This window comes from Methanocella sp. (genome assembly GCF_035506375.1).
Lineage (GTDB): Archaea > Halobacteriota > Methanocellia > Methanocellales > Methanocellaceae > Methanocella.
The window spans coordinates 1-43,965 of the sequence record NZ_DATJPM010000022.1 but is presented as its reverse complement, the minus strand read 5'-3'; the positions used below and the strand labels follow the sequence as shown (position 1 = coordinate 43,965).

At 59.1% G+C, this 43,965-nt stretch carries 41 protein-coding genes and 1 pseudogene; 17 read left to right on the top strand and 25 right to left on the bottom strand.

Annotation, left to right across the window (positions count from 1 at the left end; genetic code table 11):
- Positions 1-362, bottom strand: a pseudogene (locus VMC84_RS02600) (hypothetical protein); the annotation flags it as partial.
- Between the two features lie 290 nt (positions 363-652).
- On the opposite strand from VMC84_RS02600, the gene radB reads away from it, so the two are divergent.
- Positions 653-1,336 (top strand): DNA repair and recombination protein RadB, encoded by a 684-nt coding sequence (gene radB / locus VMC84_RS02595; protein ID WP_325377848.1) that lies wholly within the window; start codon positions 653-655, stop codon positions 1,334-1,336.
- Positions 1,337-1,533: 197 nt separating this feature from the next.
- Here radB and VMC84_RS02590 read toward each other — a convergent pair whose 3' ends face one another.
- Positions 1,534-2,262 (bottom strand): hypothetical protein, encoded by a 729-nt coding sequence (locus VMC84_RS02590; RefSeq protein ID WP_325377846.1) that lies wholly within the window; start codon positions 2,260-2,262, stop codon positions 1,534-1,536.
- A gap of 343 nt (positions 2,263-2,605) precedes the next feature.
- Between VMC84_RS02590 and nrdD the strand changes: the two genes are divergently transcribed.
- Both nrdD and VMC84_RS02580 read left to right on the top strand, forming a co-directional pair.
- Positions 2,606-4,981: an anaerobic ribonucleoside-triphosphate reductase gene (gene nrdD, locus VMC84_RS02585; RefSeq protein WP_325377844.1), complete on the top strand. Its 2,376-nt coding sequence runs from the start codon at positions 2,606-2,608 to the stop codon at positions 4,979-4,981.
- Between the two features lie 207 nt (positions 4,982-5,188).
- The gene (locus tag VMC84_RS02580) at positions 5,189-5,956 is read left to right on the top strand and encodes an anaerobic ribonucleoside-triphosphate reductase activating protein (RefSeq protein WP_325377842.1); all 768 of its coding nucleotides are present in this window, start codon (positions 5,189-5,191) and stop codon (positions 5,954-5,956) included.
- Here VMC84_RS02580 and VMC84_RS02575 read toward each other — a convergent pair.
- A complete protein-coding gene (locus tag VMC84_RS02575) occupies positions 5,953-6,546 on the bottom strand; it encodes a hypothetical protein (RefSeq protein WP_325377840.1) in 594 nt (197 codons plus the stop codon). The genes VMC84_RS02580 and VMC84_RS02575 overlap by 4 nt on opposite strands.
- A gap of 135 nt (positions 6,547-6,681) precedes the next feature.
- On the opposite strand from VMC84_RS02575, the gene VMC84_RS02570 reads away from it, so the two are divergent.
- From VMC84_RS02570 to VMC84_RS02555, 4 genes are all read left to right on the top strand, one after another.
- Positions 6,682-7,635 carry an AAA family ATPase gene (locus VMC84_RS02570; RefSeq protein ID WP_325377838.1) on the top strand — a complete coding sequence of 318 codons (954 nt, stop codon included), beginning with the start codon at positions 6,682-6,684 and terminating at the stop codon, positions 7,633-7,635.
- 2 nt (positions 7,636-7,637) lie between these two features.
- On the top strand, positions 7,638-8,396 hold the full coding sequence (locus VMC84_RS02565; protein ID WP_325377852.1) for a sugar phosphate isomerase/epimerase family protein: 759 nt from the start codon (positions 7,638-7,640) through the stop codon (positions 8,394-8,396).
- Complete coding sequence (locus tag VMC84_RS02560; RefSeq protein ID WP_325377836.1) at positions 8,362-9,621, top strand: MFS transporter; 1,260 nt, start codon at positions 8,362-8,364, stop codon at positions 9,619-9,621. Before VMC84_RS02565 ends, VMC84_RS02560 begins: the two co-directional genes overlap by 35 nt.
- A 352-nt stretch (positions 9,622-9,973) precedes the next feature.
- A complete protein-coding gene (locus tag VMC84_RS02555) occupies positions 9,974-11,224 on the top strand; it encodes an MFS transporter (protein ID WP_325377850.1) in 1,251 nt (416 codons plus the stop codon).
- On the opposite strand, the gene VMC84_RS02550 is transcribed toward VMC84_RS02555, so the two are convergent.
- The 4 genes from VMC84_RS02550 to VMC84_RS02535 form a co-directional block, all read right to left on the bottom strand.
- Complete coding sequence (locus VMC84_RS02550; protein WP_325377834.1) at positions 11,199-11,699, bottom strand: DUF5806 family protein; 501 nt, start codon at positions 11,697-11,699, stop codon at positions 11,199-11,201. The genes VMC84_RS02555 and VMC84_RS02550 overlap by 26 nt on opposite strands.
- Before the next feature lie 287 nt (positions 11,700-11,986).
- On the bottom strand, positions 11,987-12,901 hold the full coding sequence (locus VMC84_RS02545) for a ribonuclease Z (protein ID WP_325377832.1): 915 nt from the start codon (positions 12,899-12,901) through the stop codon (positions 11,987-11,989).
- A gap of 184 nt (positions 12,902-13,085) precedes the next feature.
- The gene (locus VMC84_RS02540) at positions 13,086-13,622 is read right to left on the bottom strand and encodes a carboxypeptidase-like regulatory domain-containing protein (protein WP_325377830.1); all 537 of its coding nucleotides are present in this window, start codon (positions 13,620-13,622) and stop codon (positions 13,086-13,088) included.
- A gap of 44 nt (positions 13,623-13,666) precedes the next feature.
- Positions 13,667-15,634, bottom strand: a complete 1,968-nt coding sequence (locus VMC84_RS02535) for a cation-transporting P-type ATPase (RefSeq protein ID WP_325377828.1) — start codon at positions 15,632-15,634, stop codon at positions 13,667-13,669.
- Between the two features lie 87 nt (positions 15,635-15,721).
- Between VMC84_RS02535 and VMC84_RS02530 the strand changes: the two genes are divergently transcribed.
- From VMC84_RS02530 to VMC84_RS02510, 5 genes are all read left to right on the top strand, one after another.
- Positions 15,722-17,386 carry a radical SAM protein gene (locus VMC84_RS02530; RefSeq protein ID WP_325377826.1) on the top strand — a complete coding sequence of 555 codons (1,665 nt, stop codon included), beginning with the start codon at positions 15,722-15,724 and terminating at the stop codon, positions 17,384-17,386.
- Positions 17,387-17,452: 66 nt separating this feature from the next.
- Positions 17,453-17,764, top strand: coding sequence for a cupredoxin family copper-binding protein (locus tag VMC84_RS02525; RefSeq protein WP_325377824.1), 312 nt, complete (start codon positions 17,453-17,455; stop codon positions 17,762-17,764).
- A 48-nt stretch (positions 17,765-17,812) separates the two neighbouring features.
- Entirely contained in the window at positions 17,813-18,223 is a 411-nt protein-coding gene (locus VMC84_RS02520) for a plastocyanin/azurin family copper-binding protein (RefSeq protein ID WP_325377823.1), read from the top strand.
- Positions 18,220-18,438, top strand: coding sequence for a hypothetical protein (locus VMC84_RS02515; RefSeq protein ID WP_325377821.1), 219 nt, complete (start codon positions 18,220-18,222; stop codon positions 18,436-18,438). Before VMC84_RS02520 ends, VMC84_RS02515 begins: the two co-directional genes overlap by 4 nt.
- Before the next feature lie 290 nt (positions 18,439-18,728).
- Positions 18,729-19,250, top strand: a complete 522-nt coding sequence (locus tag VMC84_RS02510) for a YkgJ family cysteine cluster protein (RefSeq protein ID WP_325377819.1) — start codon at positions 18,729-18,731, stop codon at positions 19,248-19,250.
- On the opposite strand, the gene VMC84_RS02505 is transcribed toward VMC84_RS02510, so the two are convergent.
- The 5 genes from VMC84_RS02505 to VMC84_RS02485 all read right to left on the bottom strand — a co-directional run bounded on the left by VMC84_RS02505 (position 19,212) and on the right by VMC84_RS02485 (position 22,665).
- On the bottom strand, positions 19,212-19,706 hold the full coding sequence (locus tag VMC84_RS02505) for a peroxiredoxin family protein (protein WP_325377818.1): 495 nt from the start codon (positions 19,704-19,706) through the stop codon (positions 19,212-19,214). The genes VMC84_RS02510 and VMC84_RS02505 overlap by 39 nt on opposite strands.
- Before the next feature lie 56 nt (positions 19,707-19,762).
- Complete coding sequence (locus tag VMC84_RS02500) at positions 19,763-20,404, bottom strand: YkgJ family cysteine cluster protein (RefSeq protein ID WP_325377816.1); 642 nt, start codon at positions 20,402-20,404, stop codon at positions 19,763-19,765.
- The gene (locus tag VMC84_RS02495) at positions 20,389-20,955 is read right to left on the bottom strand and encodes a GMP synthase subunit A (protein WP_325377814.1); all 567 of its coding nucleotides are present in this window, start codon (positions 20,953-20,955) and stop codon (positions 20,389-20,391) included. The genes VMC84_RS02500 and VMC84_RS02495 overlap by 16 nt, the downstream gene beginning before the upstream one ends.
- 234 nt (positions 20,956-21,189) lie before the next feature.
- Complete coding sequence (locus VMC84_RS02490; RefSeq protein ID WP_325377812.1) at positions 21,190-22,164, bottom strand: hypothetical protein; 975 nt, start codon at positions 22,162-22,164, stop codon at positions 21,190-21,192.
- A gap of 81 nt (positions 22,165-22,245) precedes the next feature.
- Positions 22,246-22,665, bottom strand: a complete 420-nt coding sequence (locus tag VMC84_RS02485) for a hypothetical protein (protein ID WP_325377810.1) — start codon at positions 22,663-22,665, stop codon at positions 22,246-22,248.
- A 334-nt stretch (positions 22,666-22,999) separates the two neighbouring features.
- Between VMC84_RS02485 and VMC84_RS02480 the strand changes: the two genes are divergently transcribed.
- Both VMC84_RS02480 and VMC84_RS02475 read left to right on the top strand, forming a co-directional pair.
- Positions 23,000-23,920, top strand: coding sequence for a replication factor A (locus VMC84_RS02480; protein ID WP_325377808.1), 921 nt, complete (start codon positions 23,000-23,002; stop codon positions 23,918-23,920).
- Complete coding sequence (locus tag VMC84_RS02475; RefSeq protein WP_325377806.1) at positions 23,921-24,508, top strand: DNA-binding protein; 588 nt, start codon at positions 23,921-23,923, stop codon at positions 24,506-24,508. It begins immediately after the preceding gene.
- Positions 24,509-24,834: 326 nt separating this feature from the next.
- On the opposite strand, the gene VMC84_RS02470 is transcribed toward VMC84_RS02475, so the two are convergent.
- From VMC84_RS02470 to VMC84_RS02445, 6 genes are all read right to left on the bottom strand, one after another.
- Complete coding sequence (locus tag VMC84_RS02470; protein WP_325377804.1) at positions 24,835-26,157, bottom strand: carboxypeptidase regulatory-like domain-containing protein; 1,323 nt, start codon at positions 26,155-26,157, stop codon at positions 24,835-24,837.
- Positions 26,145-28,343, bottom strand: coding sequence for a PQQ-binding-like beta-propeller repeat protein (locus tag VMC84_RS02465; protein WP_325377802.1), 2,199 nt, complete (start codon positions 28,341-28,343; stop codon positions 26,145-26,147). Before VMC84_RS02465 ends, VMC84_RS02470 begins: the two co-directional genes overlap by 13 nt.
- 590 nt (positions 28,344-28,933) lie before the next feature.
- On the bottom strand, positions 28,934-29,410 hold the full coding sequence (locus tag VMC84_RS02460; protein ID WP_325377800.1) for a carboxypeptidase-like regulatory domain-containing protein: 477 nt from the start codon (positions 29,408-29,410) through the stop codon (positions 28,934-28,936).
- 57 nt (positions 29,411-29,467) lie between these two features.
- Positions 29,468-30,049 carry a carboxypeptidase-like regulatory domain-containing protein gene (locus tag VMC84_RS02455; RefSeq protein ID WP_325377798.1) on the bottom strand — a complete coding sequence of 194 codons (582 nt, stop codon included), beginning with the start codon at positions 30,047-30,049 and terminating at the stop codon, positions 29,468-29,470.
- Positions 30,050-30,096: 47 nt separating this feature from the next.
- A complete protein-coding gene (locus VMC84_RS02450; RefSeq protein ID WP_325377796.1) occupies positions 30,097-32,292 on the bottom strand; it encodes a PQQ-binding-like beta-propeller repeat protein in 2,196 nt (731 codons plus the stop codon).
- 276 nt (positions 32,293-32,568) lie between these two features.
- Positions 32,569-33,045, bottom strand: coding sequence for a PUA domain-containing protein (locus tag VMC84_RS02445; protein ID WP_325377795.1), 477 nt, complete (start codon positions 33,043-33,045; stop codon positions 32,569-32,571).
- A 339-nt stretch (positions 33,046-33,384) separates the two neighbouring features.
- Here VMC84_RS02445 and VMC84_RS02440 point away from each other — a divergent pair, with 339 nt between their 5' ends.
- Genes VMC84_RS02440 through VMC84_RS02430 form a run of 3 tightly spaced genes read left to right on the top strand, consistent with a single transcriptional unit; the run spans position 33,385 to position 36,061 of the window.
- Entirely contained in the window at positions 33,385-34,398 is a 1,014-nt protein-coding gene (locus VMC84_RS02440; RefSeq protein WP_325377793.1) for a class I SAM-dependent methyltransferase, read from the top strand.
- A gap of 20 nt (positions 34,399-34,418) precedes the next feature.
- Complete coding sequence (locus tag VMC84_RS02435; protein ID WP_325377791.1) at positions 34,419-34,691, top strand: ACT domain-containing protein; 273 nt, start codon at positions 34,419-34,421, stop codon at positions 34,689-34,691.
- A 2-nt stretch (positions 34,692-34,693) separates the two neighbouring features.
- Entirely contained in the window at positions 34,694-36,061 is a 1,368-nt protein-coding gene (locus VMC84_RS02430) for a PFL family protein (RefSeq protein ID WP_325377790.1), read from the top strand.
- Positions 36,062-36,209: 148 nt separating this feature from the next.
- Here VMC84_RS02430 and VMC84_RS02425 read toward each other — a convergent pair whose 3' ends face one another.
- From VMC84_RS02425 to VMC84_RS02395, 7 genes are all read right to left on the bottom strand, one after another.
- Positions 36,210-36,866, bottom strand: a complete 657-nt coding sequence (locus VMC84_RS02425; RefSeq protein ID WP_325377789.1) for a hypothetical protein — start codon at positions 36,864-36,866, stop codon at positions 36,210-36,212.
- 25 nt (positions 36,867-36,891) lie between these two features.
- Positions 36,892-37,374 (bottom strand): pyridoxamine 5'-phosphate oxidase family protein, encoded by a 483-nt coding sequence (locus VMC84_RS02420; RefSeq protein WP_325377787.1) that lies wholly within the window; start codon positions 37,372-37,374, stop codon positions 36,892-36,894.
- On the bottom strand, positions 37,374-37,907 hold the full coding sequence (locus VMC84_RS02415) for a hypothetical protein (RefSeq protein ID WP_325377785.1): 534 nt from the start codon (positions 37,905-37,907) through the stop codon (positions 37,374-37,376). Before VMC84_RS02415 ends, VMC84_RS02420 begins: the two co-directional genes overlap by 1 nt.
- Positions 37,908-38,001: 94 nt before the next feature.
- Positions 38,002-39,318, bottom strand: coding sequence for a TldD/PmbA family protein (locus VMC84_RS02410; RefSeq protein ID WP_325377783.1), 1,317 nt, complete (start codon positions 39,316-39,318; stop codon positions 38,002-38,004).
- A complete protein-coding gene (locus VMC84_RS02405; protein WP_325377781.1) occupies positions 39,315-40,634 on the bottom strand; it encodes a TldD/PmbA family protein in 1,320 nt (439 codons plus the stop codon). The genes VMC84_RS02410 and VMC84_RS02405 overlap by 4 nt, the downstream gene beginning before the upstream one ends.
- An 80-nt stretch (positions 40,635-40,714) precedes the next feature.
- The gene (lonB, locus tag VMC84_RS02400) at positions 40,715-42,625 is read right to left on the bottom strand and encodes an ATP-dependent protease LonB (RefSeq protein WP_325377779.1); all 1,911 of its coding nucleotides are present in this window, start codon (positions 42,623-42,625) and stop codon (positions 40,715-40,717) included.
- A gap of 376 nt (positions 42,626-43,001) precedes the next feature.
- The coding region (locus VMC84_RS02395; RefSeq protein ID WP_325377777.1) for a transcriptional regulator at positions 43,002-43,965 on the bottom strand (964 nt) is incomplete at its 5' end.

Sequence of the window (43,965 nt, the reverse complement as noted above, 5' to 3'; positions counted from 1 at the left end):
TCCACTTTAAAGCCGCCCTCCAGGAGGGTGTTTATTATTTGGGCGGTCATGAGCCGGGCGCCGCTCCCGATGCGGATGGTCGAGATGCTCGTATGGTACTCGTGGGCGACCTTCCGGATGGTGGGCTCCACCTCGGTGATGCCGACCTGGTAGACCGCGACGACCATGTCGCCGGAGAGCACCGCGATGCCGGGCCTCCGGCCGGGGTCGATGCCGATGACCAGCGGCTCCGCGTGGCCGTTGCCCCTGAGAATGTTAATAGCGCGGTCAATGGTCCCCTGCGGGTCGTCGAAAATGAGCAGGTGGGGGCCTTCCCACTGGATCTTAGAGGCTTCCTCCGCCGTGGTGATGACGACTTTCACATTATGGGGTATGGGGTCGGTGAGCCGGAGAGTGATAAAAGGCGCCTGCCGTTCCTTGAGGAGCGCGACTGCCTCCTCATAGACGGCGAAGTCGGACGTTATGAGCGCGATGATGCCTCGTTCCTTCCTTCAGGACCCTCCCTTCATGGTAACAAATGAGCAATTCCATGATATTTATAAGTGCGCATTGAACGTAAATGTTATGCGCTGCCAAAAGGCGGCCGCCGCGGATTATTTTCGGCGCCTCCAACAACCATATAAATGAGCAGGTCGCAATGTAGGAGGACGAAATGGCGATGGGCGAGACACTTATAAAACGGCTTCCCACGGGCTCGAAAGTGCTGGACGAACTCCTGGGCGGGGGCTTCGAGGCCGGCACGATATCCCAGCTATATGGCGAGCCCGCGAGCGGGAAGACCAACATTTGTTTACAATTAGCCGTCAATACCCTGAGGGCCGGCATGCGCGTCATCTACATCGATACCGAAGGCTTTTCCGCCGAGCGCTTCCAGCAGATCGCCGGCGACGACGCCCGGAGGCTGGCGCAAAAGCTCATCCACTTCAAGCCCACGAGCTTCGAGGAGCAGTACGTGGCCGTCAAGGAGACGGAGAAGATCGTCGGGCAGAACGTCGGCCTCATCATCCTGGACTCGGCCACGGCCTTCTACCGGGTCGAGCTGGAGAGCGGGGACAGCATGCTCCTTAAAAGAGAGCTGGCCAGCCAGGCTACCATTTTGCTGGGCTTAGCCAGGAAGTACGATATCGCCGTCGTTATCACCAACCAGATCTACATGGACGTCGATAAGGAGGAACTCAGGGCCGTGGGCGGGAACATGCTGGAGCACATCAGCAAGATAATAGTGCAATTATCCCGCACCGGCATCGGCACCCGCCAGGCCGTGCTGCGAAAGCACCGATCCATGGCCGAGGGGCAGAGCGCCGAGTTCAGGATCACCGCGACTGGCGTCGAATGATGCATCTGTATTTGAAACTTTGAAAAAGTTTGGTGCCGCCTGGTGATTATTTTAAATATTGGTGAGGCTGGTGTCCATCCTGGTGCGGTTGAAACAAGAGTGCTTACAAGTGGCACCAGGATTACACCAGGCGGCACCAAAATATATTATTATCACCAAACGTCACCAGGGTTACACAAAGCGGCACCAAATGACCTTCAATGATCTTTAAAATATTTCCACCCGGTCTTAGCAAGTCGCATGCGATCTCCTGGCTTTTCCTCAATCCACTTCATAATATTCTTGAAGGGGGGTTTCGGGTCGTGCGTCTCCTTGGGATCCACGTAGCCATCGTACCCGAGGTCTTTCACGTACTCGGCGAACCTCTTTTCCAGCTCGTCCTGCAGGAGACCCCTGACCTCGGTCACCTTCACCTCGTAGCCGGCCTTCCGCAGCGCCTCCTTCGAGCCGACGTTCACGTAGCCCGTGCAGATCTCCACCAGCGTGTCATCGGGGCGGGCATCGAACCGCCGTAGCAGTTCCTGCGTGACCATGGTGGCATAGCCCAGGTACTCGTGGCGCTCGAAGCGTTCTCCCTGGAAATAGTCCACGGGCACCAGGCCGGTCTCGACCCTGGAGCCATCGGTTGCCCCGATCATGACGCCGCCAAGGGGAAATCCCCACCCGGCGTCGTCCACGCTGATTACGCGTCGCTTGACAGCAGGCTTGCGCCCCTCCAGCAGGTCCGTGAGCGTCTTCAGGTCAACGGTCACCAGCTTCAGGCGGCCGCTTTTATCTTTATAGACGCGGGCGTTCCACTTCTCCGGTGCCCGGGCGCCGTCGCCCCGGACGCTCAGCACTACATAGGGGCTGCTATCCCCGGTGTCGGGGAGCCTTAGCCCGCGGATGCGCTCCAGGCAGGCCTCGTCTATCGATCGCACGTCCATGGTGGTGACCTTATATTATAATTGATTTTTTGTAAAAATATTTGCCTCATATCTTCAAGGATGGTTATTAAAATATAATTACAATAATAGTTAAAAGTAGTGTAAGCGAAGTGGATTACTATCGGAAGCCTGCGATGCGATTACGTGTATTTGGCGGCCCAAGGGATTAACGAGCCGCCACTTCAATACCGTCAACTACTAAATGAGATATGACCATAAATATAATTGTCCACTTATGAAGTACGCACGAGAAACCTTATAATCTCGCAAGCACTACAAGTATTACATCAGGTGGCAAAAACGTTCGGGTCACATATCCCATGTGACAAAAAGGGATGGTTGAATGGCTTATTATACAAGATCCGACAGCACGAGTGCTCCACCTGCGTCTTACGGCAGCAAGGCGCGAGAGGGGAGCATCTACATCATAAAATCCGACAGCAGGATAGAGCTGTACGACCCCAATAAGGTGGTCGTTAGCCTCATACGTTCTGGCGTGCCCTACAAGATGGCCGCTGATATAGCGGACGAGCTGCAGTATAAGATATACGACGGCATGTCCACCAGAACATTGCGTACGATTCTGATCAACCTGGTCGACCAGCGGAACCCCGAAGCTGCGCTGAAGTATAAGCAGGCCCACGAGATGTTCGTGAGGACGTCCAGGGGCACGCTCGAGCGCTTCGACCCGAAATTCATCGAGGACTCTCTCGTCAAGGAAGCGGACCTGTCCCGGGAAGTGGCCTCCCACGTCTCAAAGGAGGTCGAGGGCAAGCTGCGCAAGCTCAAGGTCAATTACCTCACCGCGCCCCTCATCCGTGAGATCGTGACGGTCCAGCTTCTCGAAGAGGGGCTTGAGGAAGCGCGCTCGCAGTACACGAGGCTGGGCATGCCGGTGTACGACGTCACCCAGCTCATCGAGAAGGGCAGCAAGGAGAACGCGAACCTGCACCACAACCCCGAGACGATCCACAAGTTCGCCGGCGACCAGATACTTCGCGAGTACCTTTTAGTGAAGATCCTTCCCCGCCATATCACGGATGCCCACCTGCGGGGCGACATCCACTTACACGACGCCGACTACTTCGCCGTCCGGCCCAACTGTCTGCAGCACGACCTGTCCTGGTTCTTCCAGAACGGCCTGCGCGTCGACGGCACGGGCGACCACACGTCGGTCGCGGCGCCGCCCAAGCACGCCATGGTCGCGGCGCTCCACGCCGCCAAGATACTGGCGAGCAGCCAGACCAACATGGCGGGCGGGCAGTCGCTGGACAACTTCAACGTGTTCATGGCCCCGTTCTTCACGGGCATGAGCTACGACGAAGTAAAGCAAGTAGCCCAGGCGTTCGTCTACGAGATGAACATGCAGTACGTGGCCCGGGGCGGCCAGGTCGTCTTCTCGAACATCAACATCGAGCTGACCGTTCCGCCGTTCCTGAGGGACGAGCCGGCCGTCGGCCCGAAGGGCAAGATCGTCGGCAAGTACGGCGACTTCGAGGACGAGCTCATCGTCTTCACCGAGGCCTTACTCGACGTGTTCCTGGACGGCGACGCCCGGGGCAAGCCGCACCTTTTCCCGAACACTATAGTCAAAGTGCGGGACTCGGCCTTCAAGGACCCGAAGCAGCAGGAGCTGCTGCTCAAGGTGCATTACCTCTTCTCGAAGTACGGCACCCCGTACATCCTGAACATGCTGCCCGGGTGGCAGCACCAGGCGGTCAACAGCATGGGCTGCCGCACCCGCCTCAGCGGGGACTGGGCCGACCGGCAGGGCTACCCGAACCCCAGGTATAGCACCATGCGGACGGGCAACATCCACTATCACACCATCAACCTGCCGCGGATCGCCATCGAGGCGAACGGCGACGATAACAAGGTCTTCGAGCTCCTCGACCAGCGGCTCGACCTGTGCCGCGAGTCGCTGGAGATCAAGCACAACCTGATGGAGAGGCGCCTTTACGAGAACAAGCTCCTCCCGTTCCTGACCCAGAAGGGCAAGAGCGGCGAGGACTACTACCAGTTCAAGGACCTGACGCACACGGTAGGATTCGTTGGCTTAAACGAATTCGCCAGGATCCACATGGGCAAGGCCCTCCACGAGTCGAAGGACGCCTACGACTTCGGCATGGACCTCATAAAGTACATGCGCGACTGGGCCGAGTTCCGCACCGAGATGACGGACTGGCGCTGGACGCTCACGCAGTCTCCGGCGGAGTCGACGGCGGGCCGCTTCGCGAAGCTCGACCTCCTCGAGTTCGGCGACCGGGCAATCGTCAAGGGCGACCGGGAGAAGGCCAACGTGTACTACACTAACAGCTCCCACCTGGAGGTCGACGCGGACGTGCCGTTGTTCGAGCGGGCGAGGCTCGAGGGCGAGTTCCACCCGGTATGCAATGGCGGCCACATCACGCACCTCTTCCTGGGCGAGGGCACGCCGAACCCGGAGGGACTGATGTCCTTAACGGAGAAGCTGTGCCGCAACACCAACATGGGCCTGTTCGACTATACGCGCGACCTGACGACCTGCAAGAACTGCTCGACGGCCTCCGGCGGCCTGCAAAAGGCCTGCCAGAACTGCGGCGCCACCGGCTCCGCCCTGGAGTACTACTCGAGGATCACAGGCTACTGCCAGCGCATCGGCAGCGGCGACTCGGTCACGGGCGGCTGGAACGACGCCAAGGTCGCCGAGCTCCGCGACCGGCGCAGGTACTGCATTTAATATAGGGGGGCCATTTGCCTCCCTTTGCTCTTTTTCTTTAGTCGTTTTTATTAGCGATTTATGGGTTTCGAATTTTCCCGTGACACGCAGCGCAGAACTACTGATAGAGAGCTATGGAGGCATAGAGGCAAAAAGTACAATGCACATATTGCCTTGTAATGGAGTGCCGGTAACGTTTATAGTCTTTTAGCTCCATGTTATTCATTCATGAAGCTGAACCTCGGGGACGTCATCCCGACGTCGACGCTGGACTGGCCGGGCAAGGTCGTGCTGGTCGTTTTCATGTGGGGATGCCCCATGAAGTGCCCCTATTGCTCTAACGCACGCTTTATCGAGGTGCCCGAGGACATTCAGCCCGTCGACACCGAGTCTGTCAATGCGAAAGTGCTCGATGCCTCCCGCTTCGTGGATGGCGTCGTGTTCTCGGGAGGCGAGCCCTTCATGCAACCCGCCGCCCTCAAAGAGATGGCCTCTTTTGTAAAAGAGCAGGGCTTACTCGTGGGCGTCCATACCAACGGCGCCTACCCGGGCCGTATCGCAGAGCTGGCGAACACCGGCCTGCTGGATGCCGTATTCCTGGACGTTAAGGCGCCCCTGGAGTACGAGGCGTACCGTGCCGCCTGCAGGGAGCTGGAAATGGACGCCTTTGCCGCGATAAAGCGCTCGCTGGCGCTGTGCTGCGAGCTCCGGCGCGATAATAAGATAAAGTTCTTTGAGGCGCGGACGACCGTTTTCCAGGGCATCAGCGATCAGCCCGAGGACATCGCCAGGATCGCCTGCGCCGTCGAGTGCGCCGACGCCTATGTGGTCCAGCAAGGCCGTCCCGAGGTCGCCATGGACGAGAGGCTCAAGGCCACGGAGTCCATCCACAGGAACAGGCTACTGGAGCTGGCGAGGGCTGCCAGGGAACGGTCGAAGGTTAAAACGGTAAAAGTGAGAACGCACCTATTCGGCGACGAGATCGTAACAGCTTAGGTTAGCTTCTCGTGCGTCTTGATGACGCCGCTCTTCTTTAGGCGCCGGACCGCCTCTTCGTGCATGGCCTTCCAGACGGCCTTCTCGATGAGGTCGCGCCGGTACGTCTCGTCATAGCCCAGGTAGGCGAACAGGACGATGGAAGCGGCGACCGCGACCACGACGAGTACGACTGCAATGGCGAGATACGGCATCTGTGCCAGGACGCCGACGTAGTACATGTACGCCTCCGCCATGATCGCGATGAGAAGCGGCAGGACGAGCCCCGCGTAGGAGAGCCAGACCTTTGAAGGCCGCTGGACCTTAGTATTGGCCTTGAAGCCGGTGACCTGCTCCATGAGGACGAGCGACTCGTTGGTCGTGCAGGTCGCGGTGACGAACGCCGCCGCGTCCCTGTGCTGGCTCTTCGAAAGGGACGGGCTCGACAGCCTCAGGGCCAGGCCGCCAAGAAGCGGTAAGTTACTGAGCCGGCTTTCCTCGGCCCTCTCCTCGACCTCCCCGCGAATGGCATAGACCTTCAGGATCGTTGAAAGGATCAGCTCCTTTCGGTTCACGCGGCTCGCAGGAACGATAGAGTCTTTTCGGATCATGGTCTTATGCCTTGATGAACTATTTAAACGCTCATCTGAGAAAAATGTTGTCGTGCTCCACAATTGCCTGCCGGGTTTTCCACAAGTATTAATATGAGCCCGCGTGTTATGGAGTCTCGTTGAGGTATCAGATTCATGAAGGTCATAGCTTTCGTCGGCATGCCCGGGGCCGGTAAGACCGAGGCCTCGAACGTGGCCCGGGAGCTGGGCATACCCGTCGTGGTCATGGGTGACGTGCTCCGCGAGGAAGTAAAGAAGAGGGGGCTGGCCCCCACGGACGCGAACATCGGCGGGACCGCGAACGCCCTCCGCAAGGAAGAGGGCATGGACGCCATCGCGAAGCGATGCATCCCCGGGATCGAGGCATACGAAGGAAAGGCGAACGCCGTCGTCGTGGACGGCATCCGGGGCATCGCCGAGGTGGAGACCTTCAGGAAGGCCTTCGACGATAATTTTACTCTCATCAAGATCAACGCTCCCTTCGAGCTACGGCTGGACCGCCTGTCGAGACGGGGCCGCTCCGACGACATGGCGAGCCCGGAAGGTCTCCGGCAGCGGGACGAGAGGGAGCTGTCATGGGGCATGGGGAAAGCCATGGAAGTGGCCGACAGGGAGGTCACCAATCTGGACCCCATCGAGAGGTTCAGGGACGAGGTCCGCTCCGTCCTCGTAAAGGAGAGCATCGAGACCACGGTTTCGGCGCTCGTGTTCCCCACCGAGCCCGAGGAGAAGGTAAGGCACGCCATCGAGAATATCTTCCCCGGGGTCAGACTTCATTTTATACGGCAGAAGGGATATGTGGACAGGCTCGAGGGCACGGCCGGCCTCGAAAACCTGCACGAGCTTTTAAGGAAACAGGAGATCCTGGATACCGCCAGGAGCGCCATGTATAAAGGCCTCAAGGACGACGAGGTCTCATTCGAATTAAACAAGCAGGCGGCCTACATGGGCGAGCTCAATTTCCTCGACCACGACGTAGCACTGGGCGGCATCTACGTCACCATAAAATTCAGGGACCCGATGCTCGTCGTCGACTGGCTGGCCCCGGAGACCCGGGAGGGCAGGCCCGTGGAGGAGATAGCGCTTTGAAAGTGGGCTTTTCGGCCTACAAGCTGGTCACGAGGCCCTTCGACTGGGCGGCCGGCCTCGAGGACATGGGTTTCGACGGCTGGGAGATCGTGAGCGAGGGCCAGCAGAAAATAACGAAGGAAAGCCTGCCAGGCCTTATGGACATCATCAACAGCATGAACATCGAAATCACGGTTCATGGGCCGTTCTCCGACCTGAACCCGGCGTCAGTGAACGACGCCATAAGGGATGAGTCGATCCGGCAGATAAAGCAGTGCGTGGAGCTGTCCTCCGACTTTTCAAACATCGTCGTCGTGCACCCGGGCGTCCTGTCGCCCCTGGGAAGCCAGATGCCCGACGAGGCGTGGACGAGGAATGTCGATGCTCTAAGGGAATTATGCGGGCATGCGGAGGAGCGCGGCGTGACTTTGTGCCTGGAGAACATGCCGAACATTGAAAAGCTGCTATGCAGGACTCCCTCCGAGGTCCTCGGCATGGCCGAGTCCGCCGGTTGCGGCATTACGTTCGACGTCGGCCACTCCAACACGATGAAGAACACGGCCGGGTTCTTGAAGGAGAAGGCGAAGTTCACCCACGTCCACATCCACGACAATCTTGGAGTCAAGGACGAGCATCTCGAGCTGGGTAAGGGCACTGTTGACTGGAGCCGGGTGCTTCCGGAGCTTAAGGGCTTCGAGGGCATGACGGTCATCGAGGCCCGCAGCCTGGATGAAGGAAGGAGAAGCCTTGAGTACATCAGAAAACGAGAGCAGCACGCCTAAAACAGCGGTCGCCGAAAAAGAGAAGCCGGAGGGCTTTGATACTTTCAGGGTCTCTATACTGTCCCTGGGCCACCTGGTAAACGACAGCTACTCCAACCTCGTCCCGCCGCTGCTGCCCCTGCTGAAGGCGGCCTACGGCCTGTCCTATGCGGCCTCGGGCATGCTCACCACCGCTTATACCATCACGTCCAGCATCGTGCAGCCGGTCTTCGGCTACTATGCCGACAAGCACGGCAGGCGGTGGCTCGTCGCGCTGAGCACGGCCTGGGTGGCCTTTTTCATGTCGCTCATCGGCCTGGTCTCGTACATGGGCCTGGACAGGTCGGGCTCGTATCTGCTATTATTAACGCTCATCGCCCTCGCGGGCTTCGGCTCTGCCTCCTACCACCCGCAGGCCTCCACCATGGTCCCGCGCATCAGCGGCGACCACAAGGGCTTCGGCGTGTCGCTGTTCTCCGCGGGCGGCAATATGGGGTATGCGATCATGCCGCTGCTCGTAGTGCCCGCGACGGCCCTGTGGGGCCTGAAGGGTACACTGGTCTTCATCATCCCGGGCTTCCTCATGTCCCTTTTATTATACAAATACGCGCCGGAGGCGCCGCAGACGGGAGCGCACCTCAGGGTAGAAGAGCTGATCAGGGACATCACTTCGGTCATCAAGCCCCTCATGGTGGTCTCTGGCATCGTAATCATGCGGGCGTGGGTCTTCTTCGGCCTCATAACGTTCCTGCCCCTTTACTTCGCCATGAGGAACGAGACGTCTGCGATGGCTAGCGCACACATGTTCGTTCTCCTGTTCTTCGGCGCCATCGGCGGCCTCATCGGGGGCGCTGCCTCGGATAAGTTCGGCCGCAAGTTCGTCATCGTTACCTCATTGACCATCACCGGGCCGCTGCTGTACCTGGCGCTGTCCACTAGCGGGCTGGCCGAGTGGGCCCTCACGGCCATGGCGGGCGCGGCGCTACTCGCCTCGTTCTCCCCTGCGGTGCTCATCGCGCAGGATTTAATACCCAATAACCAGGGCATGGCGTCCGGCATCATCCTGGGCCTGGCCATCGGCATAGGCGGCCTGGGCGTGTCGCTCACAGGCGCATTCGCCGACGGCTTCGGCCTCACCACAGCGGTGTACTCGCTGGTACTGCTGCCCGTCGCCGCCACGCTCATGGCCCTGGCGCTGCCCGGCACCATAAAGCCAGCATTTACCACAGAGGGCACTGAGAAATAATTAATTCACCACTGAGGTTCACAGTGGCCACAGAGGTATTTTAAACGCTAAAGGGGACTCGCTTCGCTCGCCCCTCGCAGACCCCGCCTGTATATAGTCCCGGTAGACTCTGTGGTGCCTCCGTGGCCCATTATTAAAAAACCACTGTGCCCATTGTGGACCACTGTGGTAAATTTAAAAGCCACTGTGCCCATTGTGGTAAAAACCCACGGTGACCCCTGTGGTGAATAACAATCCTCAGTGACCACTGTGGTAAATTTAAAAGCCACTGTGCCCATTGTGGTAAAAACCCACGGTGACCCCTGTGGTGGAATGCGCAAACTTTTTTATATCATCTGCCCGATAACGGAGAATCAACAAGGCGAGGATTGTTAAAACGGCCGATAACGGGTTCGACAAGTTCAGGGTATTTCTGCTGGGTCTCGGGCATTTCACGGTGGACGTCTACGCGAACCTGCTGCCGCCTCTTTTGCCTTTATTCAAGCAGATGTACAACCTCTCTTACGCCGCGGCGGCCGGCCTGACTTCGACCTTTGCCGTTACATCCACGCTCATTCAGCCGATTTTCGGATATATAGCGGACCGCTACGGCAAGAAGTGGATAGCGGCGCTGGGAGTCGCCTGGATATCCGTCCTCATGTGTTTGCTGGGGATAGCGCCAGGCTACGCGGCCATCGTGGCGATAGTCGCCTTTGCCGGCCTGGGCTCGGCCATGTTCCACCCGCAGGGCGCCGCCATGGTGCCCAAGGTGAGCGGAGACCACAAGGGAGTGGGCGTATCCATTTTCTCGGCCGGCGGCAGCCTCGGCTACTCGGTCATGCCGCTCATCGCCGTCATGATCGTGGGCTGGTTCGGCCTGCGCTCGCTGCCGTTACTCATCTTCCCCGGCCTCATCGTCTCGTATATGCTCTACAGGTATGCGCCGGACATGGAAGAGGACTGCAGGAAGAGCCATATCGACCTCGGGCAGGTGTTACAGGAAATGGGCAGGGTAAAGGCCCCGCTGGCGACGCTCGTGACGGTCGTGTCCCTGCGGGCCTGGGTCTGCTCGGGCATGATCACCTTCATACCGCTGTACTTTGCCCTGCACTTCAAGAACTGGACCTTCATGGGCCACGATCTGTCTTTAGTGGCCCCCGGCATCACGCTCTTTATATTTTTAATATCCAACGCCATCGGCGGCATCATCGGGGGCGGGGCCTCGGATAAGTACGGCAAGAAGCCGGTGCTGGTCACCGCGTTCTTCGCATCGCTCCCGTTCTTCTACCTGGCCTTCACGAGCCCCGATGCCCTGGTTTGGCCGTTCATCGCCATCGCAGGCGGGTTCATTTACGCCGCCTACCCGGGAACGGTGCTCCAGGCGCAGGAAATGCTCCCCCGCACGCAGGGCATGGCTGGCGGCCTCATCCTTGGTTTTGCCAACGGAGTCGGGGGCCTGTTAGTGTTATTGACGGGAGTCATCTCCGACCACTTCGGGATATTCACCGGCGTGATGTCGCTCATCGGAATTGCCGCCCTCGCGGCCTTCCTGTCGCTGGCGGTGCCCGGGGATAAAGCGTTACAAGCAAAGGTCGAGGCTATTGAAGTTCCTCAGGCTCGCTGACCTGATTTAGCTTTTCCGTTATGCGGCGCAGCGTCTCGGCCATCATCTGCTGCACCTCGACGCTCACGTCGCCCGTGTCCTCGCTGCCCTCGACCCGCTTGAGGGCCTCGATGTTTTTTATGACTTCCTGGATAACCTCCAGCATCTCATCTAAAGAAATAAGGCCCGCATAATAGGCGTAGAAAAACGTGGTGCCCGACCTTGCGACCTTTCTTTTAAACGCGGCTTCCGCCGAGGCTACGTCCTGGCGCTCGTAAGGAGCGCCCATGAATGGCACCAGCTCCGGCAGATGCTCGCCGATCCATGTCATCGGCACCTTGCCGCCCTCCGCCTTGAAGTCGGCGCAGAGCCGCGCGATGACCCACTCCCGCGCCGTCAGGTGCGTCCTCTGCTTGAGGGTGTCGTTCACCTGCTCGTACGTCTGCTTGTTGAACTTCTGGAACCGGGCGTATTTGTTGGGGTCCTCGGCGGTCATAATTCAAAGACGGGGATATAAGCTTATAAAATTTGTTCAAGCAAGGGAGTCTTATCAATATTAAAATATTAAAAAAGTTTAGTGCCGCGTGGCGTAAGCTCCGTGCCGCCTGGTGATTAATTAAAAGATTGATGCCGCCTGGCGTAAACTTGGTGTGGTTTAAATTTTTGTTGCTCTCAGGCGGCACCCAGTCTACACCAAGCCGCACCAAAATATAATATAATCACCAGGCGGCACCAAGTCTACACCAGGCGGCACCAGGGATTTAAAAATATTTGATATGCATATTATTCTTTAAGCGGCACTTCGACTTCCATGAAGTCTTCGGCAACCGCCACGTCCGGGAAGTGCTTCCGGGCATCCTCCAGCAGAGGCTTGATGTCCTCGGAGTAGCGGCTGCTGATGTGCGTAAGTATCAGGCGCTGCACGGCCGCCATGGCTGCCATCCTCGCGACGTCGCCCGACGAGGAGTGGAGCGTCTCTGCCGCCTTATCCGCGGCCTCGTCGGCGAAGGTCGCCTCGGAGATCCACAGGTCTGCGCCACCGAGCACGGAGAGGAATGCCTGGGAGGGAGTCGTATCGCCCGTATACACGATGCGCCTTCCAGGCCGGGGCTCGCCGACAACATCCGAGCTCTTTATTACCTTTCCATTGACTGTAACGTCCTCTCCACGGTGGAGCCTTCCAAATAACGGCCCCTCGGGCACGCCCAGCTCCAGCGCCTTCTCTTTATTGAACCGGCCCAGCCGGGCGTCCTCTATTAAGGCATAGCCCAGGCCGGGGACGCTGTGGAACGTGCGGAACGCCTCGATCTTATATCCGTTACGCTCGACGACGTCGCCGTGCTTTAGCTCGTGCGCCACTACCTCGAAGCCAGGCTTCAGGTAGCCTAAAGAATTTAAAATATCGCAGTACTCCCGAACGAACTTCGGGCCATATATATGCAGCGGCTCCGTCCTCCCCTGGAATCCCATTGTCTGAATAAGCCCCGGGATGCCCAGCGTGTGGTCCGCGTGGAAGTGCGTTAAAAAGATGGAGCCGACGTCCATGAACCCCGAGCGGCAGCACATCATCTGGCGCTGGGTGCCCTCGCCGCAGTCGAAGAGCATCCGCTCGCCCTCTCTTACTATCATGAGCGCCGGCATGCCTCTGTTCGGGCTTGGAACGGACCCGCCCGTGCCTAGGAAGATGACCCTGAGCATGAGAACCGTTTAGTTATACGTGCCGGAGCTATTAAAATGTGGCTCTTGGAGGCCGTATTTTAACATTTGATTAATGAAAAATCTGTAACATGACATTTTCATAGGAAAACTTTGTGAGCCTCCGTGCCATCATGCCTTTGTGGTGAGAATAGTGCCTCCGTCAGCTTTGTAACTTAGATATAAATCAACGTCTAGCTCGCGTGTATGCGGCTATACATATCCCAAACAATAGTATAATAGCCTCAAATCCGGGACTCCTCGCCGTCGTCGGCTGCGGCATGGGCGACGAAACGCGCACCGGCACGAAGGTGTAGTACGTCTTCGGCGCTGGAATGGCCATGGGCGGCCGGATGGAAAGGACGTCCACATATACGGGGATGACAATGTTCGCGGTGACGGTGCCGCTGGTAAGGTTCACCTGCGTGTAGAACCAGCTGCCGTTCCACTCGGCCGTCACGTTATACGTGCCCGGCGGGACGCCGGTGAAGGCGTACGCCCCGGGCAACGAGCTGGAGAAGTTGGAGGTATATTGAGGATTATTGGGGACGACGGCAAAGACGGGAGTCCCATCCTCGATGGCCCATAGCGTGACGGTCGCGCCCGGGACGGCGGCGTTATTGGCCGAGGTCACGATGCCGGTGATGGAGCCGTATTCCTGGGCGAGGGCCGGAGCCGTCGCTAGCACAAACAGCATGGCCACGGCGACCGCCGATAATCTCATCGAAAATTAATATAAAATAATAAATATATAAATATCCGCACGCTTTATTTAAGCCTGGAGAAGTATAATCGGGCGGAGTTGGTGGCGATGGCCACGACGCTGGCCGCCACCATGAGCAGCACCAGCTCGATATCCACCAGGGTCGTCGAGGCGATAATGATGGCGATCGTATTAAAATAGAAGCCGAACGACATGCCCTCGCTGGTCCGCTTTACTTCCTTTTTCGAGAGCGAGATCAGGCCGGCAACTTCCGCCGGGGAAGAGCAGATCGCGTCCTCCAGGCCCTCGAAGCCCAGCGCCTGCTCTTTTACCGTGACGGCGGCGGCGTTCGCGGCGAACCTGGAGATCTCGCAGCCCCGGCCGGCCGCTAGCACGTTCTTGCGATCGGCGCCGAGCTTTCTTATGAACTCGAGGCGCTCGTCGTCGTCCAGGCGGGGCTTTACGATGGCGATGCCCGCTTTCTTCGCGAAGGCGTCGGAAACGGCCGCGGGCTCGGAAGAGAGGAGCATCACGTTCTTGACGCCCAGCTTGTTAAGCCTCTCCACCGAGGCCTTCATGTCGGCGGGGACGGACAGGTCGAAGGCGGCAATGCCCAGAAGCATAGAGCCTTTGAACGCATAGCGGGTCAGCTTCCCCTGGCTCTCGAAAGCACGGGCCCTGGTGAGAAGGACTTCCGGCACCTGGCACAGCCGGGACGCGTCGGCCAAGCCGAGGAGAGAATGTCCGCCCATCTCTCGTGCATCCATGAACGAGGGGTCATCGCCTTTATAGGCGTCCACCACGGCCTTTACATCGCCGGCGGAACTGCCTTCGGAGGGCGCCACGTCCGCCAGCGAGGCCTTATCGGCCACGGAGCCCAGGCCGTCGAAGGCGACGGCGTCCGTCATGCTCATGCGCTCGATGGAGCCGTGGCTCATGAATCCTGCGCCCTGCCTCGACGCCGAAAGGCCGCAGGATATGAGAGACAGCGGCCGGGCGAGGAGCGCCGCCGCCGGGGCCGCCGCGATCAGGATGGCCGTCGCCGCCGTGTAGTTGCCGTAAAAGAGGACCACGAAGCTGATGCCCATGATGGCGACCAGCAGCAGGGCCCGCTCTATGGACTTCGGATAGCTTAGTAGTACCTCGATAGGCTTCCGGGCTTCCGCGAACGCCACGGCGGCCTTCTGGAGGCGAAGCTCGCCCTTTTCCCCGGGCTTTACCAGCACCGTGCCTTCCATCAGGAGCGAGCCGCCAGTCACGGGCGAGCCTTCTATTAGCCGGGAGCCCACGCAGGAGCCCGCCGGAACGGCGAGACCCTGGCCTTCCGCCACCGTGCCGTCCGACGGCACGTGGAATCCTGGCATGACTTTTTGTTCGTGGGCATCGGCCGTTTCAACCCACTCGCCCTTTTCGTTCATGGCCATTGAGGGAAGGAAAAAGCCCATGTCCCTGAACCTTGGCTCGATGTAGCGGTTCAGGATGTTCGAGGCCTGGCTGATGAGCACGATGATGCCCGACGCATAATACAGGGGATGGCCCGACTGGTATGAGTAGAACAGCGGCGCCAGAATGGACATGGCCAGGATGAGCTGCAGGCCGAACTTCCGCTCGAAAAGGTCCTCGAGGGCGTTCTTGAGTATTGGATAGCCACAGATGAAGGCGATAAAGGCCCCGACGAGCGTGGCCGTGTCGCCGGTGATCACATTATAGTAGGTGCCAAGGAATGACAGCACCGTGGCCAGCACCGTTAAGGCGAGCAGAACGAGCTCCAGCCTCCCCCCGGCCGAGTCCATTGGAGCCCTGGACTCCACGACCGGGAAACCGCCCTCGAGCGCCGCGTCCTCCACTTCCCGGGCGCCCGTCCCGGCCATGGCCCTGACGAGCAGCTTACCGTCCTGCGGGATGACCCGCGCCTCGATGACCTCGTCCCGGGCCTTCAGGTAATCTTCAAGCGCCTTTAACCGACGCTCGCCATACGCCCGGATATTGAAAACGAGCCATTGAGGCTTCGAAAGTGGAGAAGTCTTCGCCATATAACCCTTTAAATTAACCTGAGCTTACATTAAACTTTTGAGTCTGGCAGGGTAACGTTATTAGGCCGCGCTGTCATTATTAAAGCGATGCGAACGGTCATCCTGGACGGCTACGTGGACGAGCCCGCCTGCCTGGGCGTCCCCCCTTACATGGCGCCCTACCCACGGTATGTCGCGGGCGCGCTTCCGGGCGAAGCCCTGTATTTCACCATCGACCAGCTGCGAAAGGACGCCTCGATCCTGGAGATCATGAATAAGTCCGACCTGGTGGTCGCTATCGCCGGCGTGACCGTCCCGGGCAAGTACATCGGCGGCACGCCCGCCACGCTGCCGGAGCTGGAGAGGTACGTGGCCGGCGTGAGGGCAAAAAAGATACTGGGCGGCCCCATCTCAATGTTCGGCCCGGGCACCGAGGGCGGTAAGATGGCCCGGCACATGGGAGCCAGCCCCGCGTTCGACATCGTGGCGACCGGGGATATCGAGGCGGTCGTCCACGGGTACCTGACGGAAGGCCTTTCGGTGGACCCGGCTCTGCGCCGGACAGTAAAGGATATCGCGGAATGGGCGGTGAGGGGCGCGAGGATCGTGCCCCTGCACCCGGATTTCCCCTACACGATGCTGGAGATGGAGACGTACAGGGGCTGTTTCCGGGGGACGTGCTCCTTCTGCACAGAGCGTTTCTACGGCCGTCCTGACTTCCGCCCCGTGGAAGACGTCGTCCGGGAGACGGGGGCGCTTTACGCGGCCGGTGCCCGGTATTTCCGCCTCGGCCGCCAGCCCGACCTGCTCACGTACCTGGCGAAGGGCGACGTCGAGTTCCCCCCGCCCAACGTCGAGGCCATCGAGCGCCTCTACCGGGGCATCCGGGCCGCCGCTCCCGGCCTAAAGGTCCTGCACCTGGACAATATGAACCCCGGCACCATCGCCCGGCATCCAGAGCGCTCTCGGGAAGCGCTCAAGGTCATCGTCAAGCACCACACGTCGGGCGACGTCTCGGCCTTCGGAATGGAGAGCGCCGACCCCCGCGTGATAAGGCAGAACAGCCTGAAGGCAATGCCCGAGGAGGTCCTCGAGGCCATTCGCATCGTGAACGAGGTGGGCGGCGCCCGTGGGGCTTCAGGGCTTCCGGAGCTTCTGCCCGGCCTGAACCTGGTGCATGGCCTGCTGGGCGAGACAAAGGAGACCTTCCGCCTCAACTACGACTTTCTAAAGCGCCTGCTGGACGAAGGGCTCCTCCTCCGCCGCATTAACATCCGGCAGGTAATGCCCTTCGAGGGTACCTGCATGGGCGACGTGGGAGATAAAATCGCCCGGAAGCACAAGGGCGTGTTCCACGCCTACAAGGAAAAGATACGAAAGGACATCGACATGGAAATGCTCCGGAGGGTAGTTCCCGACGGCACCATTATGCCCTCCGTCCGCATGGAGCTGCACGACGGCGGCCTCACGTTCGGGCGGCAGATAGCCACGTACCCTCTTCTCGTGGGGATCCCCGCCGCCCTGCCGCTGGGGGCGGTTTGCGACGTTAAGGTCGTGGGCCATGGCTTCCGCTCCATCACGGCCGTCCCGTACCCGCTGGACGTGAACGCGGCTTCGCCGAAGATGCTCGAAAGCCTCCCCGGGGTGGGGAAGAAGCGCGCCATGGCCATCCTCCGGGGCCGCCCTTACGGCAGCGCCGCCGAGTTCGAGGAAAAAATGGACGACGCGGGCCTGGCAAAAAAGCTCTCCGGGTATTTCGTCTACCGCAAGTGAAATCCTTCGCAGGATTCCGCACTTAAGGTTATCGTTCCGCGTGCAGACCGGCTACATGGTGTTATCATGAAGCTGTCATGTATCCTGATCCTTGCCGCTTTAGTCATCTCTTTCTCGTCCCCGGCGCTTGCGGCGGCAGGCGCTCAGGTGCAGATCAAGGATTATAAGTTCCAGCCCGCGCAGGTCACCATAGCCAGCGGCGGCACGGTCACATGGACGAACATGGACTCGATCGTGCACGACGTCAAGTTCAAGGACGCCGAGTCGCCTGAGATGAAGAAGGGAGAGCAGTATTCGAAGACCTTCGACAAGCCCGGCACCTACGACTACATCTGCGAGATCCACCCGTACATGAAGGGCCAGGTCATCGTGAAATAAGCGCTTGGAAGGTATTTAAATATATAAATCTAATAATTTAATGAGAACATGAAGATCGAATGGATATACCTGCTCATACTAGTCCTGGCGGTGACCGCCATTTCCGGCTGTACCACGTCCAGCCCCGCCATAACGCCCACCGTGACGCCATTGCCCGCGACAGTCACGCCTGCCCCGACCGCAACGCAAGCGGCGTCCGCGACGGCGGTAGCGACGCCGACGGCCTCGGTCTCGATCTCCGGCTTCGCGTTCCAGCCGGCCGAGGTCACCATCGCAAAAGGCGGCACGGTCACGTGGACCAACAACGACGGCACGACGCACACGGTCAAGTTCCAGGACACCGAGTCCGCGGGGCTGCAGCAGGGTAAGACGTATAGCAAGACGTTCGACTCTACGGGCACGTTCGACTATAGCTGCGGCATTCACCCGAGCATGAAGGGCAAAGTGATCGTCGTATGAGCATCCGCGACATTGCCATTACGATGGTCTGGTTCCAGCCGCTGTTCGCCTGGCTTGGGCTGCTGACGATTTTACTGCTGATGACCACGGCGAGCTACGGGTACCTGCTATTCAAGGGAAAGGTCAGGTCACTTAAAGCGCACATGGCGCTCGCGGCGACGACGATCCTGCTGGCGTTCGTGCACGCTATGCTGGCGATAAGCACGATGATATGAGAAAAAATGATAATGAGCGGCACGGCGTTGTTGAGGGGGGCATATTATCAATTGGCGTCGTGCCGTCAATCCTCCATTGGGGGGACTTCAACCATTTATTTGACATTATTAGTTTTTAATACTTGTTACTGTACAATCGCTTTATCACCAGTAGATTTGCCATTAAACACTTTATTTCCGTGCAATATCGTTTATCCTCATTCTGTTTCGTCCCATGGGCAGCGAATTTCAAGGACGGCAAAAAGGCATCCAAAATAATTATAATAAAGGACTTATCAATGCTCATTTATATGCTCAGCCGGCAGGAATTCTTCGCCCGCGCCCGTGGAGGCCCATACTCGACGGAAGAGCTGTATTCGGCGTACGAAGCCTATGCCATCTGCCCGGCCTTCCCGTCCGACGGGGATTTCCGCTGTGAGCGGTGCGGCGGCTGCTGCCGGAGGCCGTGGCGCATCGAGCCCTCTGTCTATGACATCCAGCGCTGGATCTCGGAAAAGAGGCTGGACATCATCGGGAGCTTAGAGTATATGCCCAGGCGGGGGCCGCCCGCGGGGCTGACGCCGTGCGAGGCCCGGTCCCTCGAAATGATGTGCTCGGGCTTATTCGAGCTGGACGAGAAGCTCACCGCCAGCCTGGCCTTTGCGCTCGGCGCGTCCCGGGAAGGCGCCCTGGTCGTTCCAAAGAAGGAGCATGGCTGCATATACTACGACGGCGCGGGCTGCACGATATACGGGACGAAGCCTGAGGTCTGCGCCCGGTTCCCGGACGCCCGGCTATTTAAAGGCCTTGCGGCACTGCTCCATCAGCGTTAGGTTATCCGGCGTCCCGGAGGCTCCAACGCTTTGCTTATACCTTATGATGCCGCTGGTATCGACGACCAGCATCGTCGGGAACTCGACGTCGTGGATGACCTCGAAGCAGACTTGTGACGGCGTGTCGCTGCACTGCCCCATCTTATAGTCCCGGACCACCGCGTGGTCATCGTCGCAGAGGATCCCGAACGGCAGCCCGAGTTTTTGCACGAGCGCCTTCCCCTCGTCCACTTTCATGATGCTTACGGGAAAGACTGCCACGCCCGCGTCCTTGAACCGGCCATAGTCAGCGGCCAGCGTTTTCAGGCGCTCCGTGCATCCGTGGTTGAAGAAGAATAGCAGGACCGTCTTTTTATTCTTGCAGTCATAGAGCCGTATTTCGCGCCCATCCGTGCTCTTCAGCCGGAAATCCGGGGCCATCTCGCCGACCTCTATGCGATATTCCATGTTATACATAGCAATAAGATAAAAAACCAATTTTGAATTAAAAATATCCCGATTTTAAAGCACGTTTATAAAAAGGAAAAGCTGCCATCAGCTTTCTCCACGACCATACGAGTGCCCTCGCCATCGTGGACGGCGTATAGCCGGCCGGACGCCGGGGCGCCCTCAGGCATGGCGTCGAGCTTTTCCAGCAGCGAGATCATCTCGGCAGTCTCGGCGATCTGCCGCTTCACCAGGGTGCAGGCCAGGTCCGGCGCGTTATCGGTCGCTCCCGTGCCCAGGCCGTCACACTCGTAGAGCTCGAGCTCCTCGCCCTCCAGCCGCATGGGATATGTTCGGCAGATGAGGGGCCGGAGGTCGTAGATAGCGCACCTGCCGCCCCCCAGGAAGGCGCAGTCGCCGTTCTCCTTCTTCCGCAGGACCCACTCGAACGTATGGATGACGCCGCAGGCGTCGACGTCGCCGCTCTCGTGCGGGCGGGCGACGTCAAACCATCCCGAGCCACTGACCGCCATTATGGCCCGTATTTCGGAGGGGAAAATAGTCACGGTGTTATCGCCAAAGCGGCCGCTGCAGCATTTGGCACAATGCCTGCAGCGGAAGCCCGCGGCGGAAACCTGCCCCTCGATGCTGCGGGGGCTTATGGCCCTGAATACCTCCAGCTCCTTTTTTAAGATGGCGATGGAGTCGTGGGTCACCGGCGCGCGCACACCTCTAAAAAGTTCTTGAGCAGGTCGATGCCTTTCTCCGTGTGGGAGACCTCGGGGTGCCACTGCACGCCGTACAATGGCTTATCGACGTGGCACATGGCCTCGATTTCGCAGATGTTCGAGCGGGCTAAAAGCTTGAAGCCGGGCGGCAACTTCGAGACCTCGTCCTGGTGGGACGCCCAGACCTTCGTAGTCGGCCCGATGCCCTTCAGGATCGTGTCCTCGTCCACGACCTCGATGTCCACCCGGGCGAAGCCGCCGTACTTGCCTGTGCGGATCTCGCCGCCGTAGGCCAGGGCCATGAGCTGGTGGCCCAGGCAGATCCCCAGGATCGGCAGGTCGATCTTGATCAGGCTCAGGCCGTTCCCCGCCCTCTCCATAGTCGGCCCCCCGCTAAAGACAAGGCCGTCGGGTTCCATCTTGAGCACGTCCACCACGGACGACGTGTTGGGCACGAGCTTCGCGTCCATGCCCAGGTCCCTTAAAGAGCGGTGGATGAGGTGGCAGGTCTGCCCGTAATTGTTGATGACGAGGATCTTTTGCTTATCCATCGAAAAAGGATTCCGGCGGGAATTATATATAAGCTTTTCCGGTTCGAGACAAGCACCGCTAAGAAAAATAAGAAGTCTCGAAGACTGTTTCAGCCACGAAGCGACTCGAAGCCGGCTCAAAGCTGCTCAAAGATTTTAAATAATTTATTAATGTCTTCGTGTAACTTCAGGCCAGCTTTGCGTCGCTTCGTGGCTGAAACAGTCTTCGAGACTTCTTATAAATTTTAGAGGGACTTAGCTTGTGGAGCGGTACTTCTGGACGAGCACCTTTGCGGCGTCCGCGCCCGCGGAGCCCAGGCCGGCCAGGTCCAGGATAGCCTGCTCGATGGAGACTACCCGGATATCGCCGATCTCGTACGTATCGGCGTCCAGGTCCCGGTCCGGGTTATAGATCTGGAAGCTGACGCCTTTACCCTCGCCCATGAGGCTCTTCACGACTCTGGCGGCGTTCTCGTCCGCGTATAACTGGATGCAGCCGCCGGAGGCCGTGCCCTCAAGGTATAGGTCGGCCGCGGTGAAAAGCGTGCAGGCGGACTTCGGGACGATGCCCTCGATGTTGGCGTACAGCTCCTTCAGCGCCTCCGGCTCGTCCTCGAAGGCGCTCTGGAACCCCAGGCCTTTCAGGCTATTGATGGGGCGCTCCCAGGCTACAGCCTTGAAAAGTGCGTCAATATCGCCGAGCGCCACCTTCCGGTCACTCTCCATCAGCGCGCCCAGCTCCACGAGCTTCTTCACCACGGAGCGGGTCCACGGGTACGAGACGCCCGTGCTCACCGAGGCCTGGTTAACCGTGGCCTCGTTCTTTAAGAAGTAGCAGGCCACCTTCCATGAGCCCGGGGACGTGACCTTCACGGGGTCCGAGGCGCCGCGCCGGGTCGAGGCCAGCTTCTGGAAGGAGCCGCCGGCCTTTTCGAAGGCCGCCTTCGCGTCCGCGGCCATGGAAGGCGCATACAGTTTCAGGTACACTTTTTGGCTCGCGTACCGCTGGGCCACGGTCTTGCCGTAGAGGACCAGCTTGAAGACCGTCTGCATGGTGGCCCGGGTGAGCTTGATGCCGACGATGTAGACCGCACGGTCGTGCTCCAGGATGAGGTCATAGGATTCGAAGTCGTAGCTGAGGGTCTCGATGGCCGAGCCCGGATGCTCTTTCTTCAGGACGTCGATGACCGCCTGGATCCTCGCGTTGATCGGCTGGTATTTCAGGCTCATTTCGAGGGTAAATTTCACCGAATGGATATAAATATCTTTAGATATGCCGGGAAGAAAAAATAAAAAAGAGCGCTGCGGACTTCAGTATACGCCGCAGACCTGGGAGCAGTACTGTGGGCTGTAGCCCATGTTCACGCAGTTCCAGTAGGGACAGATGCTGCCATAGCTGCCGCCCCACCACGGGTAGGAGCCGCCCCACCAGCCGCCCCAGCCATAGTTGTTCCACCAGGGACGGTTCCAGCCGCCGTGCCAGCCACCGCCTTGCCAGCCACCGCCTTGCCAGCCGCCACCGCCGGGCTTCCAGCCGCCGCCCATGCCGCCACCGCCGGGCTTCCAGCCGCCGCCCATGCCGCCACCGCCCATGCCACCACCGCCCATGCCACCACCGCCCATGCCACCACCGCCTCCCATCTTGGCAGCAGCTGTGGGGGCTAACGCGAGCGCGCACGCTATGATGACCAGAATGGCGGTCATTGCTATTCGATACCAATCCATCTTCATCTTATTGCACCCAAAAAATAGACGGCATCGAAACTTAAAATATGATGGTCATTAAAGTCGATGATATACGGATACAGCCTGGCAAAAGGCCGGAGATTATGAGGAAAATTGCAGCTTTGTTATATAACAAGCCACCAGGCCGCCGATAATAAATGCCGCCAACGCCAGGCTATTATTGGATATTTTTAATCGTTAACTGGCCTATACCGCATGGAGCCATGGCGAGCGCTCTGGACAATACTTTCACTGAGCTTTAAATTTGTTTATATACTACGGAAGGCCATCTGTAATTGTCTCCCAGACCATGTAAAACGGGAGACTTGAGGCAAGCATTATGTTAAAAGAATTAGCCAAAGAGATGAGGAAAAAAATCTCCGAGCTGGGCGCCGACGTGCCCCAGAAGGAGATCGAGGCGAAGCTCGACCTCCTCGTGAACCAGTATCGCGTTCCCGAGGAAGAGGCGAGAAGGACCGTTTTTAACCAGTACGTGAGGGACTTGAAGCTCCAGCGGGCCCCTGCCGGCGGAGGGGACTCGCCGCTCACGAAGATCAAGGACATCACCAGCGACGGAAAGTGGATATCGCTCAAGGCGAAGGTCGTGCAGCTCTGGGAGAACGAGAAGGCCTCCATCGCCCAGGCCGGGCTGCTCGGCGACGACACCGGGACCATCAAGTTCGTCGTGTGGACCAAGTCGGACCTGCCCCCGGTCGAGGAAGGCAAGAGTTACATTTTTAAGAACCTGGTCACCGACTCCTGGCAGGGCCGGTTCTCCGTCAAGATGAACAAGACCACCACCATCGTGCCGGCCGAGGACGTCGAGGTGGCCAGCAACGATACGGAGATGACCGGCGCCGTCGTGGACGTGCAGTCCGGCAGCGGGCTGGTGAAGCGCTGCCCAGAGTGTAACCGCATCCTGGTCAAGGGCGCCTGTGTCGACCATGGCAAGCAGGAGGGCGAGTACGACCTCCGGATCAAGGCGGTCATCGACGACGGCAGGACAGCGCAGGACATCATCCTGAACCAGGAGATGACCTACAAGGTCACGGGTATCGACATTAAGGTGGCCAAGAAGATGGCCATGGACGCCGTGGACCCGGCCGTCGTGTACGACGAGATCAAGCGCATCCTGCTCGGCAAGTATTTCACCGTGAAGGGCCCCGTGCTCGGGAGCCGCTACCTGCTCGTCAAGGACATGCAGCCGGCGAGGGCTCAGCTCGACCTTAACACGGCCGTCAAGAAAGTGGAGGGGATCTAAATGCCTATGGCAAGAGAGGTCGCGAAGCGGGTCTTCGCGAAGGAATTCAACGCGTCCACCCTGACATATAAGGAAAGCGAGGACCAGTTCGCGCCTGCTTACGTTCTGACGCCGACCGGCGCGAAATGTAACCGCGTCTTTATCGTGGGCACGCTCACGGAGAAGGAGAACGTCGGCGAGGAGCAGGACACGTGGAGGGCCCGGGTCACGGACCCGACGGGCGCCTTCGTGGTCTACGCCAGCCAGTTCAGCCCGGACGCCGCCCAGGCGCTCTCCGACATCGAGCCCCCCTCGTTCGTGGCGGTCATCGGCAAGCCCCGCGTCTTCAAGACCCAGGACGGCGAAATCCGCGTGTACGTGAGGCCCGAAGCGGTATTGCCCGTGGACACCGAGGCCCGGGACCGGTGGGTGCTTGACGCCATCAACGCCACTGCAGACCGGCTCATCGCCCTTAAGGCAGGCACGGATGCGGACGCGAAGAAGGCGGAAGAGTACTACCACCCCGACATTAAGGAGTACAAGGAGATGCTGCTGAATGCGGCTAAATCCTTAAAGCAGATGGAAGTCAGCGTCGTGAGCGCCAGGTAAGTGGCGCCCACCATTTTTTATTTATTCAAGGCCCTCAAAAAAAGAGTAAGAATGCTTAAGACTTTTCAGCCACGAAGCGGCTCGAAGATTCTCTTAATTATTTATTGTATTATTTGCGATTTTCGTATGTCTGGTAGGTATCTGTTAAACCATAGAGCATGCAGAGAACTTTTCAGATTGAGGCACCGATACCAACATGGCACAGGAACACGTCGATGACCAATATTAAATTTATAAAAATTCTTAGAGCAACTTCGGGCCAGCTTCGAGAACTTAGTGGCTGAAAAGTCTTAGAGCAACTTATCATATTTCGAGGGGCTTAGGTGTCATAGCCATTTGCGCATCGCAGAGCCCGCGCCCGCCAGGCACAGCGCGCCCAGGGCGAGCGACAGGGCGAGCGGCCCGTATTGTACCTTCTCAGGCCCGACCACCAGGATGGTTGGGTTGACGGCGAAGGCCGACCATACGGCCTGCACCTCAATGGTACGCTTCTCGGAGACGAGGCGCTGGCCGCCGTCCACGTGTTCTGCGTAGATCCAGTAGGTGCCCGGGGCAAGGGCGAAGGAGAACTGGCCGCCGTTCACCGAGGGCGAGACCTCCTGGGAGATGCCGTTGCTCAGGTAAACGGTGCCCGAGATGGGCACGGGGTTGGAACGGTTATCCGTGAGGGCGATTATACCGTAGATGTAGCCTGAGGTCGGCTTCGGGTAGTCCAGGACCTTGACCTCGAGGCCGGAGGTGCCCTGGGCGGGATAGAACTGCGTGTAGGAGGTTATGGCGGAGTTGTTATCCGGTATGCTGACCTTGAGCCGCAGGAAGTCCGTGCTCACGTTCAGGAGCCCGAAAACGAAGGTGCCGTTCTCCCCGGAGATGGCGGAGCCCCGGTCCACGAGTAAGTAGTCCTGGGCGGTGAGCGTGGCGTTCATGATGGGGGCGCCAGTTGAGTCCAGCAGCCGGCCGGAGAAGCTGAAGGTGCCGCCCCCGGCTGACGTGTGAAAGACCCGGTCATAGACGGCCGGCGGCAGCGTCGAGGCGTTATCGCTGACAGCCCTGAGCTCGAGCACGACGGCGGTGCCAGCCTCGGAGACGTTGATCTCCGTGTCCCCGGAGCGGTAGACGGTGCCGTTCGAGTAGCCCACGGCGTATAAAGAATGAGGCCCGGTGCCGGTCTGGAGCGAGAAGCGGTTGACGGTAAAAGTATAGATGTCGGAGCCGTTCTGCCGCGAGACGTCGTAGGGCGTCGAGTCGAAGATAGTGCCGTTATCGAGGACGACCAGCGGGTTGCCCGTGCCCATGCCGTCCAGCCGGATGGTGCCCGTGACCTCGCCTATCCGGCGGAGCCTGACTTCAAGGGTCGCGTTGCCGGCCTCGTACCAGACGGAGGTGACGTAATAGCCGTTAACCAGCGCCCGGATGGCGGCGGAGCCCGGCGTGACGTTAAAGGAACAGGTGCCGTCGGGGCCGGTCGTATTGTTGCCTAAGATGGCGTAATTGCCGTTCTCCAGGGAAACGCTCATGCCCGCTGCGGGGAAGCCGTCGGGGCTGAGCACTTTTACGGTTACGGCGGCCTGGTCGGGGTATGCGGAGGCGGCGGGAAAAAGACCGAGTATCAGCGTGAGAGTGACCAGCAGCAGTGTCAGGCGGCGCATTTTATGCTCTCCAGCGCCATGGCGACACGCTCCACATACTCCTTGCGGATCGAGTATGCGAACCGGCCGCCGGGCAGCGGCTCCTTCATGATGATTTCCTTGGAGGAGAGCTCCTTTATATACTTGCTGATGGTGGACTCGGCGATGTCCAGTTCCCTCGAAAGGTCCACGTTCGTGCGGCCGGGCTTTTCGAGCAGCGTGCCCAGCACCTTCCGGGTGGGCTCCCGCCGTATGAAGGAGAGCAGCACCTGGTCTTCCTTGCTGTAGGTGTTTGAGTTCAGGAAGAACCGCACGTACTTATTATCGGCCTTCTGGGAGGTGATGCGGTGGTTGATCCCCAGTATCAGCACATGGTACCTGGCCGTGCCCAGGTTCATGTCGATGCCCCGGGCGATCTCGTATAAAGTGGAGCCCGGGTGCTCCGCGATGAACTTCAGGACGACGTTGCGGTTCTCGTTCTTGTCGAGCCTGGAGCGGGCCCTGGAGACGGCGCCCACGGCGATGAACCGGATGAACAGGTAAGTGATGATCGAGATGGTGAGACCCGTGGCGGGGTCGAATTTCGCGGCCGAGATCTTGCCATCCATGGTGCTGTAGAATAGAGTGCCGTTCCCCTCGGCCATGGCGGTTACCGGGGAGACCGTAGAATACTGCCACTCCTGTCGGCCATCGTTACTTATGGCGGCCAGGCCCATGGCGTAGACGCACTGCGACTGGCCGGATACGATCGGGTACTCGTAGTTATAGTCCGAATAGCTGGCGTAGACGCGGCCCTCCGAAGGCAACACGATCACGTCCGACTGCCCGAAGACCTTTGCGGACGTGCTGCCATACGGGTAGCGCTGCTGGCTGCCGCCCAGGATATCGCTCGAAGTATAGGGGTCGAAGATGTTCCGGATGCTCGTGGCGTCCAGCGTGATCGTTGTCTTCTTATACGTGGGTATGGTGTACGTCCAGAGCGCGGATGCGTTCTTCAGGTCATACGCGGTGAGCTTGAGCGTGTCCAGGTCGGCGAGGCTGCGGTTGGCCGCGGCGCTGCCGGACACGTAGTAGAGGATGCCGTCCTTTCCGGCCTTATAGTTCCAGGAGCGGTATTCGTCGTATGGCACGGGCTGGGACAGGTTGGAGCCGTCGCCCGAGAGGACGTAGACGCTCGATGCCGACTGGTTCGCGCCGTTCACGTGCTCCAGGTAGAAGTTGCCGGCGGAGTCCATGGGCATTAGCTCGAGCAGCCGCGCCGACTCGTTGAGCCGCTTCACCCAGTTCACGGTGCCGTCCGTGTTCATTGAGAGCATGCCGTCCTGCAGGGGCAGGTAGAGCTTCCCCTGGCTATATAGCGGCAGCGAGTCGTACTGCGCCCGGACGTCCTCGCGCAGGAACTGGCGCTCGACCGATTCGCCGATGTCCCGGCTCCAGAGCAGCCGGCCCGAGGCGTCATAGGCGTTCACGGTGCCCGACGGCACGCGGTAATCGTACGCGCCGCCCTCCAGCAGCGGATCGCTGCTGACCGGCGATACGGTGTAGATACGGCCGCTTTCATCGACGGCCGCCGGGTCGGACACGCTGGCGATGGTGAAGAGCACGTGGCCGGAGCTGTCTATGACAGTTTCAGAGTAATCGTGGAACACGTAAACGCGCCCGCCGGATGCATGGATGGACACGCTGTCCAGGGACGAGCTGTCGTAGAGTATGAGCTTGCTTTCCAGGGGCACGCTCCACAGGATGATGCCGTCCTTCGAGATGGCGAAGACCTGGGTGAAATTATCCACAGTTGTGATATCAGTGGAAGTCACGGTGATGTTGGGCCGGGCATAGACGTAGAGAACGCCGTCCGAAGAGGCCACCGTGGGGCTGACCTCGGTCGTGCCCGTGAACCCGCCCACCAGGATGTCGCCCGTATCCTTGAGCCGGAGCCACTCGTTGGAGATGCTCCACTTGTCCGGTATGGTCAGGTTCCAGGCCGGACGGCCTTCGCTGTCGATGGCGTAGATACTGTTGCCCGTAAAAGAGTATAATATGCCGTTATCGCCCGCATACATATAGCGGGGCTGGTCGTAGGTGGGTGTCGTCCATTTTATGGCCGCCGCAGTGGTGCTGGTGCTGATCATGGCATAGACCGTGAATGCCAGGAAGACGATAACCAGTGCTATCACTGCTTCAAAGAGTATACTCTTTTTCTTTGACACACGTTATACTTCTGAGGTAGCTTAAATATACTTTCTGTCATAATCGCTAAAGAAGGGGATAAAAGGCATGCTTTGGGGGTTTATTCTAATTTTACCGGTCGGTTGCCGCATATTCGGCTTTTGGCTAACTGTATGACCGGCGCACGCGGATTTGCGTCTTTAGCGATTATGAGAGAGAGCATATATACTCTCGGCCCATAGGAGTGATTGTAGCAGGGTTTCATGCCCTGGAGAATCGATGGAAACGAGCCCCGTGGCGATCTCACATCATGCCGAGTGCAAAGGCATACAGCTCATCGCCGCAGCCGTTTTTTCAGGGCTATTTCATCGATAAAAAAGACCACAAGCTGCCTATAAAAGGAGGGGCGCGGTCTCCCATACCGGCGCCCCGCCTCCCATGTCTTTTAGAAGAATATCCAGATCATAACAATCTAGTTTTAAGAGCACGAAGGGCACAGAGGACACTATTCTCACTATAAAGGCACGGTTATACGGAGCAAAATTGCTTTAATAATGCTAACTATCATTTTTATCGCAAGCCATACCATCATTTATCTTCGAGAACCTGGATGCCTCGACGATCATGGTTACTAATGCTTTTTAACTATTATCGCAGCGGTAAGCAGCGTTAATATAGATATAAGAAATGTCGGCGCTGGCGTGGCGAATGGAGAGCCCGAGGAACTTGCAGTAGAAGATGCCTTATGGTACATATTAAGCCGGGCATCCTTTATCGGTACGGACACGTCGCCCGAAGCCTGGTACCACACGTCGAAATAGGCGGCGTTCGTGTATGTCTGGCGAAGGTCGTTATAGAAGACCCTGACCGTGCACAAATTCGTGCCGACGTCCACGTTCGCGAAAACGAAATTACCGGAGGCGTCCGTCTTGACTGAAGTGATCTCCGTGCGGTCGCCGTTAAAGAGCGTGACGTCGGCGCCCTGGACAGGGTTACCGGCGGCGTCGGTCACCGAACCATGAACGGTACAGGTACTGGCAGTGGCCGGAGCGGTGCAGATGGCCAGCAGGACGGCCAGCGCCGGCAGAACGAGATAAGCCCTACTCATACGCTCACCCATATCCAAATAAATTATGATGATATAAATAAGTTATATAATCATCGCTTAATTAGCGGGCTTCCTGGGGCGCATGAAAACGATGCAGGCGAGCAGCGACATAGAGGCGCCGGTGAGGAAGCCGCTGAAGAAGAGGATTATGTAAAGGCCGTTGTCATTCTGGGGCACGGGGTCTGCTGTAGGAGCCGTCGTCGGAGCGGGGGTCGGGGTCGGAACCGGAGTCGGGGTCGCCCTGGGCTGCGAGCCGGGGAGGGCGTAGTCGTCATAGTGCGTCATCGTCGCGTTGAGCTCGATGGTGCCGTGGGCCGTCTGGGACGGTATATAATAGCCCGGGAGCTCATGCACAGTTCCTTCGGCGTCCTTATAGGATATCCTCAGGTTACAGAGATTGGTCTTCACGGAGACGCCCTCGAAGGCGAAATAGCCGTTGCTGGTCGTGTCCTGGGTCGTGACCTGGTTGAAGTCGTTATCGTAGAGTATTACAAGCGCCCCGGGGATAGGGTTCCAGTTGGCATCCGTCACCGTGCCCGAGATGGAGAAGTAGTCGCCGTCCACGGCATGGGCGGGCAGAGCCGCGAAGATCAGCGCGATGCCGGCGAGAGCGGTCAGGAGCGTTTTCGTAAAGCGCATGGAATATCAACGGCCCATTTGATTGCTTATGTCCTATAAATCTTTTTTTATACGGCCATACGCTCGAGCGCCCGGGCGACGGGGCCCCGCATGTCATCCCGGATGCGGTAGGACACGCCGCCGCTCTGCTGGAGCCGGTCCACGATGCCATTCATGCAAAGCTCCTTCATATGCTTGCTCATGGCGCTCTCGGGCACTTTCAGCTCGGCCGAGAGCTGCACGTTCGACAGGCCCGGCTTCCGCAGGAGCGCCTCCATGACCCGCCGGATCGTGTCCCGGCGCAGGAGCGACATGAGCAGCTGCTCGTCCTTGCTGTAGGAGCCGGCATTGGGGAAGTAGCGGACGAACTTCTTATCCGCCTTGATGGAGGCGATGCGGTGGTTGACGCTGAGGATGAATAAATGATAGCGCACGGTGCCCTTGTTTAGTTCGAGGCTGCGGGCGATCTCGTACATGGTGGAGCCGGGATGCTCTACGATATACTGGAGCACGACATTACGGTTTTCGTTCTTGCTGACGGCGCCCCGGGCCCTGGAGACGGCTCCCACGGCGACGAACCGGATCAGGATATAGAGCGCCGCCGCCATGGCCAGCCCTGTCACGAAGTCTATGCTGGCCGCCGACATGCGGCCATTGCCCGTGCTGTAGTAGATCGTGCCGTCCTTCTCGTACATGGAGCCTATGATGGAGTCCACCGGCCTGGACCAGAGCAGGTTGCCGGCCCGGTCGAAGGCGTAGAGGCCTCCAGAGTATGCCACTTTCGACAGGCCGTAGATGGCGGGCGCCTCATAGTTGTAAGTCCAGAAGCCCACGTAGGTCACGTCCTTCCCCTGGATTATGCGGAAGCTACAGTCCCCGCAGACGCACTGCGGCGTGAAATTAGAGCCGTGGGCATTGAAGGCCGCCGCGTTCTTCAGGTCGTTCCCGGTAAGCAGGCTTTCGGCGCTGGACGCGTTGAGCGTCGCCATCGCCGCTTCTCCGGGGCTTATGCTATGGCTCCATATGGTCCGGTTGCCCTTGAGGTCGATGGCCTTCAGCACGGCGGACTCAAGCACGCCGAGCCGCCGCTCGTTCTCGGGGTAGAGCACGTCCGCCTGGTAGGCGATCCCGTCGTTGACGTAGACGTACTCCCGGGAGCCGTCTATACTGGCGAGCTCGGTGCCGTCCGGCCGCAGGATCGAGATGTGGGAGCCCCGGGTCTGGTACCCGCCGATATACGAGTAGTAGGTCTCGCCATTGAACGTATATTCGCTGAGCGACATGCCCGCGTCGAAGGTCCTCAGGTAGATATTTCCGGCGCTGTCGAAGGGCGCCTGCTCGAATATGGCGGTGCTCACGTTATAATGTTTTGTCCACAGGACCGTGCCGCTCCTGTCCATGGCGGCGATGCCGTTGTTGAGGGGCAGGTAGAGCGTGCCGTTATTGTACAGAGGCACGGTGCCCTTCCACCGGCAGGCCGCCTCACCAATGTCCTGGCGCCAAAAAATAGTGCCATCAGGGTAAAGTGCCGTGATGATGCCCGAGAGGGCCCGCCTGTTCGGGTCCAGCTCGCCGCTGTGGACGGGCGTCATCGCGTAGACGTACCCGTCCTCGTCCACTGCGGGCGCGGCGCCCACGTCGCCGGCCGTCCAGAGTATGCGGCCGTCCGCATCGAGGGCCGTCTCTTCGTAGCCGTGGTAAACGTATACGGTGTCGTTACGGAAGACGATGTCCGCGTCGTAGAGCCCGGTGGACAGCGGCACGTTCCAGAGGATGCTGCCATTGGGCGAGATGGCCAGCACCCGCTCGTCCAGCGAGTATGCGAACTCCGTCCCCGCGTACGCGTCCATCAGGCGCTTATTCTGGTCGTCCATGTCCATCGCGGTGTCGCCCGCGTAGGTGTATGGCAGCCTGCGCTCCATGGCGGCCTGCGTGACGTTGGCCCGCAGATAGACGTAAAGGGTGCCATCCGGCGCGACGTCCACGGCCGGGTCATAATATTTGCTGCCCACCCACCATCTGTCGGGTATGTCCACGCTCCAGAGCGGCGAGCCGTCGCTGCCGGTCGCGCTGACGCGGCCGTCCATCAGGGCGCGGAGCGTGCCGTCCTGGCAGGCCTTTAAATAGTATATGCTGCCGTTGCCCGGGGCGTCCCACTTGACGGTGGCGTTCGTCTGCGTTGTCGTAAAAGCGTAGCCCGTGACCATGAGGTAGAAGGAGAAGATCAGGAGGATGGCCGCTATGGCCAGTAATGATTCGAACATGGCTCTCTTGTGTCGCATGGGCTACCCTTAATGAAAAACGAATTGTCCCTCATTTATAGCTTCTGTCATAATCTGTTAACCGCGTTTTTCGATGGTCATATATAAGCCGCCGAGGCACAGCACGCCGATGATAAGGCTCCCGGCGGCCTTGTTGAAATCTGGCATTGAAAAGACTTCTAGCCCTTAATCGAACACCATTGACTTCCTTATGCCTATCTATGTGTAATGTCGAGAGGAGCTTAAAAAAATATAGCTTCTCTCGAAACTTGCTAATATTTAATCGACCTCGGGCGCCATCTCTTTGCCCTTGATGCCGTACCGGACGCTCACGGCGGTGCCTTTCTTGAAGGCTTTCATCTCGGCGGCGCACAGCAGCGCCTGCCCGGTAGCCAGCAGGTTATCGTCCTTATCGACCACAAGTACCTCTTCCAGGGCGCGGATCTCGGGGTCGCAGTCCACGACGAACTTGCAGAAGGCTGTCTTTCCCTTCGCCACGAAGGGTGCCGCATCGTCGTTCATAATGACCCGTTTTTGGGGAGATGGCAGCGCCTGCTTTAGCTTTTGCCCGCCGTAGGCGCTTAAAATGAGAAAGCCATCGTTAGCTCTCAGGGTTGCAATGCGCTTATCCCCCTCGAGGACCTGCCTCAGGCGGCCCGTGCGGCCCATGATTAACCGCACGCCGTCGGGAAATAGAGCGTTACCGGCGCCTTTGCCGAACTGGTAATCCGCGATGGTTCGTACCCTGTCGAGCATCACGCGCTAATGGTCGCCCCGGCATATAAAAATACCGTAAATGGACTGCATAAAAAAATAACACGCCGGCATTGCTGTCCCCCAGCCAAGACCGGCACTATCTATCAATCGGTAATAGGAGTATATGAAATTTCTCTAACGATCATGCAACTGTTGCTATCTCCGGGCTCTGTGGCCTTCGTGTCTCCATCTGAAAAAGTCTTTGTGAAACTCCGTGGGCGTTGTGCCCTTGTGGTGGAAATAGTGCCTCCGTCAGCTTAGTGAGCTTAAAAATATCGATTCAACGTTGATAAAAAGATACAAAGTTTTATCACTCCTCCACGTCATTAGGACTCGACCATGAGGCGCCTTGTTTTCGAGTTATCCGGCGAGCATGCCACACTGCCGAAGAGCGAAGTCATCGGCTGTATCGAGGCTTACGGCTACGCCTATGCGGTCACCGGCAGCTACGACCAGGCGCTGGTCGTGGACACGGACGCCGACGTGAATATCCTGGCGCGCCGGCTGGCGCTCTCGCACCACATACTAGAGCTCATTTTCGAGTGCAGGGCGGATAAAGATGAGATCAAGAAAGAGGCGGAGAAAGCCGACATACGCCTCGGCCCCGGCGAGACGTTCCTCGTCCGGGTCAGGAAGGTCCGCGAGTACGGCAGCGTCGACTCGTCCTTCGAAAGGGAGCTGGGCGCCGTCCTCTGGCACCGCGGCCATAAAGTCGACCTGAACAGGCCGGATGCCGAATATCGCGCAATCATCACCGAGGACAAATGTATATTCGGGAGGCTCGTCGCGAGCCCGGACCGGGGCCAGTACGAAGAGCGGGCACCGTTGAAGAAGCCGTTTTTCCTGCCCGGCGTGCTCATGCCCCGCATCAGCCGGGCCATAGTAAATATGGCCAGGATACGAAGCGGTTACTTATTAGACCCCATGTCGGGCACGGGCGGCATCCTGGTCGAAGGCGAACTCATCGGCGACGACATCCACGTCGTGGGCTGCGACATACAGAAAAAGATGGCCTACGGGACCAGGTGGAACCTCAGGCACTACGGCAAGAACTACGACGTGATCCGGCAGGACTCGCCGAACATGGCGATCAAGGGCGACTCCATAGACGCCATGGTGACCGACTTTCCCTACGGCCAGTCCACGCCCATCATGGGCGCGTCCCTGGAGGATTTCCACAAGGGCGCATTGAAGGAGATGTACCGGGTGCTGAAGCCGGGCCGCTACGCGGTCGTCGTTTACCGGGAGCCCATGGAAAAGCTATTAAAAGAAGCGGGGTTTAATGTGATTGAAACGCACGAGCAGTATATCCACAGGAGCCTGACGAGGCATATTTCGCTGGTGCGGAAATGATATTCATCGAGGCATTTAAAATGGCAAAGGAACGTGCAGTGATCACCGTTACGGGCATCGACCACCCGGGCATCATCGCCTCCATCACCAGGACACTGGCGGACGAGAACGTAAATATAGAGGACTTGAGCCAGACCATCGTCCAGGGGCTGTTCACCATGATCCTCATCGCGGACATCACCGACCACGACCTGTCCCGGCTGCAGCAAAAAATGGCCCAGATCGGGAAGAAGCAGGGCGTCCAGATCACCGTACAGCACGAGAACATCTTCAAGTACATGCACAGGGTCTGAGAATGATCTATTCCATCGAAGAGATCCTGGAAACGGTGCACATGATCCAGGCGGAGCACCTGGATATCCGCACGGTCACAATGGGCATCAGCCTGCGGGGATGTATCTCGGATAACATCAGGACGATGAACGAGAACATCTACGAGACCGTCACGGCGAGGGCCGAGAACCTCGTGAGCGAGGCGAAGGCCGTCGAGGAAAAGTTCGGCATACCCATCGTCAATAAGCGCATTTCCGTGACGCCGGTAGCCAGTTTACTGGATACGCCGCTCGCCGGCAAGTCCGACGCGAAGGCCATCGAGGGCGCCGTCTCCGTTGCGAGGACGCTCGACCGCGCGGCCAAGGACCTCAACATCGACTTCATCGGGGGCTACTCGGCCTTAGTCCACAAGGGCTTCACCTCGGGCGATTCCATCCTCATAAGCTCCATACCAGAGGCCCTCACGTCGACGGACCGGGTGTGCAGCTCTGTCAACGTGGCCACCACGAAGAGCGGCATCAACATGGACGCCATACTGCTCATGGGCCAGGTCATCAAGAAGACCGCGGCCATCAGCCCCGTAGGCTGCGCCAAGCTGGTCGTCTTCGCCAACGCCCCGTCGGACAACCCTTTCATGGCAGGCGCGTTCCACGGCGAGGGCGAGCCCGAGAACGTCATCAACGTGGGCATCTCCGGGCCGGGCGTCGTCAGGGCCGTTTTATCGCAGATGGACAACTCCGACCTGGGCGAGCTGTCCGAGACCATCAAGAGGACCTCGTTCAAGATCACCCGCATGGGCGAGCTCGTGGGCCGGGAAATGGCCCAAAGGCTTAACGTCGAGTTCGGGATCGTCGACCTGTCCCTGGCGCCGACGCCGGCCGAGGGCGACTCGGTGGCGAATATTCTCGAGGTCATGGGCCTGGAGAAGTGCGGCACCCACGGCACCACGGCGGCTCTCGCGCTGCTCACGGACGCCGTGAAGAAGGGCGGCGCTATGGCGACCTCGTACACGGGCGGCCTGTCGGGCGCCTTCATACCGGTGAGCGAGGACGCGGGCATGGTGGACGCCGTTAAGTCGGGCGCGATCGGCATCGACAAGCTCGAGGCCATGACCAGCGTGTGTTCCGTCGGCCTGGACATGCTCGTGGTGCCTGGCGACACGTCGCCTGAGACGCTCTCCGCCATCATCGCGGACGAGTGCGCCATCGGCATGATAAATAGCAAGACCACCGGCGTGCGCATCATACCCGCCGGAAAAGAGGGCGAGTACGTTGAGTTCGGCGGGCTGCTCGGAGGCAGCTACGTGATGCCCCTGAACAAGTTCTCGTCTGCGGGATTCGTAAGGCGCGGCGGAAGGATACCGGCGCCTATCCAGAGCTTTAGAAATTAATGCTGTGTGGAATATTACATTTTAAGCGCACGGAGCGTCCTCCGTGCCCTGAAAAAGCTTAAAATACGGGAGTAATTCAACACAGCGGAAATTAACGAAGGAATGGCTTAAAATCTTAAAAGACGCCCATTCTTTTTTTATCTTTTATTTATCTTCGGCGAATGTAGAGGTACGCCCCTGCTCCGGCCAGGACGACGGCGATAACGGCCATATAGATAGCTAATGACCTCAACGACCAGAACTGGTTCCCGGGGGACGGCGTGCTCTCGGCCGGCACGGGCGATGGAGACGGCTTAACTGTGGCCGTCGGGGCGCTGCTGACGACATTACTAGTTTGGGCTTTCGTCTCGTTAACGGGTATCACGACCCACATCTCCACGGGTTCGCTCACGGTGGCGACGTCGATCCCGAAAGATTGGGAATACGCTTCCCCGTACCCTTCCTTATACGCATAGATCATGTACAACGGGTCGTAGCGGTCGGGCTTCTGGTAAAAGGTCGCGTTCACGTTTGAAAAGCTATAGTTGCCGCTGGCGTCTGACGTGGTGTTGCAGTACTCCTCGCTCGTGTTGGAGGCATTGACGATTGCGACATAGGCGCCTTCGAGGCCGTGCGAAGCGCCCGAGGAGGCGATGACCTTGCCGGTCACGGTGTTCGTATAGTCCATCTTAGCCCAGAAAGTGTTTGGATAGCTGATGCCCGTATAGGCGGGCAAGGACGCGCTCACGGGCAGGATGATGGAGACTAACATGGCCGCCGCCACGAGCCCGGTTAATTTTATCGCGTCCTTCAAGCTCCGAGACATTCACCCTTTACAGGGTGATATTCAGCTATATCTTTTTCTCGTTCTTTTTGCCGCTGATCTCGTCGATCGTGATCTCCACGACGCAGGTCCTTCCCACGGAATCCGCGGGCATCTCGGCGACGGGCCCGCGGGCGAACTTCTCCGCCAGCAGCCGCAGCGGCCGCAGCTTCTCGTCGCCCTCCAGGATGCGGGCTTTGCCGGAAGCGACTACACTGTGGTAGTAAGTCCAGCTATTGCATGGCTTTTCGGCGCTCACGCCCATGCCCAGCACATCGAAGACGGAGAAAGACACGTACGGGTTAGTTTTCAGGTTATCGAGCTTCTTTCCCTTCAGGGCACAGTGAAAATAGATCCGGCCGCCCTCATAAAAGAAGCAGACGGGAATAACATAGGGCCTGCCATCGGGGTCCGCGGTGGCAAGCTGGCCCACCTCAGCCCTGGAAAGGAGGTCGAGGATGCCGGCCTCGCCCATATTACGCTTACTGGCATGGCCGACTTTCAACGACATCACCCGTAGAGGTGTTCCCAGTCCACGGGGGCGAGCGTGAAGGACTTCTTGTACGTGTCGTGGAACTCCAGGTTATCGCCCCAGAACCACTCCATCTGCACCAGCACCGAGAAGCCGAAGTCGTGGCCGCTGGTGGTGACGTTCACGAGCCGGGTCGAGCGCGGGGGAATGTTGCCCACGTCGATCTGGGGGCTGGCATAATAGAACTCGCCGGTGAACGAGTCGGTGACGCGCAGCGTCATGAACGTGTTGTTCGCCCAGTCCCGGCCGGAGTTCTCGAAGAGGATCGAGATGTTCTCCGACTGCACCGAGTCCTCGTTCCGGTTGCTCGAGACCCTGATGTCCTTGACGCTCACCTGGCCGCTGGTGATGGTGCCGATGGTGGCGGGGGGCCAGGGCGTCGGCGGCACGGCGGTGACGGTCACGGGGGGCGTTACGGTAGGCGACGGCTGCGGCCCGTTGCCGAGCACGCATCCCGACACGGCGGCAGTAAGCAGAGCTATGGCACAGATGGCCAGGGTCTTCAGGCGCATATCCAGTCCTCCTCAATGGTGCTAAGCCATGCTATTTAGACGCATTATCGATTTATATTTTGTTCTCTCCCAAAAAAATCCAAATTTATCCTTTTTATTGGCTGCCGCGGGTAACGTGCACGTCCTTTACGCGGACGGTCGGGACCACGAAGGCGCCCATCTTCCGGTCGTCCCGGCCCATGCCCGTGATATTGTTTAAAAACTGGAAGGCGTTGCCGCCCATCATGAGGGACTTTATTGGCTTCGTCTTCCGGCCGTCCTCCACGATGAACGAGTTCCGGCACTCCACGGAGAAGTCCCCGGTGATGGGGTTGGCCGTATGGGCGCCGATGATGGAGTTCACGTATATGCCCTTCTTCGTTTCGCCGATGACGTCGCTTCTCGGGTACTCGAAGCGGACGTTGTGCGGCCCGACCTTGGGGCTCAGCTGGTAAGTGCCCCTGACGGCGTTGCCCGTGGACTCCCGGCCCGCCTTGCCCGCGGTGTAGCTGTCGTAGATGAACGTCTCGAGCACGCCGTCGTCTATGATGGTGGTGGCCTGCGTGGGCACGCCCTCGTCGTCGAAGGCGGAAGTGCCCAGGCCGCCGGGTATGAGGCCGTCGTCGACCATGGCCAGGCCGTCTACGGCGACCTTTTTGCCGATACTGTCGGCCAGGCTGGACCGGCCCTTCTGCACGTTCTCGGAGTTGATGGCGAATAGCAGCGTGCCTTCCATGACGTCGGAGAACGCCTGCGGCCCGAGCAGGACGTCGCAGGTCTTGCTCTCGATGGACACGGCGTTCAGCGAGCTCTTCGCCAGTTCCGCGGCGTTGGAGCCGATGGCGGCGAAATTCACGTCCAGCGCCCGGGACACGTCGTAGTCGTAGGCGGTCGAGACCTGGTCCCCCTTTTTCAGGATGACGTCGATGTAGCCGTACGCCGCCGTATCCTTCTCGTGGGCATCGATGCCGTTGGAATTGATGATCGTCGTCTCGGAGACCTGGCTGGAGAACTTTCCGAACGTGACCGAGACGTCCCTGTCCTTCGTCGCCTCGGAGACCATGGCGGCCATGGTGTCGATGCACTCGTCCAGCTTCATCCCGTCGATTCGCCTGTCGTAAATGCCAGAGACGCTCCGGTAAGGCTTCGGGCCAGGAAGCCCCTGCAGGGACGGGTCCCGGCCCCGGGCTTTGGCGCACTTAACCGCCGTCCGGACGGCGTCCTCGTATTTCCCGGGGTCGTTCACGGATGAGTAGCCGAACGCTCCGCCCGAGATGACCCGGATGCCGATGCCGTCGGACACGCTCTCCTCGCCGAAGCCGACCGAGCCCTTCTGCGTCTCGACGTTGACCACGCGGCCCTTAGAGTAGAAGATCTCTGCCTCGGTGGCGCCCTCCTTCAGGGCGAGGTCGATTAAATGTTTGAAATTCATGCCGAGCCCCCCACGACCGCATCCTTCACGAGCACATGGGGCGACCCGTCGCCCACGGGCACGCCCTGTCCTGCCTTGCCGCAGCGGCCGGCGCTGAACTTGAGGTCGTTGCCTACTCTGACGATGTTCTTCAGCGTCTTCAGCGTGCTGTCGGAGATAGAAACATCCCGGATGGGCTCCTTTATCTCGCCGTTCTTGACGATGAAGCCCATGATGGCGTTGAACTGGAAGATGCCCTCGCCGGTATTCACCTGGCCGCCCCGGGAGCCTTTTAGATATATCCCGTCGACGCCCTCGAAGACCTCGTCCCGGGTCATGTCCCCGTTATCGATGAACGTGTTGCTCATCCGCACCACGGGCCGCATGAGGCCGCCGGCACGGGCGTTGCCCGGGTGGCCGTTGAACTTCAGGGCCGTCTCCCGGGAATTGAGATAATCCCTGAGCACGCCGTTTTCTATTATCGTGGTGCTCTGGGATGGCACGCCCTCGCTGTCGTAGGGATAGTAGCCGTACTGGAGCCTGGTCGGGTCGTCCCGCACGGTGACCAGCTCGCTGCCGATGAGCTTTCCCAGCTGGCCCTCGAGGCAGGAATCGCCTTCCAGCACCGTGTCCGCCTCGGAGGCGTGGCCCACGGCCTCGTGGATGAACACGCCCGCGAGCTCCTGGTCCAGTATGACGTTAAAGTGGCCGCCGGGCGGGCTGCCCGCCCCGAGCAGCGACAGCGCCTCCTCCTTCGCCTCTTTTGCTAGCTTAATGGGATCGCACTGGTCGAAGACCTCATAGCCGCCGACGTTGAAGTAGCTCCGCCGGCCCATCTGCATGTTGGCGCCGTCCTTCGCCACGGCGATACAGCTGAAGCCGGTCCGGTAGGTGTCGTACTCTGACTCGTCGCCCTCGGAGGACCGGAACAGGTTGTGCGAATATGACTCGGAATAGGAGACCTTCGTGCTCGTGATGCCTTCTCCCCTGAGCGCCGCCTCGATGTCTTTCACGAGACGCTGTTTTTCCTCGAGGGACACGTCGGATGGCCTCTTCTTGACGCGGTAGACGTCCTTCTTGATCTTCTGGATGGGCGCCAGCTCGATCTTAGGGCGAGGGTTGAGCCTGTCCAGCTTTTTGGCGATGGCGATGGCGTCCTTAACTGCGGAGCTCATCTGTTTCACATCGTCGACGCTGGTGAAGCCGAAGGACCCCCCGGCGAGGGCGCGGACCGCTCCCCCGGTGACAAAGTGCTCGGAGATCTCGTCGACCTCCCCGTTATCGTAAGCGATCGCGGTCGTGTAGCCGTCGATCTCCCTGACATCGTAGAATTCCATTTTCTCACGTCTATATTGTAAAAAGTTACTAAAAGGATATAAGGGCGCCCTTTATAGCTGGCGCCCGATATTAAGATTGTTCAGTGGGGCAGGGCCTTATCGAAGATGCCGATGCCCATCTTGTCCATGCTGAAGTTCCGGATCTTGTCCAGGAAGGACTCCTTCATCTTGCCCACGAGGGAGTACTCCAGCACCTCGCTGATGTTGGACACGGGCACGATCTTGATCTTATCCTTGTAGACTTCCTCGATGAGCACGTCGCCCATGTTGGACTTCGGTATGAGCACGGTCTTGATGCCCGCCAGCGCGGCCGCCTCGATCTTGTAGGTGACGCCGCCGATGGGGAGCACCTCGCCCCTCACCGAGAGCGACCCGGTCATGGCCACGGTCTGGTCGATGGGTATCTGGGACAGCGCCGATATGACCGCCGTAGCTATCGAGACGGAGGCGCTATCGCCCTCGACGCCCTCGTAGGCGCCCACGAACTGGATGTGGACGTCCATGCTCGAGATGTCGTAGCCGGTGAATTTCTTAATGATCGCGCTCACGTTCTGGACCGATTCCTTTGCGATGGACTTGAGCTTGCCGGTCGCGTAGACGTGGCCTTCCGACTTGGATATGGCCGGGGTCACCTCCGCCACGATGGGCAGCACGATGCCCGAGTCGCCGCCGATGACGGCTAAGCCATTGACCCGCCCGACCTCCTCGCCGGCCGCCTTGAACAGGCGGTAGTCCTTCCTCTGGTCGAGGTAGGTGTCGGCGAGCTGCTGCTCGACGGAGCGGGAGATCTTTTTTGCCTTTAGCACGTGGTCCGCGGTCGCCAGGGTGACGCCCTCGGCCCGGGCGATGTCGCCCGAGACGCGCACGAGGCCGCCGAGGTCCCTTAATTTTAAGGTCAGGTGGCCCTTGCGGCCCGCCCTGCGCCTCGCCTCGCGGATGACCTCTTCCACGGCGCCGTGGTCGAAGTGCGGGATCTTGCCGTCCCGGATGACCTCCTGGGCCACGAAGCGCACGAGCTTGCGGCGGTTCTCCAGGGTGTCCTCCATGGAGTCGGTCATGTATAGTTCGTAGCCGTAGCCCTTGATGCGGCTCCTCAGCGCGGGATGCATGCCTTCCTTCGCGTCCAGGTTGCCCGCCAGGACCATGATAAAGTCGCACGGTACCGGGTCGGTCTTGACCATGGCGCCCGAGGAGCGCTCGGACTGGCCGGTGATCGGGAACTTCTTCTCCTGCAGGGCAGTCAACAGCTGCTGCTGGCTCTCCATGCGGAGCGTGTTTATTTCATCGATGAACAGTACGCCCTTGTTTGACTTATGGATGGCTCCGGCCTCGACGCGGTCGTGCGCCGGGGTCTCCAGCCCGCCGGACTGGAACGGGTCATGCCGCACATCGCCTAAAAGCGCGCCCGCGTGGGCGCCCGTGGCGTCGATGAACGGCGCTGTCGTCTTGCCTTGATTTGATACGAGGAGCTTCGGTGTGATGACCGTCTCCTTCGGGGTGACGTAGCGTAAGAGTAAGAGTAAGAGTAATACGGCGATGATGGCCCACATGAACTGGTCGTGCATGTAGACGAAGGCGAAGACCAGTATGCCCAGCATGGCGAAGACGATGATGAGGTTGCGCAGCTGGGAGCTCTTCTGGGCCTCCATCTTGTGGGCGTTGACGATCTGCTTGCCCTTTCCAGCGGGGACGACACGCACCTTGGGGTTGTTACCGTCCTCGGGGTTATGGTAGATGAGAACGTCCTGGAGCTCCTCCTTGGGGAGCAGCTCGGCCATGGCCTTGGCGAGCATCGACTTGCCCGTGCCCGGCGTGCCGATCATCATGACGTGGCGGCGCTGGTTCGCGGCCTTTTTGATGACCTCGACCGCGTGCTCCTGGCCGATCACCTGGTCGATCAGCTTGGTGGGGACCTCTATCTCGCTGGTCGAGCTGAACTCGAGGCCGCCGCACAGGTCGTCCTGTTTTTCATTTATTATCTCTTCACTCAATTGCCATCACCGTTCGTTCTCACCGATTAAATTCGTACATAGGATAAATACTTTTAGCGATTTTAATTTTGACGGGCATCGGCTTATCTCTATGCCCGATTATTGGGGATGGAAGGGCCATCGCGGTATGAAGCGCGGAAAATGAGTCCTTCGACCATTTACTGTGTAACGGCAAAATAAAATCTTTGTGGTTATATAGTTATAAGCGCCGTTCCCTTCTTAATGCCGACATAGCTATTATTGCATTGTAATATAAATATTTTATAATATTTATTCCTTTTTCTCCGGTACAGTGGGCGGCCTTGGAAGAGGCGGCTTTCAGCCGGCTGTCTTAGCAATGATAACAAACGGTTAGCAAGCGTAGATTAAAAGCAGTTCAGTTGTTGCCCGTCTTTGCGTGCTTCTTGAGCAGCATGGTCAAAAGGTCGTCGCTGTCGTCGAGCGCCTTGAGGTCTTCGTGGCGCACTAAAACAGTATTCCCGATGTTCCGGGACTTACTCATCTTCTTGACGATGAACACGGAGTACGTATCGGCGACGTCGGCCAGGCTCGACATGAACTTCGCCCGCTTGATGACGGCCTCGGAGAAGTCGCTCACGCCGGTGAGCACCTTGTTATCCTCGTCCCTGGACAGGGCGTTGAAGGGCGCCTTCGTGGTCCGGAAGACGTCGAACCCGATGTCCTTCATCGTGCCCAGCGCCTCCTTCTCCAGCTCGCTCGCGTTGGCCATGTCGTCCTTCTCGTCCTCTTCGGGCTTCTCGAAGCGCACCATCATGTTGATGGGCCGGGCCAGGGGCGTATCCAGGATCTCCTCGAGCTTGAGCGCGATATCGATCGTCGCGTTCATCCCGTTCTCGTACTTGCTGATGGCCCGCCGGGATACGGCCAGGTGTTTTGCTAATTCGCCCAGGGAAATGTTCTTTTCCTCCCGGACGGCTTTAAGCGTCTCCCCGTCGATCTCGACGTAAAGGCCCCCGGGCGCGGCGTACACTAGGGGCGGCACCCCTTCGAGGAAGTTGTCCTTGAAGGTCTCGATGTCGACGCAGGGTATGCCGTAGCGCAGGTATACCGCCCCGTCTTCCAGCGGATGGTCGTTCGTGTGCTCGCCAATCACGATGGGCGTGCCATTGAAGAGCACCGCCAGCCTCCGCATCTCCCGCGATGTATCCTCCCCGAGCCCCTCGATGTTGGAGAGCACCTTGATAAGGAGGAACGTTTTTCCCCTCCGGGCTCCGACGTCGAAGCTCCTGGGCCGGATGTCGCACTTCTCGGAGATGATGAACTCGGCCTTTTGCAGGACGCGGATGGCCTGGTCGAGCAGCGTTTCTCGAGTCATAATG

Excerpts from the sequence above, each read along its gene's own strand:
- radB (WP_325377848.1), top strand. The coding sequence starts at position 653 with ATGGCGATGGGCGAGACACTTATAAAACGGCTTCCCACGGGCTCGAAA.
- VMC84_RS02590 (WP_325377846.1), bottom strand. The coding sequence starts at position 2,262 with ATGGACGTGCGATCGATAGACGAGGCCTGCCTGGAGCGCATCCGCGGG.
- nrdD (WP_325377844.1), top strand. The coding sequence starts at position 2,606 with ATGGCTTATTATACAAGATCCGACAGCACGAGTGCTCCACCTGCGTCT.
- VMC84_RS02580 (WP_325377842.1), top strand. The coding sequence starts at position 5,189 with ATGAAGCTGAACCTCGGGGACGTCATCCCGACGTCGACGCTGGACTGG.
- VMC84_RS02575 (WP_325377840.1), bottom strand. The coding sequence starts at position 6,546 with ATGATCCGAAAAGACTCTATCGTTCCTGCGAGCCGCGTGAACCGAAAG.
- VMC84_RS02570 (WP_325377838.1), top strand. The coding sequence starts at position 6,682 with ATGAAGGTCATAGCTTTCGTCGGCATGCCCGGGGCCGGTAAGACCGAG.
- VMC84_RS02550 (WP_325377834.1), bottom strand. The coding sequence starts at position 11,699 with ATGACCGCCGAGGACCCCAACAAATACGCCCGGTTCCAGAAGTTCAAC.
- VMC84_RS02545 (WP_325377832.1), bottom strand. The coding sequence starts at position 12,901 with ATGCTCAGGGTCATCTTCCTAGGCACGGGCGGGTCCGTTCCAAGCCCG.
- VMC84_RS02540 (WP_325377830.1), bottom strand. The coding sequence starts at position 13,622 with ATGAGATTATCGGCGGTCGCCGTGGCCATGCTGTTTGTGCTAGCGACG.
- VMC84_RS02535 (WP_325377828.1), bottom strand. The coding sequence starts at position 15,634 with ATGGCGAAGACTTCTCCACTTTCGAAGCCTCAATGGCTCGTTTTCAAT.
- VMC84_RS02530 (WP_325377826.1), top strand. The coding sequence starts at position 15,722 with ATGCGAACGGTCATCCTGGACGGCTACGTGGACGAGCCCGCCTGCCTG.
- VMC84_RS02525 (WP_325377824.1), top strand. The coding sequence starts at position 17,453 with ATGAAGCTGTCATGTATCCTGATCCTTGCCGCTTTAGTCATCTCTTTC.
- VMC84_RS02520 (WP_325377823.1), top strand. The coding sequence starts at position 17,813 with ATGAAGATCGAATGGATATACCTGCTCATACTAGTCCTGGCGGTGACC.
- VMC84_RS02515 (WP_325377821.1), top strand. The coding sequence starts at position 18,220 with ATGAGCATCCGCGACATTGCCATTACGATGGTCTGGTTCCAGCCGCTG.
- VMC84_RS02510 (WP_325377819.1), top strand. The coding sequence starts at position 18,729 with ATGCTCAGCCGGCAGGAATTCTTCGCCCGCGCCCGTGGAGGCCCATAC.
- VMC84_RS02505 (WP_325377818.1), bottom strand. The coding sequence starts at position 19,706 with ATGTATAACATGGAATATCGCATAGAGGTCGGCGAGATGGCCCCGGAT.
- VMC84_RS02495 (WP_325377814.1), bottom strand. The coding sequence starts at position 20,955 with ATGGATAAGCAAAAGATCCTCGTCATCAACAATTACGGGCAGACCTGC.
- VMC84_RS02490 (WP_325377812.1), bottom strand. The coding sequence starts at position 22,164 with ATGAGCCTGAAATACCAGCCGATCAACGCGAGGATCCAGGCGGTCATC.
- VMC84_RS02485 (WP_325377810.1), bottom strand. The coding sequence starts at position 22,665 with ATGAAGATGGATTGGTATCGAATAGCAATGACCGCCATTCTGGTCATC.
- VMC84_RS02480 (WP_325377808.1), top strand. The coding sequence starts at position 23,000 with ATGTTAAAAGAATTAGCCAAAGAGATGAGGAAAAAAATCTCCGAGCTG.
- VMC84_RS02475 (WP_325377806.1), top strand. The coding sequence starts at position 23,921 with ATGCCTATGGCAAGAGAGGTCGCGAAGCGGGTCTTCGCGAAGGAATTC.
- VMC84_RS02470 (WP_325377804.1), bottom strand. The coding sequence starts at position 26,157 with ATGCGCCGCCTGACACTGCTGCTGGTCACTCTCACGCTGATACTCGGT.
- VMC84_RS02460 (WP_325377800.1), bottom strand. The coding sequence starts at position 29,410 with ATGAGTAGGGCTTATCTCGTTCTGCCGGCGCTGGCCGTCCTGCTGGCC.
- VMC84_RS02455 (WP_325377798.1), bottom strand. The coding sequence starts at position 30,049 with ATGCGCTTTACGAAAACGCTCCTGACCGCTCTCGCCGGCATCGCGCTG.
- VMC84_RS02450 (WP_325377796.1), bottom strand. The coding sequence starts at position 32,292 with ATGTTCGAATCATTACTGGCCATAGCGGCCATCCTCCTGATCTTCTCC.
- VMC84_RS02445 (WP_325377795.1), bottom strand. The coding sequence starts at position 33,045 with ATGCTCGACAGGGTACGAACCATCGCGGATTACCAGTTCGGCAAAGGC.
- VMC84_RS02440 (WP_325377793.1), top strand. The coding sequence starts at position 33,385 with ATGAGGCGCCTTGTTTTCGAGTTATCCGGCGAGCATGCCACACTGCCG.
- VMC84_RS02435 (WP_325377791.1), top strand. The coding sequence starts at position 34,419 with ATGGCAAAGGAACGTGCAGTGATCACCGTTACGGGCATCGACCACCCG.
- VMC84_RS02430 (WP_325377790.1), top strand. The coding sequence starts at position 34,694 with ATGATCTATTCCATCGAAGAGATCCTGGAAACGGTGCACATGATCCAG.
- VMC84_RS02425 (WP_325377789.1), bottom strand. The coding sequence starts at position 36,866 with ATGTCTCGGAGCTTGAAGGACGCGATAAAATTAACCGGGCTCGTGGCG.
- VMC84_RS02420 (WP_325377787.1), bottom strand. The coding sequence starts at position 37,374 with ATGTCGTTGAAAGTCGGCCATGCCAGTAAGCGTAATATGGGCGAGGCC.
- VMC84_RS02415 (WP_325377785.1), bottom strand. The coding sequence starts at position 37,907 with ATGCGCCTGAAGACCCTGGCCATCTGTGCCATAGCTCTGCTTACTGCC.
- VMC84_RS02410 (WP_325377783.1), bottom strand. The coding sequence starts at position 39,318 with ATGAATTTCAAACATTTAATCGACCTCGCCCTGAAGGAGGGCGCCACC.
- VMC84_RS02405 (WP_325377781.1), bottom strand. The coding sequence starts at position 40,634 with ATGGAATTCTACGATGTCAGGGAGATCGACGGCTACACGACCGCGATC.